This is a genomic window from Microlunatus sp. GCM10028923, assembly GCF_042666975.1.
In the GTDB taxonomy this organism is placed as follows: Bacteria; Actinomycetota; Actinomycetes; order Propionibacteriales; family Propionibacteriaceae; genus Microlunatus.
The window spans coordinates 227,806-284,029 of the sequence record NZ_JBHTFF010000009.1; the positions used below are offsets into that span (position 1 = coordinate 227,806).

At 69.7% G+C, this 56,224-nt stretch carries 55 protein-coding genes (2 of these 55 running past the window's edge); 37 read left to right on the plus strand and 18 right to left on the minus strand.

All coding sequences use genetic code 11. The features are described 5' to 3' along the window. The 3 genes in view from ACFQU4_RS22680 to ACFQU4_RS22690 are tightly spaced (at most 2 nt apart) and all read left to right on the plus strand, a layout consistent with a single transcriptional unit that may run on beyond the window. On the plus strand, positions 1 to 441 hold the 3' end of the coding sequence (locus tag ACFQU4_RS22680) for a serine hydrolase domain-containing protein (RefSeq protein ID WP_377496222.1). Its footprint begins 984 nt before the window's first position; the window shows 441 of its 1,425 coding nt (coding positions 985-1,425); its start codon lies beyond the left edge, outside the window; it ends in the stop codon at positions 439 to 441. Between the two features lie 2 nt (positions 442 to 443). Then, positions 444 to 1,004 carry a GbsR/MarR family transcriptional regulator gene (locus ACFQU4_RS22685; RefSeq protein ID WP_377496224.1) on the plus strand — a complete coding sequence of 187 codons (561 nt, stop codon included), beginning with the start codon at positions 444 to 446 and terminating at the stop codon, positions 1,002 to 1,004. Continuing rightward, positions 1,001 to 2,686, plus strand: coding sequence for an ABC transporter ATP-binding protein (locus ACFQU4_RS22690; RefSeq protein WP_377496226.1), 1,686 nt, complete (start codon positions 1,001 to 1,003; stop codon positions 2,684 to 2,686). Before ACFQU4_RS22685 ends, ACFQU4_RS22690 begins: the two co-directional genes overlap by 4 nt. 10 nt (positions 2,687 to 2,696) lie before the next feature. Here ACFQU4_RS22690 and ACFQU4_RS22695 read toward each other — a convergent pair whose 3' ends face one another. The 3 genes from ACFQU4_RS22695 to ACFQU4_RS22705 are packed head-to-tail and all read right to left on the minus strand — an operon-like array spanning position 2,697 to position 4,451. Further along, the gene (locus ACFQU4_RS22695) at positions 2,697 to 3,137 is read right to left on the minus strand and encodes a TA system VapC family ribonuclease toxin (RefSeq protein ID WP_377496228.1); all 441 of its coding nucleotides are present in this window, start codon (positions 3,135 to 3,137) and stop codon (positions 2,697 to 2,699) included. Then, on the minus strand, positions 3,134 to 3,379 hold the full coding sequence (locus ACFQU4_RS22700; RefSeq protein WP_377496230.1) for an Arc family DNA-binding protein: 246 nt from the start codon (positions 3,377 to 3,379) through the stop codon (positions 3,134 to 3,136). The genes ACFQU4_RS22695 and ACFQU4_RS22700 overlap by 4 nt, the downstream gene beginning before the upstream one ends. A gap of 40 nt (positions 3,380 to 3,419) precedes the next feature. Then, positions 3,420 to 4,451, minus strand: coding sequence for a M23 family metallopeptidase (locus tag ACFQU4_RS22705; protein ID WP_377496232.1), 1,032 nt, complete (start codon positions 4,449 to 4,451; stop codon positions 3,420 to 3,422). 140 nt (positions 4,452 to 4,591) lie between these two features. On the opposite strand from ACFQU4_RS22705, the gene ACFQU4_RS22710 reads away from it, so the two are divergent. From ACFQU4_RS22710 to ACFQU4_RS22735, 6 genes are all read left to right on the plus strand, one after another. After that, positions 4,592 to 5,161: a DUF664 domain-containing protein gene (locus ACFQU4_RS22710; RefSeq protein WP_377496234.1), complete on the plus strand. Its 570-nt coding sequence runs from the start codon at positions 4,592 to 4,594 to the stop codon at positions 5,159 to 5,161. A gap of 217 nt (positions 5,162 to 5,378) precedes the next feature. Then, positions 5,379 to 6,287, plus strand: coding sequence for a 30S ribosomal protein S2 (gene rpsB, locus ACFQU4_RS22715; protein ID WP_377496236.1), 909 nt, complete (start codon positions 5,379 to 5,381; stop codon positions 6,285 to 6,287). An 82-nt stretch (positions 6,288 to 6,369) separates the two neighbouring features. After that, entirely contained in the window at positions 6,370 to 7,185 is an 816-nt protein-coding gene (tsf, locus tag ACFQU4_RS22720) for a translation elongation factor Ts (protein ID WP_377496238.1), read from the plus strand. A 110-nt stretch (positions 7,186 to 7,295) separates the two neighbouring features. Then, on the plus strand, positions 7,296 to 8,009 hold the full coding sequence (gene pyrH / locus ACFQU4_RS22725; protein WP_377496240.1) for a UMP kinase: 714 nt from the start codon (positions 7,296 to 7,298) through the stop codon (positions 8,007 to 8,009). A gap of 34 nt (positions 8,010 to 8,043) precedes the next feature. Next, complete coding sequence (frr, locus tag ACFQU4_RS22730) at positions 8,044 to 8,598, plus strand: ribosome recycling factor (RefSeq protein ID WP_377496356.1); 555 nt, start codon at positions 8,044 to 8,046, stop codon at positions 8,596 to 8,598. Positions 8,599 to 8,694: 96 nt separating this feature from the next. Then, positions 8,695 to 9,513: a phosphatidate cytidylyltransferase gene (locus ACFQU4_RS22735; RefSeq protein WP_377496358.1), complete on the plus strand. Its 819-nt coding sequence runs from the start codon at positions 8,695 to 8,697 to the stop codon at positions 9,511 to 9,513. Between the two features lie 28 nt (positions 9,514 to 9,541). Here ACFQU4_RS22735 and ACFQU4_RS22740 read toward each other — a convergent pair whose 3' ends face one another. Further along, complete coding sequence (locus ACFQU4_RS22740) at positions 9,542 to 10,132, minus strand: TetR/AcrR family transcriptional regulator (protein WP_377496242.1); 591 nt, start codon at positions 10,130 to 10,132, stop codon at positions 9,542 to 9,544. Between the two features lie 43 nt (positions 10,133 to 10,175). Between ACFQU4_RS22740 and ACFQU4_RS22745 the strand changes: the two genes are divergently transcribed. The 12 genes from ACFQU4_RS22745 to rlmN all read left to right on the plus strand — a co-directional run bounded on the left by ACFQU4_RS22745 (position 10,176) and on the right by rlmN (position 25,979). Beyond that, on the plus strand, positions 10,176 to 11,006 hold the full coding sequence (locus tag ACFQU4_RS22745) for an alpha/beta hydrolase (RefSeq protein ID WP_377496244.1): 831 nt from the start codon (positions 10,176 to 10,178) through the stop codon (positions 11,004 to 11,006). A gap of 258 nt (positions 11,007 to 11,264) precedes the next feature. Next, complete coding sequence (locus tag ACFQU4_RS22750; protein ID WP_377496246.1) at positions 11,265 to 12,290, plus strand: LacI family DNA-binding transcriptional regulator; 1,026 nt, start codon at positions 11,265 to 11,267, stop codon at positions 12,288 to 12,290. 133 nt (positions 12,291 to 12,423) lie between these two features. Next, entirely contained in the window at positions 12,424 to 13,713 is a 1,290-nt protein-coding gene (locus tag ACFQU4_RS22755) for a polysaccharide pyruvyl transferase family protein (protein ID WP_377496248.1), read from the plus strand. Next, entirely contained in the window at positions 13,710 to 14,693 is a 984-nt protein-coding gene (locus ACFQU4_RS22760) for an ABC transporter permease (protein ID WP_377496250.1), read from the plus strand. Before ACFQU4_RS22755 ends, ACFQU4_RS22760 begins: the two co-directional genes overlap by 4 nt. Next, a complete protein-coding gene (locus tag ACFQU4_RS22765) occupies positions 14,690 to 15,592 on the plus strand; it encodes a carbohydrate ABC transporter permease (protein ID WP_377496252.1) in 903 nt (300 codons plus the stop codon). Before ACFQU4_RS22760 ends, ACFQU4_RS22765 begins: the two co-directional genes overlap by 4 nt. Before the next feature lie 46 nt (positions 15,593 to 15,638). After that, complete coding sequence (locus tag ACFQU4_RS22770) at positions 15,639 to 17,258, plus strand: extracellular solute-binding protein (RefSeq protein ID WP_377496254.1); 1,620 nt, start codon at positions 15,639 to 15,641, stop codon at positions 17,256 to 17,258. Positions 17,259 to 17,298: 40 nt separating this feature from the next. Further along, a complete protein-coding gene (locus tag ACFQU4_RS22775; protein WP_377496256.1) occupies positions 17,299 to 19,263 on the plus strand; it encodes a DUF4962 domain-containing protein in 1,965 nt (654 codons plus the stop codon). A 45-nt stretch (positions 19,264 to 19,308) separates the two neighbouring features. Next, entirely contained in the window at positions 19,309 to 22,182 is a 2,874-nt protein-coding gene (locus ACFQU4_RS22780) for a discoidin domain-containing protein (RefSeq protein ID WP_377496258.1), read from the plus strand. A 140-nt stretch (positions 22,183 to 22,322) separates the two neighbouring features. Then, positions 22,323 to 23,036, plus strand: coding sequence for a GNAT family N-acetyltransferase (locus ACFQU4_RS22785; protein ID WP_377496260.1), 714 nt, complete (start codon positions 22,323 to 22,325; stop codon positions 23,034 to 23,036). A 33-nt stretch (positions 23,037 to 23,069) separates the two neighbouring features. Continuing rightward, the gene (locus tag ACFQU4_RS22790; RefSeq protein WP_377496262.1) at positions 23,070 to 23,894 is read left to right on the plus strand and encodes a MerR family transcriptional regulator; all 825 of its coding nucleotides are present in this window, start codon (positions 23,070 to 23,072) and stop codon (positions 23,892 to 23,894) included. Next, positions 23,891 to 24,832, plus strand: a complete 942-nt coding sequence (locus ACFQU4_RS22795; RefSeq protein WP_377496264.1) for a hypothetical protein — start codon at positions 23,891 to 23,893, stop codon at positions 24,830 to 24,832. The genes ACFQU4_RS22790 and ACFQU4_RS22795 overlap by 4 nt, the downstream gene beginning before the upstream one ends. A 10-nt stretch (positions 24,833 to 24,842) precedes the next feature. Further along, on the plus strand, positions 24,843 to 25,979 hold the full coding sequence (rlmN, locus tag ACFQU4_RS22800) for a 23S rRNA (adenine(2503)-C(2))-methyltransferase RlmN (protein ID WP_377496266.1): 1,137 nt from the start codon (positions 24,843 to 24,845) through the stop codon (positions 25,977 to 25,979). Between the two features lie 7 nt (positions 25,980 to 25,986). Here the strand turns inward: rlmN and ACFQU4_RS22805 are convergent, their stop codons facing one another. From ACFQU4_RS22805 to ACFQU4_RS22815, 3 genes are read right to left on the minus strand one after another with little or no spacing between them, the layout of a single operon-like run. Continuing rightward, positions 25,987 to 27,354, minus strand: coding sequence for a serine hydrolase domain-containing protein (locus ACFQU4_RS22805; protein ID WP_377496268.1), 1,368 nt, complete (start codon positions 27,352 to 27,354; stop codon positions 25,987 to 25,989). Positions 27,355 to 27,407: 53 nt separating this feature from the next. Further along, positions 27,408 to 28,781, minus strand: coding sequence for an FAD-dependent oxidoreductase (locus ACFQU4_RS22810; protein WP_377496270.1), 1,374 nt, complete (start codon positions 28,779 to 28,781; stop codon positions 27,408 to 27,410). A 2-nt stretch (positions 28,782 to 28,783) separates the two neighbouring features. Beyond that, positions 28,784 to 29,863 (minus strand): flavin-containing monooxygenase, encoded by a 1,080-nt coding sequence (locus ACFQU4_RS22815; RefSeq protein WP_377496272.1) that lies wholly within the window; start codon positions 29,861 to 29,863, stop codon positions 28,784 to 28,786. An 82-nt stretch (positions 29,864 to 29,945) separates the two neighbouring features. Between ACFQU4_RS22815 and ACFQU4_RS22820 the strand changes: the two genes are divergently transcribed. The 5 genes from ACFQU4_RS22820 to ACFQU4_RS22840 all read left to right on the plus strand — a co-directional run bounded on the left by ACFQU4_RS22820 (position 29,946) and on the right by ACFQU4_RS22840 (position 32,825). Further along, positions 29,946 to 30,302, plus strand: a complete 357-nt coding sequence (locus ACFQU4_RS22820) for an ArsR/SmtB family transcription factor (RefSeq protein ID WP_377496274.1) — start codon at positions 29,946 to 29,948, stop codon at positions 30,300 to 30,302. Between the two features lie 81 nt (positions 30,303 to 30,383). Next, positions 30,384 to 30,665 (plus strand): ArsR/SmtB family transcription factor, encoded by a 282-nt coding sequence (locus ACFQU4_RS22825; RefSeq protein ID WP_377496276.1) that lies wholly within the window; start codon positions 30,384 to 30,386, stop codon positions 30,663 to 30,665. Then, positions 30,665 to 31,771 (plus strand): ACR3 family arsenite efflux transporter, encoded by a 1,107-nt coding sequence (gene arsB / locus ACFQU4_RS22830; protein ID WP_377496278.1) that lies wholly within the window; start codon positions 30,665 to 30,667, stop codon positions 31,769 to 31,771. Before ACFQU4_RS22825 ends, arsB begins: the two co-directional genes overlap by 1 nt. Continuing rightward, positions 31,768 to 32,391 carry an arsenate reductase ArsC gene (locus ACFQU4_RS22835; protein WP_377496280.1) on the plus strand — a complete coding sequence of 208 codons (624 nt, stop codon included), beginning with the start codon at positions 31,768 to 31,770 and terminating at the stop codon, positions 32,389 to 32,391. The genes arsB and ACFQU4_RS22835 overlap by 4 nt, the downstream gene beginning before the upstream one ends. Positions 32,392 to 32,402: 11 nt before the next feature. Then, on the plus strand, positions 32,403 to 32,825 hold the full coding sequence (locus ACFQU4_RS22840) for an arsenate reductase ArsC (RefSeq protein ID WP_377496282.1): 423 nt from the start codon (positions 32,403 to 32,405) through the stop codon (positions 32,823 to 32,825). Between the two features lie 3 nt (positions 32,826 to 32,828). Here ACFQU4_RS22840 and ACFQU4_RS22845 read toward each other — a convergent pair whose 3' ends face one another. Next, complete coding sequence (locus tag ACFQU4_RS22845) at positions 32,829 to 33,167, minus strand: YciI family protein (protein WP_377496284.1); 339 nt, start codon at positions 33,165 to 33,167, stop codon at positions 32,829 to 32,831. 51 nt (positions 33,168 to 33,218) lie between these two features. Next, positions 33,219 to 33,425, minus strand: a complete 207-nt coding sequence (locus ACFQU4_RS22850; RefSeq protein WP_377496286.1) for a hypothetical protein — start codon at positions 33,423 to 33,425, stop codon at positions 33,219 to 33,221. A 151-nt stretch (positions 33,426 to 33,576) separates the two neighbouring features. Between ACFQU4_RS22850 and ACFQU4_RS22855 the strand changes: the two genes are divergently transcribed. After that, complete coding sequence (locus ACFQU4_RS22855) at positions 33,577 to 33,975, plus strand: VOC family protein (protein ID WP_377496289.1); 399 nt, start codon at positions 33,577 to 33,579, stop codon at positions 33,973 to 33,975. A gap of 7 nt (positions 33,976 to 33,982) precedes the next feature. Here the strand turns inward: ACFQU4_RS22855 and ACFQU4_RS22860 are convergent, their stop codons facing one another. Beyond that, positions 33,983 to 34,867: a phosphotransferase gene (locus ACFQU4_RS22860; protein WP_377496292.1), complete on the minus strand. Its 885-nt coding sequence runs from the start codon at positions 34,865 to 34,867 to the stop codon at positions 33,983 to 33,985. Positions 34,868 to 34,957: 90 nt separating this feature from the next. Then, a complete protein-coding gene (locus tag ACFQU4_RS22865; RefSeq protein WP_377496294.1) occupies positions 34,958 to 35,698 on the minus strand; it encodes a nuclear transport factor 2 family protein in 741 nt (246 codons plus the stop codon). Between the two features lie 82 nt (positions 35,699 to 35,780). Here ACFQU4_RS22865 and ACFQU4_RS22870 point away from each other — a divergent pair, with 82 nt between their 5' ends. After that, positions 35,781 to 36,359 (plus strand): TetR/AcrR family transcriptional regulator, encoded by a 579-nt coding sequence (locus ACFQU4_RS22870; RefSeq protein WP_377496296.1) that lies wholly within the window; start codon positions 35,781 to 35,783, stop codon positions 36,357 to 36,359. A 10-nt stretch (positions 36,360 to 36,369) separates the two neighbouring features. Continuing rightward, positions 36,370 to 36,897, plus strand: coding sequence for a YbhB/YbcL family Raf kinase inhibitor-like protein (locus ACFQU4_RS22875; protein ID WP_377496298.1), 528 nt, complete (start codon positions 36,370 to 36,372; stop codon positions 36,895 to 36,897). Here the strand turns inward: ACFQU4_RS22875 and ACFQU4_RS22880 are convergent. Both ACFQU4_RS22880 and ACFQU4_RS22885 read right to left on the minus strand, forming a co-directional pair. Continuing rightward, the gene (locus ACFQU4_RS22880; RefSeq protein WP_377496299.1) at positions 36,894 to 39,017 is read right to left on the minus strand and encodes an ABC transporter substrate-binding protein; all 2,124 of its coding nucleotides are present in this window, start codon (positions 39,015 to 39,017) and stop codon (positions 36,894 to 36,896) included. The genes ACFQU4_RS22875 and ACFQU4_RS22880 overlap by 4 nt on opposite strands. Before the next feature lie 58 nt (positions 39,018 to 39,075). After that, complete coding sequence (locus tag ACFQU4_RS22885) at positions 39,076 to 40,431, minus strand: sulfatase (RefSeq protein ID WP_377496301.1); 1,356 nt, start codon at positions 40,429 to 40,431, stop codon at positions 39,076 to 39,078. Between the two features lie 48 nt (positions 40,432 to 40,479). Between ACFQU4_RS22885 and ACFQU4_RS22890 the strand changes: the two genes are divergently transcribed. From ACFQU4_RS22890 to ACFQU4_RS22900, 3 genes are all read left to right on the plus strand, one after another. After that, positions 40,480 to 41,259: an IclR family transcriptional regulator gene (locus ACFQU4_RS22890; protein WP_377496303.1), complete on the plus strand. Its 780-nt coding sequence runs from the start codon at positions 40,480 to 40,482 to the stop codon at positions 41,257 to 41,259. 204 nt (positions 41,260 to 41,463) lie between these two features. Further along, on the plus strand, positions 41,464 to 42,318 hold the full coding sequence (locus tag ACFQU4_RS22895) for a TrmH family RNA methyltransferase (RefSeq protein ID WP_377496305.1): 855 nt from the start codon (positions 41,464 to 41,466) through the stop codon (positions 42,316 to 42,318). Between the two features lie 25 nt (positions 42,319 to 42,343). Next, complete coding sequence (locus ACFQU4_RS22900; protein ID WP_377496307.1) at positions 42,344 to 43,543, plus strand: MFS transporter; 1,200 nt, start codon at positions 42,344 to 42,346, stop codon at positions 43,541 to 43,543. A gap of 38 nt (positions 43,544 to 43,581) precedes the next feature. On the opposite strand, the gene ACFQU4_RS22905 is transcribed toward ACFQU4_RS22900, so the two are convergent. The 3 genes from ACFQU4_RS22905 to ACFQU4_RS22915 all read right to left on the minus strand — a co-directional run bounded on the left by ACFQU4_RS22905 (position 43,582) and on the right by ACFQU4_RS22915 (position 48,231). Then, the gene (locus tag ACFQU4_RS22905; RefSeq protein WP_179756442.1) at positions 43,582 to 44,565 is read right to left on the minus strand and encodes a ribonucleotide-diphosphate reductase subunit beta; all 984 of its coding nucleotides are present in this window, start codon (positions 44,563 to 44,565) and stop codon (positions 43,582 to 43,584) included. Positions 44,566 to 44,614: 49 nt separating this feature from the next. Next, a complete protein-coding gene (locus ACFQU4_RS22910; RefSeq protein ID WP_377496309.1) occupies positions 44,615 to 47,392 on the minus strand; it encodes a ribonucleoside-diphosphate reductase subunit alpha in 2,778 nt (925 codons plus the stop codon). 287 nt (positions 47,393 to 47,679) lie between these two features. Further along, a complete protein-coding gene (locus tag ACFQU4_RS22915; protein ID WP_377496311.1) occupies positions 47,680 to 48,231 on the minus strand; it encodes a hypothetical protein in 552 nt (183 codons plus the stop codon). A gap of 145 nt (positions 48,232 to 48,376) precedes the next feature. On the opposite strand from ACFQU4_RS22915, the gene malQ reads away from it, so the two are divergent. From malQ to ACFQU4_RS22935, 4 genes are read left to right on the plus strand one after another with little or no spacing between them, the layout of a single operon-like run. Further along, entirely contained in the window at positions 48,377 to 50,521 is a 2,145-nt protein-coding gene (malQ, locus tag ACFQU4_RS22920) for a 4-alpha-glucanotransferase (RefSeq protein WP_377496313.1), read from the plus strand. Positions 50,522 to 50,530: 9 nt separating this feature from the next. Further along, positions 50,531 to 51,481, plus strand: a complete 951-nt coding sequence (locus tag ACFQU4_RS22925; RefSeq protein WP_377496315.1) for a cation diffusion facilitator family transporter — start codon at positions 50,531 to 50,533, stop codon at positions 51,479 to 51,481. Between the two features lie 25 nt (positions 51,482 to 51,506). Further along, on the plus strand, positions 51,507 to 51,881 hold the full coding sequence (locus tag ACFQU4_RS22930) for a hypothetical protein (protein WP_377496317.1): 375 nt from the start codon (positions 51,507 to 51,509) through the stop codon (positions 51,879 to 51,881). After that, positions 51,878 to 52,852: a quinone oxidoreductase family protein gene (locus tag ACFQU4_RS22935; RefSeq protein WP_377496319.1), complete on the plus strand. Its 975-nt coding sequence runs from the start codon at positions 51,878 to 51,880 to the stop codon at positions 52,850 to 52,852. Before ACFQU4_RS22930 ends, ACFQU4_RS22935 begins: the two co-directional genes overlap by 4 nt. 10 nt (positions 52,853 to 52,862) lie before the next feature. On the opposite strand, the gene ACFQU4_RS22940 is transcribed toward ACFQU4_RS22935, so the two are convergent. Both ACFQU4_RS22940 and ACFQU4_RS22945 read right to left on the minus strand, forming a co-directional pair. Next, complete coding sequence (locus ACFQU4_RS22940) at positions 52,863 to 54,026, minus strand: sensor histidine kinase (RefSeq protein WP_377496321.1); 1,164 nt, start codon at positions 54,024 to 54,026, stop codon at positions 52,863 to 52,865. A gap of 35 nt (positions 54,027 to 54,061) precedes the next feature. Further along, entirely contained in the window at positions 54,062 to 54,709 is a 648-nt protein-coding gene (locus ACFQU4_RS22945; protein WP_377496323.1) for a response regulator, read from the minus strand. A gap of 474 nt (positions 54,710 to 55,183) precedes the next feature. Here ACFQU4_RS22945 and ACFQU4_RS22950 point away from each other — a divergent pair, with 474 nt between their 5' ends. Then, positions 55,184 to 56,224, plus strand: the 5' end (the start) of a protein-coding gene (locus ACFQU4_RS22950) for a hypothetical protein (RefSeq protein ID WP_377496325.1). The gene runs 2,961 nt beyond the window's last position; 1,041 of the gene's 4,002 nt are visible here — the first part of the coding sequence; the start codon lies at positions 55,184 to 55,186; its stop codon lies beyond the right edge, outside the window.

The following is a 56,224-nucleotide window of genomic DNA, read 5'->3' on the forward strand; positions in this document are numbered from 1 at the left end:
GTCCTGACCAACTGCATCGGCGGCCCGGCGACCGCCCTCGCCGACGGCGTGGTCAAGCTGCTCAACCTCGCCGCCGGTGATCACGACCCCGATCCGGCGGCGGCCGACCACGACCTGTCCCGGTTCACCGGCCTGTTCGCGAACCTGATGGGCGTGGTGCAGATCGCGCTGCTGGGCGGCCGACTGGTCGGCTTCTATGCCGCGGCCCCGGATCCGACCGCTTCCTACGACGAGCTCCGGTTCGTCGACGAGAACACCCTGGTCGGCACCGCGGCGGCCGGGTTCGGGCTGGCCGGCGAACCGATCCGGTTCAGCTGGGCCGCCGACGGGTCGGTCGAATCGGTCCGCTACGGCGGTGGCACCCGGTGGCCGGTGGACGTGTTCCTGGCCCGCCGGGCCGACCAGATCAGCAACGGCACCGCCGGCACCGGAACGAGTTGATCATGGCCAAGTCCGCGAACCGCACCGGCCGCAGCAAGCCCGAGCCGAGTCCCGACCCGACGGAGGACTGGGAGACCAGCGAGCGCCGGCGGGAGTTCATCGAGTCGTTCGGGGTGCTCCGCGAGCTGGCCGGTTCGCCCCGGATGGAGGGCAGGGTGCTCGCGTACCTGATGACCAGCGGCAAGCCGTACGTCTCCTCGGCGGAGCTGGCCGGCGCGCTGAAGGCGAGTGCCGGCTCGATCTCCGGGACCACCCGCCGGCTGATCGAGATGGGCTTCATCGCCCGGCACGCGATCCCGGGCGACCGCAGCCACTACTACACGGTCGACGACGACATCTGGGGCACCTTCCTGGCCGGCGAACGGCGCTACCTGGACCGGCAGCGCGCCATGTTCTCCGACCTGCTCGCCGACGTGCCGGCCACGCTCACCGGCCCGCGCCGCCGGCTCCGCAACGCCCGCAACTACATGGAGTGGCTGGCCACCTATCACCGCAAGATGCTGGCCGACTGGAAGGCGTACAACGAGACCCACAACATCGACGCCGACGAGGATCCGTCGTGACCTCGGCGGGGCGGCCGGTGCTCGCGTTCGAGGACCTGGTGGTCGACTTCCTGGTCGGCGGACAGTGGCAGCGGGCCGTGGACGGGGTGTCGTTCGACCTGCGGCAGGGCGAGGTGCTCGCCGTGGTCGGCGAGTCCGGTTCCGGCAAGAGCGTGACCAGCCTGGCCTCGATCGGCCTGCTGCCCGGGAACGCCCGGGTCGGCGGCCGGGTGTTGCTCGATGATCAGGACCTGCTGACCGCGGGCCGGGCCAGGCTCACCGAGATCCGGGGCAAGCGGATCGCGATGATCTTCCAGGACCCGGTGAACGCGCTGGACCCCGTCTTCACCATCGGGTCCCAGCTGGTCGAGATGATCCGGCGGCACCAGCCCGGCCTGGATCGCCGGCAGGCGCGGGAGCGGGCCGTCGAACTGCTCCGGATGGTGGAGATCGCCGACCCGGAGCAGCGGCTGCGGCACTATCCGCACCAGCTGTCCGGCGGCCAGTGCCAACGAGCCATGATCGCGATGGCGTTGTCCTGCGATCCGGAGGTGCTGATCGCCGACGAGCCCACCACGGCACTCGACGTCACCGTGCAGCAGGAGGTGCTCGACGTCCTGATGGCCCTGCGCCGGCGGACCGGCGTCTCGATCATGATCATCACCCACGACATGGGCGTGGTCGCCGACGTCGCCGAACGGGTGGTGGTGATGCGGCAGGGGAACGTCGTCGAGGTCGCCGGCACCCGGGACCTGTTCGCCCGGCCGCAGCACGACTACACCAAGGCTCTGCTGGCGGCCGTCCCCGGCACCCAGCGGAGCGATCCGGAACCCGGCCGCGCCCAAGATCACGAACCCACGACGGAGCCGGCGGGCGACGCGGCTGAGGCGCCTCCGCTGGAGATCGAAGGCCTGGTCGTCGAGTACCGCGGCCGGCGCGGCCACCGGGTCCGCGCCGTCGCCGGCGTCGACCTCCGGCTCGGCCCGGGCGAGATCTGCGGGCTGGTCGGCGAGTCCGGCTCGGGCAAGTCGACGATCGGCCGCAGCGTCCTCGGCATGGCTCCGATCAGCGGCGGCGACGTCCGGGTCGGCGGGGTCTCGATGGCGACCGCCGGGAGGGCCGAACTGCGCGCGGTCCGGTCCCGGATCGGGGCCGTGTTCCAGAACCCGACCGGCTCGCTCAACCCGCGCTACACCGTCGGCCAGTCGATCGGCGAACCGTTGCTGGTGCACCGGGGTGTCCGCGGCGCCGAGCTGACCGGCCGGGTCCGCAGCCTGCTGGAGAGCGTGGAACTTCCGGCCGGCTGGGCCGGTCGCTACCCGCACGAGCTGTCCGGCGGGCAGCGGCAGCGGGTGTCGATCGCGCGGGCGATCGCGCTCGAACCCGATCTGCTGATTGCCGACGAACCCACCTCGGCACTCGACGTCTCGGTGCAGGCCACGGTGCTGGAGCTGCTGGTCGCACTGCAGCAGCAGTTCGCCTTCGCCTGTCTGTTCATCAGCCACGACCTCGCGGTGGTCGAGCAGGTCTGCGACCGGGTCGCGGTGCTGCACGATGGCCTGATCATGGAGCAGGGCAGCTGTGCAGCGATCTTGAACGCGCCCACCGACCCGTACACCCGAAGGCTGCTGGCGGCCGCGCCGGTGCCCGATCCGGTCGAGCAGGCCCGTCGCCGCGAGGCCCGCCTGGCCGGCGTCGCCTAACCTGCGTCGCCTAGCCTGCGTCCGCCGGATCAAACCAGCGCAACTGCTTGCCGAACCGGGCGAACCCACGGTCCCGCGTCGCCAGCCGGGCGCCGTGCGCAGACGCCAGCGACGCGAGATACACGTCCGACACCGCGCGTCCTCTGAGCCGGCGATCGCTCTGCAGCAACTCGTCGAAGATGGCCCACGACCGGGGCGTCGAGGCGACCGATCGAGCCGGTGGTGCCGCCTGGAGCGCCCGGACGAAACCGAACGCACTCGCGGTGGAGGACACCGGCTTCGAGATGCGCGGGTCGGTCACGATCCGGACGAACCCGGTGAGCGCCGGGTCGGCGAGCAGCAGCGGTTCGGTGTCGTTCACGGCTTCGCCGAGCCATCGCGCATAGTCGGCGTGCCGATCCGCGCCCTCTCGGAACGCGTACACGAGCACGTTGACGTCGAGGAGGATCACAACCAGCCGTCTTCCTCGTCGAAGTGCTGCTGCACGGCGTCCTTGTCGTCGATGTCGATCAACATCCGCCCGTTCGGGTAGCCGTCGGTGGGGAGGCTGTACTTCTCGGTCACGGTTCGATCCTTCGCCAGCAGGTCGTTCAGCGCCTCGATCATCAGGCTCGTCACCGTTCGGTGCTCGGCCTTCGCCCGTTCCCGGACCTCGTCCATCAGGGCGTCGGGGAGGTTCATGGTCGTGCGCATGCATACGAGCATACGTGCTGGATATGCCGATGCATATCCACTACCACCAGCTCATCGGGTCCACCACTTCGCCGTCGAGCCAGAGCATCAGGTGCAGGTGGCAGCCGGTGGAGTAGCCGGTGCTGCCGACCCGGCCGATCAGTTGGCCCTGCGCGACCTGTTGTCCCGGGCTCGCCGCGTACGAACTCGCGTGGTTGTAGCCACTCACCACGTGCCGGCCGGCGATCGTCCCGTGGTCGATCATCAGCCGGTTGCCGTACCCGGGATTGAAGAAGACCTGGCTCACCCGCCCCGGGTACGGAGCTCGGATGGGAGTCCCGCAGCCGGCGCCGAAGTCCGTGCCGTCGTGCAGCTTGGTCACCCGCAGGACCGGGTGCAGCCGCATTCCGAACGGCGAGGTGATCGGCCCGGCGACCGGCGGCAGGAATCCGTGGCCGCCGGGTGGCCCGGTCGCACCGGACCCGCCCTGGTCGGCGGCCGCGGCCGCCGCAGCCGCTCGTTCCGCCGCGCGCCGTTCCGCGAGGTCGCGCTGGGCCTCGCCGAACAGCCGGACCCGGCCGTCCCCGCCCGGAACCGGTGCGCTGCCGCCGAGCCGGAGCGGGTCGAGATAGGTGTCGCCGCGCAGCCAGCCCCAGTGCAGGCAGTCGCGGGGCGGGCAGTGACCCGGCTGCAGGGTCCCGATCCGCAGGCCGGCCGATACCCGGGACCCCACCGGCACGGTCGCGGTGACCGGCTCGTACGTCGTCCGGGTGCCGCCGTGGTCGACGACCAGCACCCCTCGCCCGGCCAGCGTCTGGGCATAGGTCACCGTCCCGGCCGCCGCCGCCAGCACCGGCGACCCGGCGGGCGCGGCGAGGTCGACGCCGCGGTGGCCGGGACCCCAGCGTTCCTTCGGTGGGTCGAACTGCCGGGCCACCTCGATCGGCCCGGGCAGCGGCCAGCCGGTGGTGCCGGGCAGGACCTCGGCCGCGGCCGGTCCGGTGCCGGCCAGGACCAGCAGCAGGCCGGCCAGGATCAGGGCGGCCGGGATCAGGGCGGGCCGGCTCCGCCCGCGGCGTGTGCGTACCTTCATGCCCTCGGATCCTGTGCAGGTCGGTCCCGGATCCGCCGGCTCCGAGAAAATCTGTGGACAACGATCTTCGGCCCGGGCGCGCTGTGGACAACCGCCGTTTGCGGAACCCGACTGTCCGGAACCGCGGTTACGTTGCGCGCATGACCGACGACTACTGGCACGAACCGCCGACGGCCGGCTCAGAGCTCGAGCACCTGACCGGGGCGCTGGACCGGCTCCGGGCGACCTTCCGCTGGAAGACCGACGGCCTCGACGCGGCGGGTCTGCGGACCACGATCGGCACCTCGCCGCTGACCCTGGGCAGTCTGCTCAAGCACCTCGCCCGGGCCGAGGACGAGATGTTCACCAGGAAGCTCAGCGGGGCGCCGGTCAGTCCGCCCTGGGACACGGCCGACTGGGACGCCGACCCGGACCACGACTTCACCTCGGCCGCGGACGACGGCCCGGCCGAGCTCTACGCGATCTGGGACGGCACGGTCGAACGGTCCCGGCAACGGCTGGCCGAGGCGCTGGCCGGCGGCGGGCTGGAACAGCTGGTCGAGCTGGCCTGGCCCGACGGCCGCCGGCTCAGCCTGCGTCGGCTGCTCTGCGACCTGATCGAGGAGTACGGACGGCACACCGGGCACGCCGACCTGATCCGGGAGGCGGTCGACGGACGGGTGGGCGAGGACCCGCCGGCGGATTGGCGGCCGCCGCCGGTCGTGAGTTAGCCCGGAACGGGCGAACGGCGTAGACTCGGCGCCGCAGCTCGAGGAATCGGGCTGACTTCGCATGCTCGTTGACCGATCGCCCTGATCGGGCGGCGGCCGCGGTCTCGAAACCTTGCCGGTTCGAGTCGGTCGTCGCACGGGCATCAGGCGGTGCCGAAGAGTTCGACACCGGACAACCGTACGTCGGGCGGAAGCCCGAGAAGAGAGGGATACGGCCATGGCCGTCGTCAGCACCCGCCAGCTCCTGGAGAGCGGCGTCCACTTCGGACACCAGACCCGTCGGTGGAACCCGAAGATGAAGCGGTTCATCCTCACCGACCGCAACGGCATCTACATCATCGACCTGCGCCAGTCGCTGACCTACATCGACCGCGCGTACGCCTTCGTCAAGGAGATCGTCGCCCGCGGCGGCAAGGTCCTCTTCGTCGGCACCAAGAAGCAGGCCCAGGAAGCGATCGCCGAGCAGGCGACCCGGGTGGGCATGCCCTTCGTGAACCAGCGTTGGCTCGGCGGCATGCTGACCAACTTCCACACCGTGATCAAGCGGATCCAGCGTCTGAAGGAGCTCGAGGGCGTCGACTACGACGACGTCGCCGGTTCCGGCCGGACCAAGAAGGAGCTCCTCGGCATGCGCCGGGAGAAGGAGAAGCTGGAGAAGACCCTCGGTGGCATCCGGGACATGAGCGAGGTGCCGCAGGCGGTCTGGATCGTCGACACGAAGAAGGAACACCTCGCCGTCGACGAGGCGCGCAAGCTGCGGATCCCGATCATCGGCATCCTCGACACCAACTGCGACCCGGACGAGGTCGACTACGCCATCCCGGGCAACGACGACGCGATCCGCTCCGTCTCGCTGCTCACCCGGGTGCTGGCCGACGCCGTGGCGGAGGGCCTGATGGCCCGCTCCGGTGGCGACCAGAGTGGCGAGCAGACGACCTCCGAGCCGATGCCGGACTGGGAGCGCGAGCTGCTGGCCAAGCAGGAGGCCGACGCCCGGGCCGAGGCCAGCAACACGGCCGAGGAAGCCCACGGCAGCGAGGCGGCCGACGCCGCCGAGGCCTCCCAGGACCCGATCCTGGAGTCCGAGACCGCCGGGCTCAAGGAGCCCAGCGAAGTCAGCAACTGATTCACGCGACACCAGCGGTGCAGGGGGGCGTCCCCTGCACCTCTCCCTGACAGCTCTCTGAACGAAGGAAGTACGAGGACGCATGGCGACGATTGCCGCTACCGATGTGAAGCGGCTCCGGGACTCCACCGGGGCCGGGATGATGGATGCGAAGAAGGCGCTCACCGAGGCCGAAGGCGACTTCGACAAGGCCGTTGAGCTGCTCCGCGTGTCCGGGCAGGCCAAGGCCGCGAAGCGGGCCGACCGTGCGGCCAGCAACGGCCTGGTCGCCTACGCCGACGGTGCCCTGATCCAGCTCGGCGCCGAGACCGACTTCGTGGCCAAGAACGAGGAGTTCCAGGCCCTCGCGGAGACCGTGGTCAAGGCCGCGGCCGCCGCCAAGGCGAACTCCATCGACGAGGTCAACGCTGCTCCGGTCGAGGCCGGCAAGACCGTCGCCGACCTGATCCACGAGCTGGCCGTCAAGATCGGCGAGAAGCTCGAGATCAGCGGTGCGGCCTACTTCGACGGCAACACGACGGTCTACCTGCACAAGCGGGCCTCCGACCTGCCGCCGCAGGTGGGCGTGCTGGTGCAGTACTCCGGCGCCGACGAGTCGGCCGCCAAGACGGCTGCCATGCAGGTCGCCGCGATGCGCCCGCAGTACCTGAACCGCGACGAGGTTCCGGCCGACATCGTGGCCAACGAGCGGCGGATCGCCGAGGCGACGGCGCAGGCCGAGGGCAAGCCGGAGCAGGCGATCCCGAAGATCATCGAGGGCCGGGTGAACAGCTTCTTCAAGGACGTTGTCCTGCTGGACCAGCCGTCGGTGACCGACAACAAGACCCCGGTCAAGAAGCTGCTCGATGCGGCCGGCGTTACCATCGAGCGATTCGTTCGGTTCGAAGCGGCTTCCTGAGCCTTCGAAACAGCGGCGTGCGCTACGAATCCCGTCCGGATTCGTAGCGCACGCCCATGTTCAGCAGGAAACGTGCGTCAAGCCCGGAATTTCGATCCTAAGGAGAGCCGATGGCGAGCCCGTACAAGCGGGTGCTGTTGAAACTGTCCGGCGAGGTGTTCGGCGGCGGGAAGGTGGGCGTCGACCCGGACGTGGTGGCCGGACTGGCCCGGCAGATCGCCGAGGTCGCGGCGACCGGGGTCCAGATCGCCATCGTCGTCGGCGGCGGCAACTTCTTCCGCGGCGCCGAGCTGCAGCTGCGGGGCATGGAGCGGGACCGCGCCGACTACATGGGCATGCTCGGCACGGTGATGAACTGCCTGGCCCTGCAGGACTTCCTGGAGAAGGCGGGTGCCGAGCCGCGGGTCCAGACCGCCATCACGATGGGTCAGGTCGCGGAGCCGTACATCCCGCAGCGGGCCGAACGGCACCTGGTCAAGGGCCGCATCGTGATCTTCGGCGCCGGCTCCGGGATGCCGTACTTCTCCACCGACACCGTGGCCGCGCAGCGGGCGCTGGAGATCGGCGCCGAGGTGCTGTTGATGGGCAAGCAGGGCACCGACGGGGTGTACGACTCCGACCCGCGCACCAACCCGGACGCCCGGAAGTTCGACGAGCTCAGCTACGACGAGTACCTGGCCCGGGATCTCAAGGTCGCCGACGCCACGGCGATCAGCATGGCGCGCGACTACGCGTTGCGGATGGTCTTTTTCAGCCTCGACACCGACGGCACCATCGTCCGGGTGATCGCTGGTGAGAGGATCGGAACCACAGTCCACACCTGATAGCCCCAAGCCGAGCAAAAGGAGCTCTACCGTGATCGACGAGATCCTCATGGACGCGGAGTTGAAGATGGACTCTGCGATCGAGTACGCGAAGGAGGAGTTCGCGGCGATCCGTACCGGTCGAGCCCACCCGGCGATGTTCTCGAAGCTGGTCGTCGACTACTACGGCGCCGCGACGCCGCTGCAGCAGCTGGCCAGCTTCCAGGTCCCCGAGGCCCGGATGGTGCTGATCACCCCGTACGACAAGGGATCGATGGCCGGCATCGAGAAGGCGATCCGGGACTCCGACCTCGGCGTCAACCCGACCGACGACGGCAACGTCATCCGGGTCACGCTGCCGGAGCTGACCGAGGAACGGCGCAAGGAATACATCAAGCTGGCCCGGACCAAGGCGGAGGAGGCGCGGATCTCGATCCGCAACCACCGCCGCGCCGCCAAGGAGGCGCTGGACAAGCTGGTCAAGGACAAGGCAGCCGGCGAGGACGAGGTGACCCGGGCCGAGAAGCAGCTGGACGGCGTCACCAAGCAGCACACGGACGCGGTCGACGAGGTGCTCAAGCACAAGGAATCCGAACTCATCGAGGTTTGATCGGTGTCGGAACCCTCGCCTGGAGAATCCGCTCCAGGGAATGAACCGGGCGCCTCGGCGCAGCCGCCGGCTGATCATGGCCGGGCCGGCCGCAATCTGCCGGCGGCGATCGGCGTCGGGGTGGGGCTCGGCGCCTACCTGGTCGTCACCCTGATCTGGTTCAAGCCAGGCTTCGTCGCGCTGCTCGCGGTCGCCCTGGCGCTCGGGGCCAACGAGATGTACCAGGCGCTGAAGCGGCAGGGGATGACCGCGGCCATCATCCCGATCGTCGTGGGTACGGTCGCGATCGCCACCGGTTCCTATCTGGCCGGCGTGCAGCAGCCGGTGGTGTTCTCGACCACCTCGGTGCTGCTCGCCTCGCTGGCGCTGACCGTACTCGCCGCCATGATCTGGCGGATGCCGAAGGGCGCCGCCGGCTACGTCAAGGACACCGCGGCCAGCCTGATGATCATCGCCTACGTGCCGTTCCTCGGTTCGTTCGCGGCGCTGATGCTGGCGGGGGAGAACGGCTCGGTCCGGCTGGTCACATTCATCGTGATCGTGGTGATGGGCGACGTCGGCGGCTACGTGGCGGGCGTCCTGTTCGGCCGACACCCGATGGCCCCGACGATCAGCCCGAAGAAGTCCTGGGAGGGCCTGGTTGGCTCGGTCGTGCTCGGCACCGGTTCCGGTCTCGCCCTGACCGTGTTCGGACTCGGCGCACCCTGGTGGATCGGCCTGATCCTCGGCGTCCTGCTGGTCGGGGTCGGCGTCTGCGGCGACCTGATCGAGTCCTTGATCAAACGCGATCTCGGGATCAAGGACATGAGCTCGTTCCTGCCCGGCCACGGTGGCGTGATGGACCGGCTCGACTCGCTGCTGGTGGCGGCGCCGGTCGCCTGGCTGATCATGTACCTGCTGGTCCCCGGCGGCTGATGGTGTCGCCAGAACTCCACGGCACGGATCATGGCGGTCCGGCGATGCCGTTGATCAGCCAGTCGAGACCGGCCAGGAAGTCGCGCCTGACCTTGGCCGCCGGCAGCGGCCGTTCGCCGTCGGCCGTCCAGCCGGTGGCGAACGCCGCGTACCCGATGGTGTAGACGATCATGCTCCGGCGGCCGGCCTCTCCGATCGCCCCGCCGGCGCCGAGCTGCTCCAGGCAGCGGTCCATGATCATGCCGAGCCGTTGTGCTTCGGGTCCCCGGGAACCCTGCCTGGCCAGGTAGGCGCCGACCAGCCGGGCCTGCTCGACCAGCGTGTCGTAGGTGTCGACCATGATCGTTTTCAGGGCCCGGCGCGGGTCCTTGGTGCGCGGCTCGGCGATCGTGCTCAGCACGTCGTCCAGGACCGCGTCGATCAGGGCGTTCTTGTCGTCCAGGTGGCTGTAGATCGCGTTCGGCGCGACGCCGAGCTCGGCCGCGACGGCGCGCAGGCTCAGGCCGTCCAGTCCGCGCGCGTCCAGGGTCCGGCGGGCCGCGGCGACGATCTGCTCCCGGGTCAGTCCGGCGCGCTCGCCGCGGGACCTTCGGCTTCGTTCCGTGCGGGGCTGATCCATGGCTCTATTGTACAGCGTCCAATTAAGTTGTACAGTGTCCATTATGACGAGCTTCGCAGAACGTGAGCAGCGCAGCGGTACGGCCAACGGCGTGCCCTATCTGATCCTGCCGCCGGCCTCGGGCCGGGCGGATGCGCCGATCGTGGTCGGCTGGCACCTCTTCGATCCGCCGCGGACCGAGTCTGCCTTCGCCGCGGCGATGCCGCTGGACGGGCTGGATGCCTGGCGGATCTATCTCGGGCTGCCGCTGTGCGGTGCGCGGAAGCCCGCCGGTGGCGACGAGGAAGTGATGCGGCTCGGCATGGAAGACGCGGTCCGCAACCTGTACGGGCCGGTTCAGGACCAGGCCGTCGCCGAGTTCGAGCCGACGCTCGCGGCGATCAAGGCCGAGCACGGGCTGACCGGCGACCGGCTCGGGCTGTTCGGTGGCTCGGCCGGTGCGGCCGCTGCGCTCGGCGTGCTGGCCGCCACCAGCCTCCCGGTCGCGGCCGCGGTCGTGGTCAGCCCGCTGACCGAGTTGCGTCCGCTGGTTGCTGCCAACGGCCGGCTGTACGGCATCGTCTACCCCTGGGATGCTGGCTCGGAGGCGATCGCGGACAAGATCGACTTCGTCGCGCGGGCGCCCGAGCTGGCCCGGGCCGGTGCGCCGCTCCGCCTGCTGATCGGCGAACTCGACGATGCCGAGGCGATCCACGCTCCGGCGATCGCGGTGGCCGAGGCGTTGGTCGCTGCCGGGGTCGAGGCCGAGGCCACGGTCGTGCCGAACATGCCGCACATGCTGGTCGACCCGCCGGGGGACGAGCCGGCGCCGCAGACCGACTACGCCGCCGCGGCCGACCGGCTGGCCGTCGAGTGGTTCGACCGGCGACTCTGATCAAGAGGCCGAGCGGAGGGATTGGCCGGCTGGTGTTGTGTGAGTCGGTCACAGTGCTGCCGAACCTCGGCGTTGACCCGCCACCAGATCGGGTGTCAAGATCAAAAGCCTATGATTAACCGAGCAATCAAGACGTGGCGGGGTGGCAGGCCGGTGGGTGACGTCTGCCGGGGCTCGCGGTGGCCGGCGACCCGTCGCGGAGGTGCCGTCCGGGTCATGGTCACGGCGCACCGCGGCAGCTCCCACTAGGCTCGGGCCATGGTCGAGCGACACGTGACGCTGAAGGACGTCGCCAAGAAGGCGGGCGTCTCGACCGCGGTCGTCTCGGCCGCGATCTCCGGCAGTGCGAAGACCATCCGGATGAGCGAGGCGACCCGGCTCCGGGTGGAGCGGGCGATCGCGGAGACCGGCTACCGGGTCAACCACGCGGCGAAGTCGCTCAGCATGTCGCGGTCCGGGATCATCGCTGCGGTCGTGCCCAAGATCGCGAACCCGGTCTTCGAGTACGCCATCCGCGGCATCCAAGCGGCCGCGGAAGAGGCCGGGGACGTGCTGATGCTGGCCGACGCGCTCTGGATCGAGCCCGGCAGTCACCTGATGCAACGGATGGTCGGCACCCGGATGGTGGACGGCTTCCTGGTCCGGTCGGCCCACCTCGGCTCCGCGACGATCGAGGAACTGACCAGTCGCACCATCCCGTACGTGATCTTGCAGACCCCCGGTGACGATGATCAGCGGACCAGCGTCTGGGTCGATGATCATGCCGGGATCGCGGTCGCGACCGAACACCTGCTCCGGTTGGGTCATCGCCGGATCGCGCTGGTCGGCGGGCCGGACCAGTCCTACGGGAGTCCTCGGATCGAGGGCTATCTCAGCACCTTGCGGGCGGCCGGGCTGCGGCCGGATCCGAGGCTGATCCATCGGTCCGGGTTCGACCCGCAGGTGGTGGCGCAGTCGACCATGGCCGTGCTGACGGGCCCTGAGCCGCCGACGGCGTTGATCGTCGACAACGTGATCGCCGCGCCGGGGGCGCTGGCCACCATCGTCGATCTCGGGCTGCGGGTGCCGCAGGACGTCTCGGTCGTCGTCTACCAGGACCTCCCCATCGCGGACGTGCTCCGGCCGGCGCCGACGACGATCAGGATGCCGGTCTACGAGGCGGGCGTCCGCGGCTACCGGGCGCTGCGTCAGTTGATCGACGGCAAGCGGGTCAGATCGGCACTGGTGAAGAGCCCGCGGCCGAAGTTGATCGACCGTGGATCGACGGCACCGCCCGCCTCCTGATCCACCCCTCGGCATGATCATTCTTCGATCACGGGCTTGATTATCCGGTTAATCACGTGTCATTCTGATCCGGTCGTTGCTGATCGATGCCCTTCCGGGGGCGAACGGGGTTCTCCTGCCGATGGTTCATGTCGTGGTGGTCTCTGGATGGCAGACCGTGAATATCGGGGATGTCGCGCACAGCCCCGGGGTGCTGGAGGCGTTCCGGCGGTTCGCGCCGGGCGTGCGACTCACCCTGTGGGCACGCAACATCGACGAGGGGGTACGGCAGCTGCTGGCCCGCTACTACCCGGAAGTGGAGCTGCTCGAGGAGCAGGTCGGCGAAGACGGGGCGATCACTCCGGCGCTGGAGCGGCTGTTCGGCGAGGCGGACCTGCTGGTGCACGGCTCCGGCCCGTCACTGGTCGGCAAGACCGAGACCGCCGCCTGGCGCGCGCACACCGGCAAGCCGTACGGGTTCTTCGGGGTGACCATCGATCCGCTGCGGCCCTACGACGGGACCCTGGAGCGGTCGGCCGCCATGATCGACGCGATCGCCGGCGACCTGCTCGCGCCGCTGGACCGGGAACTGTTGACCGGCGCGGCGTTCGTCTACTGCCGGGACTCGCTCACCCAGCGATTCCTGCAGGGACAGGGAATCGGGGTGGACGAGCTCGAGTTCGGCGCGGACGGCACGGTGATCTTCGACGTCGTCGACGATGATCACGGCGCCCCGGTGCTGGCCGAGTACGGGCTGGTCGAGGGCCAGTTCCTGTGCGCGGTGCCGCGGCTGCGGTACACGCCGTACTACAAGATCCGCGGCTACCCGCCGAAGTCCGAGGACTGGCGCAAGGAGGCCTACAACGCGGGCTACGCGGAGTCCGACCTGGACGTGCTTCGCCAGGCCGTGGTCAGCTGGGTCCGCAGCACCGGCTGGCCGGCGCTGATCGTGCCCGAGATGTCGTACGCGGTCGAGGTCGCCGAGACCAGCCTGGCCGGCACCTTCCCCGCCGACGTGGCCGACCAGGTCCACGTCCTGCCCCGCTTCTGGGACCTGACCGAGGCCGCGGCCGTCTACCGGCGGGCCGCCGCCGTCGTCAGCATGGAGTGCCACTCGCCCCTGATCGCTTTGGCGGAAGGGATCCCGGCGCTCTACCTGCGCCAGCCCACCGACACGATCAAGGGCAACATGTATCACGACCTCGGGCTGTCCGAGTCGATCATCGAGCTGACCGACGGTGCGGCCGGCGAGGCGGTCGAACGGGTGGCCAAGCTCGCGTCCGACCTGCCCGCGGGCCGGGATGCGATGCTCCGCTCACGGACCGCCGCGCACGAAGGCCTGCGGCGCCACGTCGAGTTCGCGATCGGCCGGGCGGGGGCCCTTCGACAGGCTCAGGGCACGGATCGACAGGGCGCGGGGGAACGGGGCGCTGACGTGCCGTGATCGAGGTTCAGCCACCACCCGCGCCGACGCGGGTGGCACCGGCGCCGAAGACGGCCGACAGCGGTCTCCGGCAGCGCCTGGCCGTCCGGTGGCGCCGGGACCGGGTGTTGCTGCTGCTGGCCGTGCCGGGCGTCGTGGTGCTGCTGCTGTTCCACTACCTGCCGCTGCTCGGCAACGTGATCGCGTTCCAGGATTACCAACCGTTCCTCGGCATCGGCAACAGCCCGTTCGTCGGCCTCGAGAACTTCGAGGTGATCATCAACGGCGACCCGGAGTTCGTCAACGCCCTGGCCAACACGCTGATCATCACGCTGATCCAGGTCGTCTTCGTCTTTCCGCTGCCGATCGCGTTCGCCCTGATCCTCAACTCGCTGCTCAGCGAACGGTTGAAGCGGCTGACCCAGTCGGTGCTCTACCTGCCGCACTTCCTGTCCTGGGTGATCGTGGTGGCGCTGTTCCAGCAGATGCTCGGCAACGGCGGCATGCTGAACACCTGGCTGCGGAGCGCCGACTTCGAGACGCTGCAGATCATCGGCGTACCGGAGCTGTTCAAGCTGATGATCACGTCGCAGGTGATCTGGAAGGACACCGGCTGGTCGACGATCATCTTCCTGGCCGCGCTGTCCCGGGTCGATCTCAACCTGTACGAGGCGGCGGCGATCGACCGGGCCGGCTCCTGGCGCCAGACCTGGCATGTGACGCTGCCGGCGATCCGGCCGGTGATCGTCCTGCTGCTGATCCTCCGGCTCGGCGACGCGCTCAGCGTCGGGTTCGAGCAGATCGTGCTGCAGCAGGGTCCGGTCGGCACCGAGGCCAGTGAGGTGCTGGACACCTACGTCTACAACAACGGCATCATCGGCGGCGACTGGGGCGTCTCGGCGGCGGTCGGCCTGGTCAAGGGCGTGGTCGGCGTGATCTTGGTGCTCGGCGCCAACAAGGTGGCCCATGCCCTGGGCGAGCGAGGGGTGTACTCGAAATGAGCAACGCACTCAAGAACCGGCCGGTCTGGATGGGCCGTCCCTCGATCCTGGCCAGGGCCGGCCGGGGGATCGTGCTCGGCATCGCCTGCCTGGCGGTGATCGTGCCCTTCGTCGCGGTGATCATGACCAGCATCGCGTCGCAGCGCGAGGTGAGCGCCGCCGGCGGGTTCGTCCTGTTCACCACCGACCCGACTCTGGCCGCCTACCGGGCGGTACTGTCCGGCGGCGTGGTGACCCGCGCCCTGCTGGTGTCGATCGGCGTGACCGTGATCGGGACCATCCTCTCGGTGGTCTGCACGATCATGCTCGCGTACGCACTGTCCCGGCCGGGAACCCTGCTGCACAAGCCGATTCTGCTGCTGACCCTGTTCACGCTGCTGTTCAGCCCCGGCATGATCCCGATGTATCTGATCGTGCGGCAGCTCGGCCTGATCGACAACCTGGCGGCGCTGATCCTGCCGGTGCTGATCAACGCCTTCAACGTGATCGTGATGCGGTCCTTCTTCCTCGAACTGCCCGGCGAACTGATCGAGTCGGCCAAGATCGACGGGGCCGGCGAGTTGCGCATCCTCACCACGATCGTGGTGCCGCTGTCCAAGGCGGTGATCGCCGTGGTCAGCCTGTTCTACGCGGTGGCGTACTGGAACGCGTTCTTCTCGGCGCTGCTCTACCTGCCGTCGCCGGAGAAGTGGCCGCTGCAACTGGTGCTGCGCACGTTCGTCGTCAACCAGACGCCGCTCGGCACCGATCAGCTGGCGGTGGGGGCCGAGACGATGCCGCCGCAGACCTCGATCCAGATGGCGATCCTGATGATCTCCATCGTTCCGATCTTGATCGTCTACCCATTCATCCAGAAGCACTTCAGCAAGGGACTGATGATCGGCGCCGTCAAGGGCTAAGCCCGGGCAGCGCGACACCCCTCTCAACGTCGAAAGGAAACCAGCCATGACAACACTGACCCGGCGGAGTCTGATCCAGGGCGTCTCCGCTGCCGCTCTGACCGGCGGCGCCGCAACCATCACCGGGTGTGGCCAGTCCGACGGCGGCCAGCCCGAATCCCGGCGGGTGGGCGACGGGGAGTTGCCGACCTTCGCCGAGCCCGCGACCGTGAAGCCGGACCTGGTCAGCGAGCACACCGGCGGCACGCACGGCTACCTCAGCTACCCGGCCGATCCCAAGCCGGCCGCCGAGCCGCCGCTGTCCGGTGGAAAGATCACCGCGCTGACGTACACCTTCGATCCGGTTGCGCCGGCGATGGTCGAGAATCCCCTTTGGCAGAAGGTCAATCAGGGCCTCGGTGCCGAGCTGGACATCACCTACGCCCCGTCCGCCGACTACACCCAGCGCTTCGCCACCACCATCGCGGGCGGTGACCTGCCCGACCTGGTGACGATCTACGGCTCGGTGCAGCAGTTGCCGGCGCTGCTGAAGTCGCAGTTCACCGACCTCAGCGAGCACCTGGCCGGCGATGCGATCGCCGACTATCCCAACCTGGCTGGGCTGGCCACCGAGTCGTGGCGCGAGACGGTGATCGACGGCTCGATCTGGGGCGTCCCGATTGCCCGACCACCGATCGGCGGCGCAATGTTCGTCCGCAAGGACGTGCTGGACAAGCAGGGACTCGCCGTACAGCCGAAGGACTTCGCGGAGTTCAAGGAACTGCTGATCGCCCTGACCGACGAGCGCAACTCCCGGTGGGCCTGCGGCGACCCGGCCGGTGTGCTCGGCCTGATCACCTCGATGCTTGGCATCCCGTCGATGTGGCTGGAGGAGGGCGGGAAATTCACCGCCAACATCGAGACCGAGCCGTACACGAAGGCGCTGGCCGACGCGCGTGGCCTGGTCGAGGCGGGCGTCTTCCACCCGGACGGGCTGACCGCGACGAACAACCAGCGCAATGACTGGTTCACCGCCGGCCGGACGCCGCTCGTGATCGGTGGTTTCGTCGGCTACAGCAAGTACGAGATGTGGGGTGCCGAGGTGCCGGGCTTCGAGCTGGCCACCATGCTCCCGGTCGGCTACGACGGCTCGACCAAGCCGGTGCACAATCGCGGCACGGTGATGCAGGCGATGACGGTGATCAAGAAGTCCGAGCTGGATCGGGTCAAGGAACTGCTGAAGTCGCTGGACTGGCTGGCCACGCCGTTCGGCTCGTCGGAATACCTGACCCGGAAGTTCGGCATCGAAGGTGAGACGTACGCGCTCGAGGGGACGGACCCGATCTTGAACTCGCGGGGTCAGAACCTCAAGCTCGTGCCGTTCGGCTACATCTCCGACAGCCCGCTGGTGATCTACGACCCCGGTCAGCGTCGGATCGCCGAGGCCCGCTTCGCGTACCAGGAGAAGGCCCTGGCGATGACCGGCCCGGACCCGACGATCGGGCTCTACTCGGAGGCCGAGGCGACCAAGAACGCCCAGATCGGCAAGGCGCTGGAAGATCATCGCCGGGAGATCCTGATCGGCCGGAAGCCCCTGGCCAGCTGGGCCGACGCGGTGTCCGCCTGGCGCAAGGGCGGCGGCGACGAGATCCGCTCCGACTACGAGACTGCCTTCGCGGCGAAGTGACCAGAACCGAACCCGATCTTCGTCGACGAGGAGAGTTCGCATGCCCCAGCCTGCCCCGAAACTGTTCCGGCCGGCGATCATGGTCGCGGTGCTCGCCGTGCTGCTGCCCATGATCATCACGGCGCCCCGCGCGGCGGCCGAGCCGCCCACCCTGAATCCACCGGAGGACGTCGTCGCCGCGATCAAGCCCGGCCACCCACGGCTGATGGTGGACGATGCCGGCCTGGCCCGGATCGAGCAGCAGGTGGCCGGTTCCGAGCTCGCCAAGGGGCTCCACCAGCAGTTGATCACCGAGGCCGACCGGATGCTCACGCTGCCGGTGTCGGTCTATGAGTTCCCGGACGGCCGGACGCTGCTGCAGGTCACCCGCGAGATGCAGCGGCGGTCGGTGTTCCTGTCGCTGGCGTACCGGCTGACCGGGGACGAGCGCTACGCGGCCCGCGCCTACCAGGAGCTCGAGGCGGGCGCCCAGTTCCCGGACTGGAACCCGGAGAGCTGGCTCTCGGTCGGCGAGCTGCTGTACGCGTACGCCGTCGGCTACGACTGGCTGCACAGCTACCTCAGCGATGATCAACGCACCGTGCTGCGCAACGCCATCGTCGAGTTCGGGCTGAACGAGGCCAAGATCGCGTACGACACCTCGAACTCGTGGACCCGGTCGACGACCAACTGGAACATCGTCTGCAACAGCGGCGTGATCATGGCCGCGCTGGCGGTCGGCGATGAGGTCCCCGAGCTGGCCAACGAGCTGCTGCACCGTGCCTACGACTCGTTGCCGGTCGCGCTGGCGGAGTTCGGGCCGGATGGCGGCTATCCGGAGGGCACCACCTATTGGGGTTATGCGACCCGGCTCCTGGTGTCGGCGCTGTCGTCGCTGGAGACGGCGATCGGTGACGACTACGGCATCTCCGACGCACCCGGCCTGGACACCACGGTCGACTTCAGCCTGCAGCTGACCGGCTCGAGCGGGCAGCTGTTCAACTACGCCGACTCGTTGACCCAGGTCAGGACCCGGGGCGGCTCGGCGGCGACCTACTGGCTGGCCCATCGCTACAACCAACCCGGCTACGCCTGGTGGGCCGATCAGGGTGCCTCCCGGGTCCTGCCCAGCACGCTGCCGCCGCTGCATCTGATGTGGCTGGGCATGATCGAATCCGAGGATCCGGGGGCCTCCGGTTTGCCGCTGGACAAGGTGTTCCAGCGTGCCCACGTGCAGACGATGCGCAGCGGTTGGGATCCGGAGGCGACCTTCGTCGGGTTCCGTAACGGGGACAACGCGGCGAATCACGGTGATCTTGACATGGGCACCTTCGTCCTCGATGCCCTCGGGGTGCGGTGGGCGACGGAGCTCGGCCGGGACGACTACGGCCTGCCCGGCTACTTCGACACGGGCCAGGACGGGCTGCGCTGGACGTACTACCGCAAACGTGCCGAGGGTCAGAACACGTTGGTGCTGAATCCGGGGGCGGGTCCCGACCAGGCCCTCGGCTCCACCGGGACGATCGTCCGTACCGACGGCGATGCGGGGACGGCGTTCTCGGTCGCCGACCTGTCCGCGGCGTACGCCGATCGCGGCGTGAGCAGGTGGCAGCGCGGCATCGCCCAGATCGACGGCCGGTCCCGCGTCGTGATCCAGGACGAAGTGTCCGGCCGGACTCCGATCACGCCGTACTGGTTCATGCACACCAGTGCGGCGATCACCCTCGCCGCGGATGGCAAGACCGCGAAACTGACCCTGAACGGCAAGCAACTCCAGGCCCGGCTGCTCGACGGACCGGCCGGCGCCAAGTTCTCGATCATGGACGCGAAGCCGCTGCCGACCTCGCCGAATCCGTCCGGCCAGAACCCGAACGACGGCATCCGCAAGCTTGCGGTGACCGCCGACCCGACGCGCCAGTTCCGCCTGTCGGTGCTGTTGGAACCACTGCCGACGGGGCAGCCGGCCGACCCGCCCGTGGTGATCCCGCTGCGCGGCTGGGCGCTGGAGTCGCTCGGCAGGTCGTAGCCGAGCGATCAGTCCCCGCATCCTCCGACGACGAAGGAGACTCCCATGCCCGCACCCAGAACCGGGAGGCACCGGTCCATGATCACCTTGCTGATCCTGGCCGTGCTGCTGCCCATGATCATCACGGCGCCGCGAGCGGCGGCCGAGCCGCCCACCCTGAATCCGCCCGAGGACGTCGTGGCCGCGATCAAGCCCGGCCATCCGCGGCTGATGGTGGATGCCGCCGGCCTGGCCCGGATCGAGCAGCAGGTGGCGAGCTCGGAGCTGGCCGCGGGGCTGAAGCAGCAGTTGATCACCGAGGCGAACCGGATGCTCACGCTGCCGGTGTCGGTGTACGAGTTCCCGGACGGCCGGACGCTGCTGCTGGTGACCCGGGAGGTGCAGCGCCGGTCGGTGTTCCTGTCGCTGGCGTACCGGCTGACCGGGGACGAGCGCTATGCCGCCCGGGCCTATCAGGAGTTCGCGGCGGTGGCCCAGTTCCCGGACTGGAACCCGGTCAGCTGGCTCTCGGTGGCGGAACTGCTGTACGCGTACGCGGTCGGTTACGACTGGCTGCACGACTACCTGAGCGCTGATCAACGTGCCGTGATGCGCACAGCCATGATCGAGTTCGGGCTGAACGAGGCCAAGATCGCGTACGACTCGTCGGTGTCCTGGACCAGGACGACCAGCAACTGGAACATCGTCTGCAACGGCGGCGTGATCATGGCCGCGCTGGCGATCGGCGACGAGACTCCCGCGCTGGCCAACGAACTGTTGCACCGTGCCTACGACTCACTGCCGGTCGCGCTCGCGGAGTACGGCCCGGACGGCGGCTATCCGGAGGGCACCACCTACTGGGGTTACGCGACGCGGTTCCTGGCCTCGACGCTGTCCTCGCTGGAGACCGCGATCGGCGACGACTACGGCATCTCCGACGCTCCCGGTCTCGACACCACGGTCGACTTCAGCCTGCAGCTGACCGGGTCGAGCGGCCAGGCGTTCAACTATGCCGACGCCTCCACCGGCACTCCGGGCGGGCCGCCGGCGACCTACTGGCTGGCCCAGCGGTACCAGCAGCCGGCCTACGCCTGGTGGGCCGATCAGGGGGCGGACCGGGCGTCGGCCAACGCGTTGCCGCCGCTGCACCTGATGTGGCTCGGCATGATCGAATCCGAGGATCCCGGTGCCGGCGGATTGCCGCTGGACAAGGCATTCGAGCGGGCTCACGTGGAGACGATGCGCAGTGGCTGGGACCCGTCCGCGACCTACGTCGGGTTCCGGCCCGGCGACAACGCCGCGAACCACGGCGATCTTGATATGGGCACGTTCGTGCTTGATGCGCTCGGCGTCCGGTGGGCGATGGAGCTCGGCACCGACAGCTACAGCCTGCCCGGCTACTTCGACACCAAGCCGGACGGTCAGCGCTGGACGTACTACCGCAAACGGGCCGAGGGCCAGAACACGCTGGTGCTGAACCCAGGTGCGGCGGCCGACCAGTCGACCGTGGCGTCCGGCACGACGATCCGGCGAGCCGGCAACGCGGCGGCCGCCTTCTCGATCGCCGACCTGTCCGAGGCCTACAGCGACCGCGGGGTCACCAGCTGGCAGCGCGGCATCGCCGAGATCGACGGCCGGTCCCGCGTGGTGGTCCAGGACGAGGTGTCCGGCCCCGCGCCGATCACGCCGTACTGGTTCATGCACACCAGCGCCGCGATCACCGTCGCCGCCGACGGAACCACCGCGAACCTGACCCTGAACGGCAAGCAACTGCAGGCCCGGCTGCTCGACGGTCCCGCCGGCGCCAAGTTCTCGATCATGGACGCGAAGCCGCTGCCGACCTCGCCGAACCCGTCCGGCCAGAACCCCAACACCAACCTGCGCAAGCTCGTGGTGACGGCCGATCCGGCGAGCGCGTTCCGGCTGTCCGTGCTGCTGGAGCCCTTGCCCACCGGCGAACCGGCCGACCCGCCGGCCGTGACCGACCTGGCCGACTGGTCCCTGCCGACGGTCGGCGCACCTCGGCTGACCTCGCTCAGCGTGGACGGCGAACCGGTCGCCGGGTTCGGGCCGTCGTCGCTGACGTACACGATCGATCGGGCGGCCGGTGGCACCGTTCCGGTGATCACGGCGACCGCCCCGGACGGTGTGCCGATCACCGTCCGGCAGGCGACCGCGATCCCGGGCTCCGCCGAGGTCTGCCTCGGCCAGGGCGACGATCCGTGCGCCGTCCGGTACGCGATCCGGGTGCAGGACGCGTTCTCCGACCGGGTGATCGCCAGTGCCGCCGGAGTGAATCCGCCCGGCAACGCTCTTGATCATGATCTCGAGACACTGTGGACCGCGGAGGGTGAGCAGTGGATCCAGGTCAATCTCGGCGAACCGACGACGGTCAGCGGGGTCTCGCTGGCCTGGAGCCAGGGCACCGCGCGGAAGTACGACTTCGCGGTGCAGACCTCGCTGGACGGCGAGACCTGGACCGAGGCGCTGCCGCGGACCTCGAGCTCCGGGACCACGCTGGAGCTGGAAGATCATCCGTTCGAGGCCGTCCAGGCCCGCTATGTCCGGCTCCAGGGCTACGGCAACAACCTGAACGCCTGGAACTCGCTGGCCGAGCTGCGCGTCGCGACCGCCGACGGCTCCTGGCCCGGCCCGCCGGAGGTCGGCCGGGAACTGGTCGGGCTGGAGCTGTCCGACGATGATCTTGAACTCGCGGTCGGCGGGGAAACCCGGATCAAGGGAACCGCCGTGTATGCCGACGGCAGCCGGGTGCCGCTCCGGCTGGGCGAGATCACCTTGTCCAGCACGGATCCGGCCGTGGTGGCCGTGACCAGGGACGAACGGATCGTCGGCCGCTCGGCCGGCACGGCGACGATCGCCGCCCGGTTCCGCGAGCACGGCAGGCTGGTCTTCGCCAGTGCCCTGGCGCGGGTCGGCTGATAGCCTGCACTCCGGCGCTGGAGGGCGCCGCCGGGTCCGCGGGCAGGGGACAGCCCACCTCCGATCTTCCCGAAGCCGGTGCCAGATGATCATCGCTTCGCTGGCCTGTACGCGGACCGCGGGCTCGGAGAGGAAGAGCCATGAGCACCCGTTCGGCCGCGGAATTGGGCGCCGCCAACCACCAGAGCTTCTTCGCCGCCAGGGCGGAGGTTTCCGGCGGGATCGTACGGCACGAGCACGGAGGGACCGTGGTCGTGACGCCCCAGGGTGAGGCGATGGTGCTGTTCCCGACCGTGCCGGTCGAGGCGGCCGCCGAGTTCGTCGACGAGCAGCTGGCGCTGTTCGGGCGGCACCGGCCGCTGTCGGAGATCGGCGTGTGGTCCCTGGACGCCGCGGGCATCCCGGCGTTGGGTGCGGCGCTGGCCGAGCACGGCTTCGACTGGGGCTGGCGGCCGAACTGGATGGTGCTCGACGTGACCCGCCTCGTCGTCGATCATCCGCGGCCGTCCGGCCTGGTGGTGGCGGAGGCGAATGATCACTGGTGGCGGTACGAGGCGCGGCTCGACGGCGCCACGGTGGGGCGGGCGATCCTGCACCTCTGCGAGGTCGACGGGAAGCCGGTGGGCGGCCTCTACGACATGGAGGTCGACGACGATCAACGGCGCCGGGGGATCGGGACCGCCCTCGCCGTCGCGGTTGGTGAGCGGGCTCGTGATCTTGGTTGCCGGTCGGTGGTGTTGAACGCGACCGGGCCGGGCGAGCCGGTGTATCGGCGGGCGGGCTTCGCCAAGCTGGGGGAGCAGGGACAGACCTGGTGGCTGCCGGGTGATCGGTTCGATCAGCGCGTCGGTTGACCTCGCCCCAGGGGCCGGCCGCAGACTCGGCGTGTGGACGATCCGTTTCTGTTGGCCGGCCGCTTCGGCGCCGAAGCCCGCCTGTCGCCGAAGGCGCTCCGGCTCTACGCCGAGCTGGGGTTGCTGGTGCCCACCGAGGTGGACCCGGCGACCGGCTACCGGTACTACCACCGCGACCAGCTCGACCGGGCCCGGCTGATCAGCCGGCTGCGCGGACTGGACCTGCCGCTGGCCAGGGTCGCGACGCTGGTCGACCTGACCCCGGCGGCGCTGGAGATCGAACTGCGCGCCTGGCTCAAGGCCCGTCATGATCAACTCGGCCGGCAGGCCCAGCAGATCGACGGGATCGTCCGCGGCCCGGCCCAGCTGCCGGAGCTGATCGCCGCGATCACGGTGCGGCAGGCGCCGGCGACGACGCTGCTCTGCCGGCAACGGATGGTGTCGACGGTGGAGCTGGACACGTTCATCGCCGAGTCGGAGGCCGAGCTGCGGGCCGGGCTGCGCGGCGCCGGACTGCCCGGCGACGGTCCGATCCGGGTCTACTTCCACGAGCTGGTGACGCCGGACAGCGAGGGCCTGGTCGAGGTCGCGATCGGCTACACCGGAAGGCTCGAACCGCTGGAGGGCTTGCGGATCCGGTTGTCCCCGGCGCAGACCGAGGCGGTGCTGCCGGCGCCGAAGGCGTACGAGGACTACCCGCTGGTGCTGCACCTCTACGACGCGATGGAGGCCTGGATCGTCGACCGCCCGGGCGCCTGTCCCAGCGACACCTGCTTCGAGGTCCATCCGGGCAGCGACGCCCGGTTCGACGTCGTCTACCCCGTTCGGCTTCCCACTCAGAGTGAGGATCCCTCATGATCACGACCACCGTCGGCCTGCCCTACATCGGATCCGGGCCCTACTGCTACGCGAACTCGTTCGCCATGATCATGGGCGAGCACGCCCCGTCCACCGCGGTGATCGAAACCTTGTCCGGCGGCCCGTTCGGGATGCAGCTGATCGGCGGCCGGCTGCCGTTCTTCGACCCGTACGGCTGGGACCCGGGCCTCGGCTTCGCCAACCTGCTCGACGCCCTGGGCTGGACCTCGACGGAGTCCAGCGGCGGCGACGCGGCCGAGGCCGAGGCGCGGCTCCGGGCCGCCGTCGCCGACGGACCGGTCTGGGTCGGTCCGGTCGAGATGGGCTACCTCGCGCACCAGCCGGAGATGCGCGGCCCGATCGAGGCGGACCACTTCGTCGTCGTCCTCGAGGTCGGGCCGGACCTGGTCACGATGCACGATCCGCACGGCTTCCCGTACGCGACGCTGCCGGTGCGCGACTTCCTCACGGCCTGGCGGGCCGACACACTGCCGTACGGGAAGCCGTACACCTTGCGCACGGGCTTCCGCCGCGAGGCCGAGGTGACCGAGACCGAGGCGCTCCGGCGGGGGATCGGCGCCGCGACGGCCTGGCTCGACCTCGATCCCCGGCGTGACGTACCGCCGGGCACCCTCGGCAACGCCGACGCGGCGCTGGCACTGGCGGACCTTTGGGAGGCCGGCCCGGACGACGGTCTGCGGGCCCACCTCGCCTTCTTCGCGGTACGGGTCGGAGCGCGCCGGCTGGACGACGCGGCGACCTGCCTGGCCCGGATCGGCCTCGACGAGGCGTCCGTCGTGCTGCGCGAGCAGGCCCGGCGGGTCGGCTCGCTGCAGTACCCGGTGGTCCAGCGGGACGACGCCGCCGTGGCCCGGATCCTGCGCGAGCACGCACCGTCCTATGAGCGTTTGTCAGCCGCACTACCGGACACCAGGTAGCCTGTGCGGCGTGGAAAACGGCGGGGGATCAGCGACGCGCGGCGAACTGCCGCTCGTCTTCTCGGCACCCCGGCGCGGCAAGCCGCCGCAGCACTGGGCCGACCTGACCGCGACTGAGCGCCGTGAGGCGGTCGAAGGACTCGGCCACCGCGCCTTCCGGGCCCGCCAGCTCTCCGCTCACTACTTCGCCGGCCTGCGCACCGACCCGGCCGAATGGACCGACCTGCCGGCCGAGGTCCGCGACGAACTGGCCTCGACCTTCCTGCCGCCGCTGCTGACCCGCGCCCGCGAGCTGACCTGCGACGACGGTACGACCGTGAAGTCGCTCTGGCGGCTGCACGACGGCGCGACCGTTGAGAGCGTCCTGATGCGCTATCCGGACCGGGCCACCATGTGTGTGTCCAGCCAGGCCGGCTGCGGCATGGCCTGCCCGTTCTGCGCGACCGGGCAGGGCGGGCTGCAGCGCAACATGAGCACCGCCGAGATCGTCGAACAGGTCGTCGACGGCGCCCGCCGGCTGGATCGCGGCGAGATCGCCGGCGGACCTGGCCGGGTCTCCAACGTCGTCTTCATGGGCATGGGCGAGCCGATGGCCAACTACAAGGCCGTGGTCGGCGCCGTACGCCAGCTCGTGACGCCGAACCCGGACGGCCTCGGCATGAGCGCTCGCGGCATCACCGTCTCCACGGTCGGCCTGGTGCCCCGGATCCAGCAGCTGGCCACCGAGGGCCTCCCGGTCACCCTGGCCATCTCGCTGCACGCCCCGGACGACGAACTGCGCGACGAACTGGTCCCGGTGAACACCCGCTGGAACGTCGACGAGGTCGTCGATGCCGCTTGGGAGTACGCCAAGATCACCAAGCGTCGGGTCTCGATCGAGTACATCCTGATCAAGGACATCAACGATCAAGCCCACCGGGCCGACCTGCTGGCCAAGGTCCTGCGCCGCGGCAACTGGGGCTGGGTCCACGTCAACCTGATCCCCTTGAATCCCACGCCCGGTTCGAAATGGACCGCGTCGCGGCGCGAGGACGAGGAAGAATTCGTCCGCCGGCTGGAGAAGCGGGGCGTGCCGGTGACCGTACGGGACACTCGGGGGCGGGAGATCGACGGGGCCTGCGGCCAGCTCGCGGCTCAGGTGGTCTAGCGCCGCGTTACACCCGCGGAGTGGCCCGGCCACCGCCGTGCACGAACGCCGCCCGGCCGCTTCCATCGTCGCCGACGAACGCGAAGGTCTGGTTCCCGCCTTTGCCGATCGTGATGAACGTGTCTCTGCTCAGCTGGACGATCCGATCCCGTTGGGGCGCCGGTCCCTGCAGCATGTCCGCGAGCTCGTTCTGAAGGCGGAAATCGCGCCAGAGGTCGCCGTTCGCATCGGCCTCTATGTCGATCATGGTCGTACGGCTCTCGTACCGGCCGACGAATCGGTGCGGATCGACCGGATCAGGGTGCTCGGGCGGTCCGGGCGGCAGGGGTAGGCCAAACCCGGCCAGCTCCTGGAATACCTGCCCGAACAGCGCGCGGTACAGCTTGTCCGGCCGGCCACCGTTGGTGAGCAAGGCGACGGCGACGCCGTGTTCCGGGGCCATCCTGAGGTAGGCGCTCTGCCCGATCGTTCCGCCGTCGTGGCCGAGGACCTGGCCGCCCGGCCAGTCCTCGATCGTCCACCCCAGCCCCCAATGCGCGTCGAACCCGCCGGCCGAAGGGACGTCGGCATGCGGCACCTGCATGGCCAGGGTTCCTTCGGCAGAAAGGATCGGGCCGCCGCCGTCCACGTGGCTCTTGGCGAAGCCGATCAGGTCGGCTGCCGTCATGGCCAGCATCGAGCCTGCTGGCATTCCGGCGAACCCGGCCGCCCAGGTCCGGGCCGGCTCCCACCCGCCCTTGGCGCGAAGGTGTCCGGTCGCCGACCGGTGCAGGATGGCGTCCTCCGCGCGCGGCGAGACCGCGTGCAAGCCCAGGGGTTCGGCCAGCCGTTCGAGGAGAACGTCGTTGTAGCGCTGGCTCCTGAGCACTTCGACGATCCGGCCGAGCACGATGAAGCCCGTGTTGGAGTACGAGAACAAGTCGCCGGGAGGGAAGAGCTGCGGAACCTCCGGCACGACTGCGGCACAGTACCGTTCGACGGCATCGTCGCCGCGGCCGATCTCGATGAAGAGGTCACCCTCCAGTCCGCTGGTGTGGCTGAGCAGTTGCCGCGGGGTGATGACAGCGCTCGCCCGGTCGTCGGCGACGCGGAAGTCCGGCAGGTAGCTGCGGACCGGCGCGTCCAAGTCGAGCAGGCCCTCGTCGACGAGCTGCAGCACCAGCGTTGCGGTCCAGACCTTGGTGATCGAGCCGATCTGGAACACCGAGTCCGTCGTTGCCGTCACTCCGGTTCGCAGGTTGAGCACGCCGGCTGCACGCTCGACCACCTCGTCGCCGGCCAGGACCGAGATCGACGCACCGGGAATCCCCGAGCCTTCGACCAGGCGCGCGAACTGATCATCCAGCCATGCCTGGATTCCGTCGAGCCTCCGCATCGCTTCCCCTCAGTGGATCCAAGCCATCGAACTCACCGGTGGATGGAGATTTCTCATGCAGGCACTGTACGGAAGCCGACCGTGAGGAGTTGCGGCTCCGGCGTGCTGCCGCAGCAACCGCCGTCGGCCGGGACGCCCGAGACGAGTTCCTCATCGGTGGGTGGATTGGAACTGCAGACGCCGGTCTCGGGCAGGTTGAGCTGCACCCGGGCCGCGGCGTCGTGATCACCGGCGAGAGCGGTGGCGATCGACCGGACCTGTTCGTAGCCGGTGGCGAGGAGGAAGGTCGGAGCGCGGCCGTAGCTCTTGGCTCCGGCGAGATAGAAGCCGGGCTCGGGCTGCGACAGTACGGCCTCGCCGTGCGGCGGCACGGTGCCACAGCTGTGGAAGTTCGGATCGATCAGCGGTGCCAGCCGGGCTGGGGCTTCGACGGCGGGGTCGAGGTCGAGCCGGATCTCGCGGAGCAGCTCGAGGTCGGGCCGGAAGCCGGTCGCGTTCACGATCGTGTCGACCTGCCAGTTGCGGCTGCCGTCTGGCGTGGTGGCCTCGACCAGGACCGGCCCGATCGCAGTCGGGGCGAGGCGGGTGATCGTGGCGTTGCGTACCAACGTGATCTTGCCGGACTCGACCGCGGCCTTGAGCCGGGTCCCGAGCCGACCCCGGGCGGGCAGTCCGTCGTCGTCCCCGCCGCCGTAGAGCCTGGCCGGGGTGCCGCGGCGGATCAGCCAGGTGATGGTGGTGCCGGCCTCCTGCTCCGCGAGCTCGACCAGGGCGAGCAGCGTGTTGGCCGCCGAGTGGCCCGTCCCGACAACCAGCGTGTGCCGGCCGGCGAACCGGGCCCGATCGGGGCCGAGGACGTCGGGCAGCGGCCCTGCGAGAACTCCGGCGGCCGCGGCTTCGGCCTCGCCCGGGGCCGGCAGGCCGGCGCTGCCGAGGGGATTGGGACGGCCCCAGGTGCCGGAGGCGTCGATCACGGCACGGGCTTCGAGGTCACGCACCTGTCCGTTGCTGACGGTACGGACCAGCAGCGGGTGGTCCTCCCGGCCGATGGTGCGGGTCTTGTCGATCCCCTGACGCGTCACGCCGATCACGCGGGTCGAGGTCGAGATCCGTCCCACGAGTTCGGCGGTGGCCGCGAGCGGGGCTAGGTAGTCGTCGACGAGCTCGTGGCCGGTGGGCAGCGCATCGAGGTCGGGCTCGGCCCAGCCCGTCGGGCCGAGGAGGCGGCGGGCGGCGCTGTCGAGGTTGTAACGCCAGGGCGAGAACAGCCGCACCTGTCCCCACGCGCGGATCGCGGCGCCGACCGAGTCGCCCTGCTCGATCACCATCGGATCGAGGCCCTGCTCGAGCAGCTGTGCCGCTGCGGCCAGTCCGACCGGTCCGGCTCCGATCACCACGACCGGCAAGGATGCGTGCGTGTTCTTCATGATCATTTCCCCTTCGATGCTGTCACACGCGTCGTTTCCGTCGTGCGACGGCCGAGCGCCTTGATGAGGTAGGTGGCGTCCCGGTGGACGCCGCGGAGGGTGTTGGACGAAAACGACCGCTGGAACTCCAGGCCGAGGAATCCCAGCCCCGGATGGGTGACGGAGAGTCCCTGCCGGTGCAGCGGTCGGCCGTCCGGGGTAAAGGCCCCAATCCCCGTCAGGTACGGCAGGGACGGCCGGTAGCCGGTCGCGAGGATCACGGCATCGACCGCCTCGGTCGCGCCGTCGGCCCACCGGACTCCGGTCTCGGTGAACCCTGAGAACACCGGTCGCTGGTCCAGCCGTCCGGAGTCGATCGCCGACCGGTAGCGGCCGTCGTCGAACACCAGCGTGCCCTGGAACAGCCGGGCCAGGACCGACGGCGGCAGCAGGTCGAGCCGGAGCGTGTGCAGCCAGTAGTGCAGGTCCCGGCCGCCCCGGACCTGCGGCACGAACTGCACCGGCGACCGTACGGCGAGGGACACCTGCGCGGTCTCGGACAGTTCGTACGCGACCTGGACCGCGGAGTTGCCGGCCCCGACGACCACCACCCGGCGCCCGGCGAACCGGTCCGGTGATCGGTACTCCGCGGCGGTCAGGACCTCGCCGCCGTACGAATCCCGGCCCGGGAACGCGGGCCGGACCGGGTTGCCGAACGAGCCGCTGGCGGCGACCACCGCGTCCGCGCCGAGCACGTCACCGGCCTCGGTGCGGACCTCGAAGCCGCGGCCGGCGGCGGTGACGTCGACGACCCGGGTCCCGGTCCGGAGATCGATGCCGAGCCAGCCGGCGTACCCGGTCAGGAACGCGACGACCTCGTCGCGAACCGGGTAGCGATCGGGGCGGCCCGGGAACGCGTAGCCGGGGAAGCCGCTGTAGGCGGCGGGCGAGAACAACGTCAGGCTGTCGTAGTACGCCGGCCACGACCCGGCCGGCCGATCACCGGCCTCCAGCAGGACCGGGTCCCAGCCCGCGTCCCTGGCCGCCCGGCCTGCCGCCAGACCGGACTGTCCGCCGCCGATGATCACGAGTCTCTGTTTCACAACGCCGAACATATCGTAGAATTGACATATGTCAATATGAAGGTATGAGGTAATCTCGCATCGAACCGGAAAGGGGTGCCGAATGACTGCCGGACTCGATGCTGCGACGGGTGCGATTGCTGCGACCGGTGCGATCCCGGGCAGCCTTGATGATCTTGATCTGGCACCTGAGACGCATGAGTTCCTGCGGGCGTTGGCGAGCTCGACGCGCCAGCAGATCATGCTGCTGTTCGCCCGCGGTGCCGAGTTGTCGGTCAATGAGGTGGCCGAGCGCGCTGGGATCGGCCAGTCGACCGCGTCCAACCAGCTCGCGATCATGCGCCGCGGTCGGGTGGTCACCTCCCGCCGGGACGGCAAGGTCGTGCTCTACCGGGCCGATCGCGAAGGAACCCAGGCCGCACTGGGAGATCTCCAGCGCTATCTCAGTATCTGCTGTTGATCCGGCCCTTGCGGGTGTGACTTGACAGGAGCCCGCTCCGCGCGATCTCATCAAGCTGTGTTGATATCAGGTGAGGTTGATGTGATCAGGTTGTTGGCCGATCCGCTGCGCCAGCAGATCGTGGAGTTGCTGGCCGACGGGCCGGCGTGCACCTGTCACCTGGTCGACGACACCGGGGCGAAGCAGCCGACCGTGTCGCATCACCTGAAGGTGCTCCGCGAGGCCGGCCTGGTCGAGTCCGAGCCGTACGGCCGGTTCACCTACTACCGGCTGGTCCCCGAGAGCCTCGACGCCGCCGCGGCCGAACTGACCGCCCTGGCCGGGCGGGCCCGGAGTAACGCCGGCGAGCGGCGGGCCTGCTGATGTCCACGACGACCGCTGCGGCACCCAAGGTTCTGCGTGGCCTTTCGGTGCTCGACCGATGGCTGCCGGCCTGGATCCTGGCCGCCATGGTCGTCGGCCTGGTCGCCGGGCGGCTGATCCCGGGGCTCGGCGACTGGCTGAGCGCCGTCGAGCTCGACGGCGTCTCGCTGCCGATCGCGGTCGGACTGTTGATCATGATGTATCCGGTGCTGGCCAAGGTCCGGTACGACCGGATCGGCACCGTGACGGGGGACCGGCGGCTGCTGGTCACGTCGCTGATCTTGAACTGGTTGATCGGGCCGGCCCTGATGTTCGTCCTGGCCTGGACGTTCCTGCCCGACCTGCCCGCCTACCGGACTGGGCTGATCATCGTCGGGCTGGCCCGCTGCATCGCGATGGTGATCATCTGGAACGACCTGGCCTGCGGTGATCGCGAAGCGGCCGCGGTCCTGGTTGCGCTGAACTCGATCTTCCAGGTGATCGCGTTCGCCGGGCTCGGCTGGTTCTACCTCGCCGTCCTGCCGGGCTGGCTCGGCCTGGCCCAGGCCGAGCTCGACGTCAGTCCGTTCAAGATCGCCCAGTCGGTCCTGATCTTCCTCGGCATCCCACTCGTCGCCGGGTTCCTCACTCGGCTGCTCGGCGAACGGACCAAGGGACGGGAGTGGTACGAGAGCCGGTTCCTGCCCAGGATCGGCCCGTTCGCCCTCTACGGGCTGCTGTTCACGATCGTGATCTTGTTCGCCCTGCAGGGTGACCAGATCGCCGGCCGGCCCCTCGACGTGGCCAGGATCGCGCTGCCGCTGCTGATCTACTTCGCGCTGATGTGGGGCGGCGGCTACCTGATCGGCCGGCTCACCGGCATGACGTACGAGCGCACCACGACGCTCGCGTTCACCGCCGCCGGGAACAACTTCGAACTCGCCATCGCCGTAGCGATCGCCACCTTCGGGGCTACCTCAGGCCAGGCCCTGGCCGGTGTGGTCGGACCCCTGATCGAGGTCCCGGTCCTCGTCGGCCTCGTCTACGTCAGCCTCGCCCTGGGCCGACGATTTCCCCACGCCACCCCGGCACCCGGTTCGGGGACATCCACGGAGGTGCGTCCATGACCGACCTCGACCACGACGCCGGCAGTTACGACCGGATCGTCGACGAACTCAGCTACGACTACGACGGCATCTTCTCCGCCGACACCATTCGCCAAGCCGTCACCGACGCTCGTCAGGCCTTGGAGCCCAACGCGAAGATCCACACCTTTCTGCCCGTTCTCACGGCGCGGTTCGCCCGGGAGCAACTCACCGCTGCGGCACAGGCCTCCGGGACCCAGTCGAAGACCGTGCCCGAACTGCTGTTCGTCTGCGTGCACAACGCGGGCCGGTCCCAGATGGCCGCAGCCCTCGCCGACCATCTGTTCGGCGGTCGCGTGCACGTACGCTCCGCGGGCTCCGCCCCCACCGGCGAGGTGAACCCGCTCGCTGTCGAGGCACTCCGGGAACGCGGCATCCGGCTGGCCGAGGCCTACCCCAAACCCCTCACCGACCAGGTGGTCCGCGCCGCCGACGTGATCATCACCATGGGTTGCGGTGACGCCTGCCCCGTCTACCCCGGCAAGCGCTACCTCGACTGGAACGTCGCCGACCCCGACGGCCAACCCCTCGAGGTGGTCCGTGACATCCGCGACGACCTGACCCATCGCGTCACCAACCTGCTCCGCGAACTCAATCTCTGACAAGGAACCCGATGACCGCAGACAAGCCTTCCGTCCTGTTCGTCTGTGTCCACAACGCCGGCCGCTCCCAGATGGCGGCCGGCTACCTGGCCCAGCTCAGCGCGGGTGCCGTCGAGGTCCGCTCCGCGGGCTCCGAACCCGCCGACCGGATCAACCCGGTCGCCGTCCAGGCCATGGCGGAGGAGGGCATCGACATCACGGACCAGCATCCCAAGATCCTCACCACCGACGCTGTCCAGGCCTCCGACGTCGTGATCACCATGGGCTGCGGCGACACCTGCCCGTTCTACCCCGGCAAGCGGTACGAGGAGTGGGAGCTCGACGATCCTGCCGGGCAGGACCTTGATCACGTCCGGCCCATCCGCGACGACATCAAGGGCCGCGTCCAGCACCTGCTCCGGGAGCTGGGTCTGCCGGTGGCGATCGACGGGTGATCGTCAGGCCGGTGCGTGCACGACCGGCCAGACCTCGATGACGCCCTCGGTGATCGCGCAGGGTGACTTGGCGGCGAGTTCGATCGCCTCCTCCAAGGACGCGGCCTCCAGGATCGCGTACCCGGCGACGGGGAGTTCGGTCCGGAGGTAGGGCCCGGCGCTGGTTTCGATGCCGGCGGCGTTGTGGTTGCGGACCTGGACCGGGGCGCCGGCCATGCCGCCGGCCACGATCTTGCCGTTGGCCGCCATCCAGGCGTCATGATCATGAGCGGCATTGCGGATCTCGGGCGCCGTCCGGTCGTAGGCGGCGGGGTCGCCGTAGGCGATGGTGAGGAACTGCATCGGAACTCCTGGGTGTGGTTGAGGGGGTGAAGCTCGGCTGAGGTCGTGCGGTCAGGCCTGCCGGGGTGAGCAGTACAGCTCCACCTGCTCCGGGACCGGGGCGACGGTCTTCGGCCGCGGTACGGCAGCGCGTCGTGCCGCTCGCCGGTCCGCCCGCTGTTTCCGGAGCAGTCGGTGGGCCATCCGCTCCTGGGCCCGGCTTCGGATCAGTTCGGCGTAGAGCTGATGCGGAACGTCGGGGCTGGTCTGGCTGACCATGATCGTTCTCCTTCGCGGGTTCTCCAATGGTTAGGCATGTGCTTAACCATGACATCGCGAGACTCTGTTAGTCAAGTAGTTGGTTAACTATCGTGTCGATGGTTCGACGGTGTAGGCATGGACCCGAACCGTTCGCCGACTGGAGGTGGCCATGCGCATGCTGCACCTGGGGCTCCGGGTGACCGACCTGGACCGTTCCCTCGCCTTCTACACGGCCCTCGGCTACCTGGAGGTTGGCCGGGTGCCGGAGACCGGGTTCGGCAGCCTGACGATGCTGCGGTTACCCGACGATCCGTACGTCAGCCTGGAACTCGTCCACGATCCGGCGCGGCCGGTCACCGACCCGACGGCGGTCAATCACCTCGTCGTCCAGGTCGATGATCTTGATGCCGTGATCAGCGCACTCGCCGGCCGCGGCGTCGAGGCCGAGCCCGTGTCCGAGCCTGGGCCCCGCATCTCCTGGCTGACCGATCCGGACGGCTACCGGATCGAACTGGTGCAATGGGAACCAGGCCATCCGCCGGGCATGACGGAGGCCGACTTCCGCTGATCCTCGGTCAGTGGGTCAGGCGCGACTCGGCCAGCGCCAATTGCCAGTCGATCACCGGCGCGGCGGCGCCCCGCCGAAAGGCCCTGGGCAGCTGGTGCAGCAGCCAGTACGCCCAGAAGACCCGGAGCGTTTCGGCCGGGACTCGATCCGCCAGGATCTCGTCCAGCAGCTGCGCCGCCGCGAGCTCGACCGGGTCGGGATCGGTACGCCGGACGAACCATTCGCGGTCGAACCGGGTCTGGACCAGGGCCAGGCGCCGATCGCCGCGGTAGACGCCGAGGTTCCAGTCGACCACCGCCGTCGGGCGTTCCTGATCATCGAAGAGGACGTTCGCTGCGCTGAGGTCGACGTGGACAAGATCATCACCGGCGAGCCGTTCTTCGCCGGCCGGGTCGGTCGTGATCCGAAGGATCTCCCGCGCGACCTCGCGAGCCCGCTGATCATGCTCCGGAATCAGCTCCAAGATCAGGTACGGATCCGTACCCGGCGGCCGGAACCACTGCGACACCGGCGGCACCTCCGGGCGATCGGCCAGGGCCCCCGCGAACCGCTCGTTGATCTCCGCGATTCCCTCGATCCGGCGCAGGCTGAGCTCCGTCGAGGCCGTCTTGGGCAGTCGCTGCTGGACGAACACGACCTGATCACCGACCTCGACCACGAGCTCGTGCCGGGGCACCGGGTAGCCGCGGTCCTGCAAGTGATTCAGGACGTCAGCGACCCGGCGGGCCGCAGGTAACCCGCCGTCGAACACCGTCACCACCGCGGGCCGGTCGTCCGGCCAGTCGACATAGATCGCGCCGCCGAGCTTGCCGTGCTCCGCGCGGCCCCGGATGATCAGCCCGGCGCCCGTTCCGCGATTGACCGCCCGGATCAGTTCGGCATCGGCATCCATGCCGGCCAGTGTCGCGAATGTCCCTCGCTCTGAGGGTGACGTCGCGAATTCGGGCGTTTCGCCCCACAGCGGGGGACTTCGGCGACAGGATCATGACTTCACGTACCCTCGGGCCTCGATGATCTTGCCCGCGCGGATCCGGATCAGGTTCACCCCGCGGATCCGGTCCGCGCTGCCGTCGCCCCACTGCAGCAGCCACGGCTGGACGGCCAGCTCGCCGGCGAGTTCGGCGGTCTCCGGCGTGAATCGCAGGGTACGGTCCGCGGCGAGTTCGGACCATCGGGCCAGGCAGGCCGCCCGGCCCACCCGCCGTGCTCCCTCCGGCGCCGGGCCGGAGTCTTCGATGACGCAGTCGTCGGCGATCAGGTCCGCGAGCAGCCCTGGATCGTGGAGCCGGAAGGCGTCGTTGTAGCGGTCCAGGACCTCCCGGGTGCCGCGGCCGGCCGGATCGGTCTCGGCGGCGAGCGGGACACCGCCGGTCTTGCTGTACCCGAGGGCCTCGACGATCCTGCCGTCGATCACCCGGAGCAGGGTCACCCCGCGCACGGAGTCCGCGAGGCCGTCGCCGAACCGGAGGCGCCAGCGGATCGTCGCGTGCTCGCCGCCGAGGGTCACCTGCTCCGGCTCGAACCGGCTGCCGCGATCCTCGGCGAGCGCGCGCCAGAACTCCAGGCAGGCGTCGCGACCCACGGTGCGGGCGCCGTCCGGGGCCGGCTGGATGGCTTCCATCACGCAGTCCTCGGCGACCAGCTCGGCGAGCTGGGTGGAGTCGTGGTCGGTGAAGGCCCGGTTGAAGAGGTCGATCACCTCGGCCGTCGTACGACTGGACATGGCGGGCTCCCTTGCTTGGTAGACCAATCGATCTACTTCAAGGTATAGACCAATCGGTCTATCGGTCAAGTAGGGTGGTGCCATGACCACACGGACGACGCCCGGCCCGCGGGAGCGCCTGCTGGCAGCGGCCAAGGACCTCACGTACGCGCAGGGCATGGCGGTCGGGATCGACGCCGTGCTGAAGCAGGCGAAGGTGGCCCGGCGTTCCCTGTACGAGCACTTCGGCGGCAAGGACGGGCTGATCACCGAGGTGCTGCGGGTGACGTCGGCCGAGGACGAGGCGGCCTACCGGGAGGCCCTGGAGGCGGCCGGCACGGACCCGCGCCGCCGGCTGCTGGCGATCTTCGACTGGCTCGGTGAGGTGATCGAGCAGCCCGACTTCCGTGGCTGCCGCTACCTGGCCGCCGAACTGGCCCTGGCCGATCCCGACCATCCGGGGCACGCGGTCACCCGGGACTACCACCGGCGCGTGCACGAGCTGATCGAGCACGAGCTGCGTGAACTCGGTCATCCGCAACCGGCGGCCGCGACCGAGCAGCTGGTGCTGTTGATCAACGGCGCACTCGCCGTCGGTGCCAATCACCCGGCGACCAACCCGGCGCCGGGGGCCCGCCAACTCGCCGAATCGATCATCGGCGGCGGGCGTCGCCGACGCTAGGGTGGGCGTCATGACGACTCCCTATGACGTGATCGGATCGGTGCCCGCATTCCAGCTGACCAGCGATGATCTTGCCGACGGGGCTGTGCTCGGGCAACCGCAGGTGAGTGGCCGGATGGGCGCCGGGGGAGCGGACCGGTCGCCGCAGTTGTCGTGGTCGGGCTTCCCGGCGGAGACGAAGTCGTTCGTGATCACCGTCTTCGACCCGGACGCCCCCACCACCAGCGGGTTCTGGCACTGGGCCGTCGCCGACATTCCGGTGGGTACGACCTCGCTGCCGGCCGACGCCGGAGCCGAGGGCGGCGCGAACCTGCCGGCCGGGGCGTTCCAGCTGCGCAACGACGCCGGGTTCGCCGGCTACGTCGGCGCGGCCCCGCCGGCCGGGCACGGTCCGCACCGGTACTACGTCGGCGTGCACGCGGTCGGCGTCGAGTCGCTCGGCATCCCGGCCGAGGCGAGCTGCGCCTACCTCGGCTTCAACCTGTTCTCGCAGAGCGTCGGCCGGGCCGTGATCATGGGCACCTGGGAAGCCCGCTAGCTGCGGCGGTCCGGGTCCTCCCAGAACCAGCACTCCGGGTCGTAGACCGCGGGCGTCGGGTGCACCCACGGGTTCACGAAGCCGCCCAGGGCCAGGTTGTCCCGACGCGGCACGTTGCGCAGCGCCCGCTTGGCCACCACGACGGTCGGGTAGTTCGCCACGCAGCCGATGAAGAACGGCCCGTCGGTGACGTGGATCTTGATCATGTCCCAGATGGCCTGATGGCGGGCCAGTCGGTCGGCGGCGGACCGGCTCCGGTTGTACAGGTCCCAGAGCTTCTTGACCGGCCCGTCGGGCTCCGGCTCCATTCGCGGCGGGTGCCGCTGCCACGGATCCAGGTCGAGCTCGGTGCCGGCCGTCTTGGTGCCCAGCTGCTGGTACCACTGGCCCTCGAGCGGCGCCCAGCGGGTGTACTCGATCGGCACCAGCCACTGCGGCTGGGAATGCAGGTTCGGAGCGCCGCCGACCTCCCAGTTGCTGCGCGCCATCAGGGTGCCGGTCTTCCACTGGTCGTCGTAGGACTGCGGCGGGATCGGGTTCAGCCTCATCTCGATCCCGACGGCCTTCAGGTCGGCGATCAGCTGCCGGTCCTTGCTGCTGTGCTCCTCGGCCTGGTTGGCCTGGTAGTCCAGGCGCAGGGTCAGCTTCTTGCCGCCGGGCAGCTCGCGCAGGCCGTCGCCGTCGCTGTCCTTGATCCCGATCTCGTCCAGCAGCGCGGCGGCCTTCGCCGGGTCGTACTTGACGTAGGCGTCGCGCCAGTCCGCGTAGGCCTTCCGGCCGGCCTCGTCGAGGTTGAACTCGAGGGCCTTCGGGCTCATCGTGCCGGTGGTGGCCTCGCCGGTGTTGAAGTAGACGGACTGCCGTACCGCCTCGCGGTTGAACGCGTGTGAGATCGCCTGCCGGAACTTCGGGTTCCTGATCAACGGCCGAAGATCATCATCGACGTAGTCGTAGTTGAGGAAGAAGATCGAACCGGTTCCGGAGCCACTGTCCCACAAGATCAACTCGGTCTCGGCGCGGTCGAGGCTGTCCCGAATTCCTTGGACGTCGGTCAACGCGATCTGGTTGAACGGGCCGTGGCAGAAGTCGACGCTGCCCTGCTGCACCTGGAGCTTGCCGGCCTCCGCGTCCGTGACCAGATTGATCTGGATCTCGTCGAGGTACGGAAGTTGATCACCGTTGGGCATCACGCACCAGTAGTACGGGTTGCGCTCCAGCACGACGCCCTTGGTGTTGTCGAACGACCGGCACCGGAAGCCGGTCATCGTCGGGCACTCCGGGTTGCGGTGCCAGTCGGCCTTCTGCTCCATCAGGCCGCCGACGGTGTCCCAGTTGGCCGGCACATTCTTGCCGTACTTGGGATGGAACTGCTTCAGGTAGTGGCTCGGCATCATCCAGATCGGACCGTTCCGGCCGATGTTGCCGTTCGCCCACATCGCCATCCGGTCCGCGGTCAGCGGTGCCGGCGCATCGAAGATCATCTTCAGCGTGCTGTCGTCGACGGCCTCGAACCTGGCCAGCGTCCCGTTGCCGGATCGGGCCTCGTCCGGCGGCGTGACCGCCATCTTCTGCTCGAGCACGAACTCCTCCCACCAGAACAGGATGTCCGCGGTGGTCCACGGCTCCCCGTCGGACCAGTGGAGGCCCTTGCGGAAGTGGAACGTCCACTCCGTGGCGTCGTCGTTGGACTCCCAGGACTCGACCAGCCCGGGGCCGACGTCCAGTCCGTCGTTCAGGTAGCGCAGGGGCGAGTGACCGTAGAAGAACTGACGGTCCGAGTCGGCGCCCGCCGCTCCCACCGCGGACAGCACGTTCATGGACAGCTTGCCGCCGTAGCCGCCCGGCTGGACCCACCGGTGCGGGATCACGTACGGATGCTCCGGCAGCCGTTCGGCCACCGGCGGCAGGCCCTGGCGTTCCAGCGTCGGCGACTGCTGGTAGCTGTCCGGCGGCGGGATCGGCTCGGTCACCGAACCCCGGCCGGCCGCGTCGGGACCGGTCGAGCCCTGGCCGGTGCCGGCGGGCGGGTCGCCGCCGTCGCAGCTGGTGAGCAGCGCGCCGCCCAGGGCCAGCGCGGCGCCGTAGAGAAACCGGCGGCGGGAATCGTGGGAGACGACCACGGTGATCCTTTCGGGTACGGAAGCGGGGCGGGCGACGGACCGGACACGGGCCGTCGGCTCAGCGCGCCAGCTGTCGTTCGGTGTCGCGGAGCAGGGTGTCGAGTTCGTCCCGGCGGGCGTGATAGCCGGGGTCCTGGGCATGATTGGCCAGCTCGTACGGATCCTCGGCGAGGTCGAACAGCAGCCACGGCTGGTCCTCGAGGCAGATGTACTTCCAGCCGTCGGCGGTGACCACCCCACGCCACCGCCGGTCGACGCTGGAGCCGTGCCCGGTGGGGACCGGGATCCCGACATAGGCGCTGTCCGGCGCCGGGGTCCGCCGGTTGATCACGGTGCTGAAGTCGCGGCCCTGCATCCAGTCCGGCGTCGGCAGGCCGCACAGCCCGAGCGTGGTCGGGGCAAGATCGACCTGGTTGATCAGGGCGTCCTGCCGGTCCGCCAGCTGGTGCTCGCGGCTCGGCCCGCCGATGATCATCGGGACCCGGATCGCCTCCTCCCAGGGGGAGGTCTTGCGCCACTGGCCGTGCGACCCGTGCAGGTCGCCGTGATCACTGAGGAAGATGATCATGGTCTGGTCGGCGATGCCCAGGCCGGTCAGGGCGGAGCGGAGCCGGCCCAGGTTGTGGTCGACCCGCTCGATGGCCGCGTAATAGCCGGCGAGTTCGCGTCGGGCCCGCTCCCGTACCGAAGGGATCTGGGGCACGTTGGGCCGCAGCCGGACCCCGCCCGGCGAATGCCGGGCCATGTCCTCGGCCGGCGCGACGTACGGGTCGTGCGGCGGCTGCACCGAGATCACCGCGAAGAACGGCTGGTCCGACCGGGACCGCTCGCCGACCCAGTCGATCGCCAGGTCGGTCAGGGCGTCGGTCTCATAGCCGGGCGCACGAAACTGCTCCAGGCCGTTCTGCCGGGCCAGCACCGGCACCCCGTCGGGCGTCCGGCCGGCATCGGTGTGCAGCAGGCAGTCGAACGGCCGGTTGTTGTTCTCGTACGCCCACCAGTCCTGGAACCCTCCGCGGCGTTCCGGCGGGATCATCCGCAGCCGCGGGGAAGCGCGGTAGCCCGGTTCCTGATCAAGGTCCGGGCGGTTGCCGTCGAGATGCCACTTGCCGAAGTAGCCGGTCCGGTAGCCGGCCGCCGCGAACTCGCCGGCGACGGTCGCCGTCTCGGCCGGCATCGGGAACTCGTGACCGGCGACGCCCGAGTACTGCGGATAACGGCCGGTCATCATGGAGCCGCGGGCCGGGCAGCACAGCGGCGCTCCCGCGACCGCTCGGGTGAACGTGTGGCCCTCCGCGGCGAACCGATCGAGGTTCGGCGTCGAGACGTTCGGATCGCCGGCGTAGCCGGTGGCCTGACCCCGCATCTGGTCCACCAGGAACCAGATCACGTTCATCGCCGGTTGCTTCTGCACACCCGAAGGTATAGCAATGGCTTTGCACATAGAACAAGGAGATTGCATATGGCGCAAAGACAGGTGCAGTCGGTCGACCGGGCGCTGGGGCTGCTGTGGCGGATCCACCGGCAGCCGGGGCGGAGCCTCACGGAACTGGCGGCCGAGGCGGACCTGCTGCCGTCGACCGCGCTCCGGCTCCTCGCCACGTTGGCCCGGCACGACCTGATCGAGCGTGATCCGGACAGCCGTGGCTACCGGATCGGTTCCGGTGCGGCGATCCTGGCCGGCACGGTCGGCGCCGACCAGCAGCGGCTGCGCGACGTGCTGGAACCGGAACTGCGCGCACTGGCCCATGCGGCCCGGGAACAGGCGGCGCTCGGCGTGCTGGACGGCGACCGGCAGTTCAACATCGCCTTCGTCGACGGGGCCAGCGCGGCCGGCGAGGACGTGATCCTGCGGCCGCGCGGCCTGACCCGCAACTCCAACCTCAACGCGACCGCGATCGGCAAGGTGCTGCTGGCCTACCTGCCGGAGCCCAGGGTGGAGGAGATCATCGCCGGGCTCGGCTTCGAGCAGACCGCCCGGCGGACGATCACCGACGCCGACCGGCTGCGCCGCGAACTCGCGGCGGTCCGGCGGGCCGGCTGCGCGACGAGCCTGGACGAGAACACCCCCGAGGTCTGCGGGATCGCGGCGCCGGTCCGGGATGCCTCGGGCGAGGTCGTCGCCGCGCTGTCGATCAACGGACCGACGATCCGGCTGCCGCGGGCCCGGCTGCGGGCGCTGCTGCCGATCCTGATGGAGGCGGCCGCGAGGAGTTCCCGGTTGCTCGGGCAGCGGGGCTGAATACTCCGAAATTCGTTGGCGGGCAGGGCTCCGCAGCGGTTACAGTCCGAAACGGACGAGGAGGACGTTCCGATGATCAGGGTCATGTGCGAGGCCGGTCGGGTTCCCGACCGCTGACTTCGCGCGCCGATCACGAACTGTCCATTGCACCGGCTGCCCGCCTCGGCGGATGCCGGCCGGTGATCACGTCTGCACCATCGGGTGATGATCATGAACGGACCTGTGTCCGGCATGCGCGCGGATCCGGTGATCACGTCGCGTACCAACAAGAAGGTGGCCGAGCTGGTACGGCTTCGGCTGCCGCGTCATCGGGCTCGCGCCGGCGCCTTCCTGATCGAGGGCTACCGGGAGTTGAGCCGCGCCCAGCCGCGGGTCGACCTGCTCGCCCTCTACTACTGCCGGGCGCTCTGGTCCGGCCGGAACGAGGCCGCCCTGCTGGCCCGCGCCAGGGCCGGCGGCACCCGGCTGGTCGAGCTCGCCGAGGAACCCTTCCGGCGGATCAGCCACCGGGACCGGCCCGACGGGCTGATCGGGGTCGGCCGGATCTTCCCGGCTCCGTTGACCGGCCTGCCCGCCCACCGCGGCCCGTTGCTGCTGGTGGTGGAGGGGATCGAGAAGCCGGGCAACCTCGGCGCCATGCTGCGGACCGCCTGCGCGGCCGGGGTCGACGGGGTGATCATCTGCGATCCGGCGACCGACCCGTACGGGCCCGGGGTGGTCCGGGCGTCGCTCGGCCATCTGTTCACCGTGCCGATCGCGATCGCCGACTCGGCTGCCGCGCTGCGCTGGCTGCGGCAGCGGGGGATCGCGATCTTCGCCGGCATCCCGGACGCTCCGGAGGCCTCCTGGGACGCGGACCTGACCGGGCCGGCGGCGATCGCCATCGGCAGCGAGCAGCGCGGCCTGTCGCCGCGCTGGGCCGACGTCGCCCACCCGGTACGGATTCCGATGTCGGCCCGGCCGGAGGGCGGTCCGGACAGCCTCAACGCGGCGGTCGCGGCCGGCGTACTGCTGTTCGAGGCGGCGCGGCAACGGACCGGAATCGCGGCCCCGGGCTGACCCCGGGCCCGCCGTCAGGAGACCCATGAACTCCGCGCGTCTGGTCCGGCTCTTCCTCGGCTGGGTCGGCGCCCGGGCCGTGCTGCACAACGGCTGGTGGCTGCTGGCCAGCCTGTTCATGGTGGTCGACGCCGGGCTCACCCCGGCCGAGTTGTTGATCATCGCGGCGGCCCAGGGCGTCGCCGCGATGATCTTCGAGCTGCCGGCCGGAGTGATCGCGGACTCGATCAGCCGCAAGTGGGCGATCGTGATCGCGCACGGGCTGATGGGGACGGCCATGATCACCACCGGGATGTTCGGCAGCTTCTGGCCGCTGCTGCTGTCCCAGGTGCTGTGGGGCATCTCGTGGACGTTCTCCAGCGGCGCCGACGTCGCCTGGATCACCGACGAGCTGGACCGGCCGGCCATGATCACCTCGGTGCTCACTCGGCAGGCCCGCTGGCAGCTGGCCGGAGCGGCGGCGGGCATGATCACGATGGGCGGACTCGGCCTCCTGCTCGGCCGGCAGACCGGCATCGTCCTGGCCGGGGTCGCGATGCTGGCGCTCGGGGTGGCCGTCGCCGTCACCTTCCCGGAACGCAACTTCACCCCGGTCCAGGAGGACCACCTGCGGGCCGCCCTGCGCATCGCCGGTCGCGGAGCCCGGCTGGCGCTGCGCGACCGTACCCTGTTCGCGTTGGTGATCATCACCGTGCTGGTCAACGGTGCCGCTGACGCGTTCGGCCGGATCTACCCGGTCCGGTTGGCCGAGCTGGGCTTCCCGGCCACTCGGGACGGCACCCTCTGGTTCACCCTGCTCGGCCTGGCCGGCCTGCTCACCGGCGCACTCGCCCTGCTCGCCGTCGAGCGCCGCATCCACGACGAGCCCGGCGCCCGCGGCGCGCTGATCACGGCCTGTGCCGCGGCCGCGGCCGGGCTGACCCTGCTGGCCCTGGCGCCGAACCTGACCTGGGCCGTGCTGGCGATCCTGATCGCCTCCGGGGCCGCGCTGCCCCTGATCCGTACGGTCACGACGATCTGGGTGAACCGTCGAGCCACCAGCGAGGTCCGGGCGACCGTGCACTCGTTCCTCGCCCAGGCCGAGTACGTCGGCGAGATCGCCTGCACCTCAGCGCTCGCCGCGATCTCCGGCCTGGCCGGCCTGACCGGCGCCCTGCTCCCCGCGGCCGGGCTGTTCCTGCTCAGCATCCTGGTCCTGGCCGCACGAAACACCAACGCTCCCTGAACCTGCCGCGGGGCAGGATCAGGGAGCGTCGGCGATGATCACTTGGCGCGGGCGTTGACCTCGTACGACGTGTTGATCGACTCGAAGAAGTTGACCAGCTGCAGGGTGTCGTTGGCGGTCGCCATCCACTTGGCCGGGTTGGTCACGTTGTACTCGGACTCGAAGCCGAGCTCCTCCAGCCGGCGGTCGGCCAGATATTTCACGTACTGGTTGATGTAGTCGGCGTTCATGCCCAGGATGCCGTTGGGCAACAGATCCCGGTTGTACGCCTCCTCCATCTCGACCGCCTTCAAGATCATCCCGCGGATCTCCTCGGCGAACTCCTCGGTGCCCACCTCGGGGTTCTCGTCCAGCACGGTCAAGATCAGGTTGATCCCGAACTTCAGGTGCAGGCTCTCGTCCCGGACGATCCAGTCGATCAGGGAACCGAAGTTGCGGAGCAGGTTCCGCTGCCGGAACGACAGCGCCACCATGAAGCCGGAGTAGAACCAGATCCCTTCCAGGATGACGTTGTAGGCCACCAGGTTGCGGACGAAGTCCTGCTTGCCCTCGACGGTGGAGATGTCCAGGGTCTGCTCGGTCATCCGACGGATGAAGTTGACCTCGAACTGCTCCTTCGCGGCCATCGACGGCACGCTGATGTGCGACTCGTACGCCGCCGCGCGGTCGATCGGGAACGTCTCCAGGACGTACTCGAACGCCATGCAGTGGTTGGCCTCCTCCCACATCTGCTTCGCCAGATACAGGTGGCACTCGGCCGAGTTCACGTACGGGTACACCCCGAACGCCAGCGCCTTGTTCACCAGGAGCTCGTTCGGATTGAAGTAGCTCATCAGGTGCGTCAGCGCGTGCCGCTCGTCGTCCGTCATCCGGCCGAAGTCGCTCAGATCCTCGCCGAGCTGGACCTCGTGCGGGAACCAGGTGTTGGCCACGGCCTGGTTGTAGAGCTCGTACGCCCACGGATACGTCACGGGCTTCAGCAGCAGCCCTTCGGTGATCCCGGTCCCCAGAATCGATGTCATCGCCATTCCTTCCAACGTGTTGCCGCGACCGAGTGTGACAGGTCCGGGCCTACTGGCAGGAATCGCACTGAACCAGGTCCTGCGGGTCGATCAGATCCAGGTCGTTCACCGAGATCGCGGGCGTCACGGACAGTTGCACGGTCCGCGCCGGTTGCGCCGCGGCCTGGGCCTCGGGCTCCGCCGTCTTGGTCGCCTGAGCGGTGGCGGCGCGTTCGACCGCGGTGGGCCGGTGCGCGGTCGCCGCCTGCGCCTCGACCGTCTCCGGCCGCTGCACCGAGACCGCGTCGGCCTCTTCGGCAGCCTCGACCGGGGCGACCGCGGGGACCTCGGACGCCGTGGCGGGGGAGGCCGGGGTACGGCCGCCGGCCCGGCCGAAGCCGAACCCGCGCCGCGCCGGTGCGCTCTTGGTCGAGCCCTCCGCCTCGGCCGGTGCCGAGTCGCCGCGCAGCTCGGCCGCCTTGTTCACCTTCACCGTGCTCTGCTCCGCGGTGTGCCGCGGCATCATGTGCAGGTAGTAGGTGGTCTTCACGCCCTTGTCCCAGGCCGCGCTGTACAGGTCGACCATCTCGCCGACGTCCCGGCTGGCCAGGTAGATGTTGCGGCTGATCGCCTGGTCGATCCACTTCTGCGCCCGGGCGGCCACGTTGATGAACGCGAACGGGGACAGCTGGAACGAGGTCCGGTAGATCTTCTTCAGTTCCTCCGGCACGATGTCGATCTTGGACACGTCGCCCTGGGCGCGCAGCAGGTCGTCGCGGACCTGCTCCCACAGGCCGTACTCCTTGAGATCCTTGACCAGGTTGCGGTTCACCTCGAGGAACTTGCCCGAGGAGGTGGCCCGGCTGAAGATCTGCGAGAACTGCGGGTCGAGGCCCGGAGTGGTGCCGGCGACCAGGCCGATCGAGGCGGTCGGGGCGATCGCCATCAGGGTGGCGTTACGGATGCCGCCCTTGACCTTGGTCCGCAGCGCGTCCCAGTCCAGCCGGGTGGTCCGGTCGACGTCGACCTTCACGCCTCGGTCCCGCTCCAGCTCGTCGATGGTGTCGAACGGCACCATGCCCTTCGACCAGCGCGAACCCGAGAAGTTCGAGTAGGCGCCGCGCTCGCGGGCCAGGTCGGCGCTCTCGTCGATCGCGTGGTAGCTGACGTACTCCATGATCTCGTCGGCCAGCGCGTAGCTCTGCTCGCTCTCGTACGAGAAGCCCATCCGCTCGACCACGTCGGTGAAGCCCATCACGCCGAGGCCGATGGCCCGGTTGTCGGCGTTGGACCGCTCCGACTCCGGCACCGAGGAGATGGTGATGTCGATCAGGTTGTCCAGCTGCCGTACCGCCGAACGGGCGGACTGACGCAGCCGGTCCCAGTCGATCCGGGCCTGCGGGCCGGAGCCGCGCAGGTGCTTGGACAGGTTGATCGAAGCCAGGTTGCAGACCGCGACGTTGTCCCGGTCCTGCGGCAGGCAGACCTCGGTGCACAGGTTGGACAGGTGGATCGTCCCGGTGTTGTTGTTCAGCGCCCGGGTGTTGATCGTGTCCTTCCAGGTCAGCCACGGGTGCGACGTGGTCTGCAGGGAGATCAAGATCGCCTGGAACTGCTCCCGGGCCCGGATCTTCTTGAACCGCTTGATCACGCCGGACTCGGCCATCTTGATGTATTCGGCGTAGCGCTTGGAGAACGCGGCCCCGTACAGCTCGGTCAGGTCCTCGACCTCCAGCGGGTCGAACAGGTACCAGTCCTCGTCGTTGCGGACCCGCTTCATGAACTCGTCGGAGATCCAGACCGCGGTGTTGGCGGTACGGGTCCGGCGGTACGGGTCGCCCGCGTTCTGCCGAAGATCAAGGAACTGCGGGAAGTCGAGGTGCCAGTTCTCCATGTAGAAGCACAGGGCGCCGAACTTCTTGCCACCGCGGGAGACCGCACGCAGGGTCGAGTCGATCGTGTGCATGAAGGGGATCGGGCCGGTCGAGGTGGTGTTGTTGGACCGGATCGGCGAGCCTTCGCTGCGCAGCTTGGAAACCGAGAGGCCGATGCCGCCGGTGCCCTTGGTCAGCCACATGACGTCGCGGACCGACTTGGCGATGTGCTCGATGTCGTCCTCCATCTGCATGACGAAGCAGTTGGAGAGCTGTGCGTACGAGGTGCCGGCGTTCACCAGCGTCGAACCGGCGGCCAGGTACTCCAGCCGGGACATGCCCTCGTAGAAGCCGAGCGCGGCCTCGGTCGGGTCCTCCTCGTTGAGCGAGAGGCCCATCGATACCCGCATCCAGAAGTACTGCGGCACCTCGAGCGGGTTCCGGTCATGATCACTGATCATGTAACGCGTCCGCATGGTCTGCACGCCGATGTAGCGGAGCAGGTCGTCCCGGGTCGGGTCGAGCGCCGCGGCCAGCCGCTCCAGGTCGAACATCTCGCTGCCCAGCCGGGGATCCAGCAGGCCGCGGTCGATCGCGTCGGTCAGGTAATTGGCGAAGCGCAGCCGGTGCAGCGCCTGGATCGTCTCGGGCGCCGAGTCGCCGAACAGGTCGTTGGTCTCGCCGAGCACCCGCTTGTAGAGGGTCTTGATCAACAGCCGGGCGGCGATCGTGTCGAACGCCGGATCGTCCTTCACGTTCTGCAGCGCGATGCCGATCACGGCCTCGTCCAGCTGCTCCGTGGTGATCTTGTCGAACAGCGTGATCTCGAGCTCGGACTGGATCTGGGTGGCCCGCTTGATGGCATCGTCGAGGCCGCGCGCGGCGTCCTCGATCGAGCGGGCGATTTCGTACCCGTCGTACTGCTGAAGGCCCCCGTCACGCTTGACGACTCGGATCTCACTGGTCACGGTCATGTTGGGGATCCTCCCTACCTGTAGTGGCTGTTTGGCGCGAAGACCACCATATATGGAAATGACAGGTTTGTAACTACCCAGTCGCCGCGAATTCGCCGGCCCGCCGTGCGGCACGCTCAGCACACCCCTGAGAACCTGCGGAAACGCGCCGTGCGGGCCTCCGCGGAGGCCTCCGGATGAGTGGTGGAACTCACGTCGGAGGGCCCGGACAGGCCGCCGCCCGGTGTCCAGGGGATGCGGGCACCGGGCGGCAGCAAGGGGGAGGAGGTGTGGTCAGTGGGGGAGGGTCAACGGCGCCCCGGTCCGGCCGGGATGACGCCGGCCTCGGCGGCCTTGACCACCGCGTCGGCCTCGGCCTGGGTCAGCGTGCCCGCCTCGACGGCCTCGGCGAGCCGTTCCTTGAGCGCGGCGATCCCGTCGGCCTTGGCCTCGTCACGCAGTTCGGTGAGCGCCTTCTCGACGGCGGACTGCTCGACGCCGAGCTTTTCGGCCAGCGCCTTGGCCAGCTCGGCCTGCCGCTGCTCGGGTGACGGCCGGGAATCCGGGTCGGCCTCCCGGTCCGGCCGTAGCTCCTCCCGCACAGCCTGCAGCGCCTCGCTGACCTTGGCCTCGTCGAGACCGAGCTTCTCGGCCAGCGCGGAGGCCGAGACGAACCCGACGTGCCGATCCTTGAGGCCCGGGCCCGCCTGGTCGTTCGGGCCCGTCCTGGGATCGGCCGACGGGCTGGCGCTCAGGGTCGGCGTCGGATCCGCCGCGGCGACGGTTGCGCCGGCGACGATCCCGGTCAGTGCCAGCGCGCCGCCGGCGACCGCGGCCGCGACAGTGGTCTTGGACTTCATCGATAGGTCTCCCTCGGTTGTCCGGTTCGGGAGGCCCAGCACAGCCGCGGTGTCTGGCCGCCGGCTCGGTGGCGGCTGGGTCTGGCCTGTGGAAGCCTGTGCGGTACGGGCGCGACGGCGGGCCCGGGCATGCCAGGATGGCCGCGTGTCGACCGCTGACCCCGACCTGATCCGGCTCGCGCAGGCGTACCGGATCGACACCGAGTACTACGACTGGCGGGGCAACCTGACCCGGGTCGACCCGGCCACGATCGTCGGCGTGCTGGCCGGCCTCGACGTGGACGCGTCGTCGCAGGAGTCGGTCCGGGCCGCGCTGGCCGATCATGAACTGGCGCCGTGGCGATCAGCGCTGCCGCCGTGCGTGACGGTGCACCGCGGCCGGTCCGCGACGGTCCCGGTGCACGCGCCGGCCGGGTCCGAGGTCCAACTCGCGCTCGGGTACGAGGACGGAAGGCCGGACGTCCTGCTCGCAGCGGACGGGCCGGCCGAGGAGCGCGAGGTGGACGGCACCATGATCGTCCGCTCGACGTACCTGCTGCCGGAAGAGCTGCCTACCGGCTACCACACACTCCGGGCCGAGGTCGGCGCCGATCGCGCCGAGGCCCCGCTGATCGTCACGCCGGACCGGCTGGACTGGCCGGGCGGACTGGCGGCGCGACCGGGCTGGGGCCTCGCCGCGCAGCTGTACAGCGTCCGCTCCGAGGGCTCCTGGGGCAGCGGTGACCTGACCGACCTGACCGACCTCGCGGCCTGGGCCGCGGTCCAGCACGACGGCGACTTCGTGGTGATCAACCCGGTGCACGCCGCCGAACCGGTGCCGCCGCTGGAGCCGTCGCCGTACCTTCCGGCCAGCCGGCGGTTCATCAACCCTCTCTACCTGCGGCCCGAGGCGATTCCCGAGTACGCGACGCTGCGCCGGAAGGACCGGAAGCGGATCCGGCGGCTCCGGGAACGGCTGCAGCAGACGCCGGGCGTCGGCTACCGGATCGACCGGAACGCCGCTTGGACCGCGAAGCTCGCCGCCCTCAAGATCATCTTCGCGACCGGCCGGACTCCCGGGCGGGAGCTCGCCTTCGCCGGGTACGTGGAGCGGGAGGGAGCCTCGCTGACCGACTTCGCCGTATGGTCGGTGCTGGCCGAGCTGCACGGCCCGGACAGCCGGACCTGGCCGGAGCCGTACCGGGACCCGCGGTCGGCCGAGGTGCGGCGGTTCGCCGAGCAGCACCCGGCCGAGCTCGACTTCGTCCGCTGGCTGCAGTGGCAGTGCGACGAGCAGCTGGCCCGGACCCAGGACGACGCGCGCCGGTTCGGGATGCGGCTCGGGGTGCTGCACGACCTCGCCGTGGGCGTGCACCCGGGCGGTGCGGACGCGTGGCGGCTGCCGGACAGCTATGCCACCGGGTTCAGCGTCGGGGCGCCGCCGGATGCGTACAACCAGCTCGGTCAGGACTGGAATCAGCCGCCGTGGCGGCCGGACCGGCTGGCCGAGACCGGCTACCGGCCGTTCCGGGAGATGGTCGCCGCACTCCTCCGGCACGCCGGCGGGCTCCGCGTCGATCATGTGATCGGCCTGTTCCGGCTCTGGTGGATCCCGCGCGACGCTGGGCCCAAGGAGGGCACCTACGTCCGGTACGACCACGAGGCGATGGTCGGCATTCTCGCCCTGGAGGCGGAGCGGGCCGGTGCCGTGATCATCGGCGAGGACCTGGGCACGGTCGAGCCGTCGGCCCGGGACTTCCTGCGCGAGCGGGGCATCCTGGGCACCTCGATCCTGTGGTTCGAGCGCGACTACCAGGCCGACACCCCGCTGCCGGCGGAGCAGTGGCGGACCGCCTGCCTGGCGTCGGTGACCACCCACGACCTGCCGCCGACCGCGGCCTACCTGCGTGATGATCATGTCCGGCTGCGGGAGCGGCTGGGCCTGCTGGAACGGCCGCTGGTCGAGGAACTCGCCACCTCCCGTACCGAACGGGAGGGCTGGCTGGCCGAGTTGCGCGGCCGCGGCCTGCTGGCCGGCGAGGATCAGGGCGAGCAGCCGGTGATCGAGGCGCTGCACCGGTTCCTCGGCAGCACGCCGGCCGTGCTCCGGGTGGCCGCGCTGCCGGACCTCGTCGGTGACCGCCGGGTGCAGAACCAGCCCGGCACCATTGATCAACATCCGAACTGGCGGATGCCGCTCAGCCATCCGGACGGCCGGCCGATGACGCTGGAGGAGTTGATCATGAGCCCGCGCGCGGCCGCGCTGGCCGACGTGATGGCGAAAGGTACCGTTCCGGCGGCGGAGCACTAGGCTGCAACCGTGACTGCGGAGTCGAAGGCGGAGGGCGGGGAGAGCCTGCTCACGGTGATCATCGCGTTCGTGGCGAACCTGTTGATCGCGATCGCCAAGTCGGTCGCCGCGGTGATCACCGGTTCGGCCGCGATCCTGGCCGAGGCGGCGCACTCCTGGGCCGACGCCGGCAACGAGATCTTCCTGCTGATCGCCGACCGCCGCTCGGCCCGGCGTCGGGACCGGGCCCACCCGATGGGGTTCGGCCGGGAGGCGTACGTCTGGTCGATGTTCGCCGCCTTCGGCCTGTTCACCGCGGGGGCGGTGGTGTCGATCACGCACGGCATCACCGAGCTGATCGAGCCGGAGCCGGCCGGCAACTTCGCCGTCGCCTATCTGATCTTGGCGATCGCGTTCGTACTCGAGGGCGTCTCGTTCACCCAGGCGTTCCGGCAGGCCCGCAAGTTCGGCCGCGCGCAGGGCCTGTCGCCGCTGAAGTTCATCGGCCGGACGTCGAACCCGACCCTGCGGGCCGTCTTCGCCGAGGACGCCGCGGCCCTGCTCGGGCTGATCATCGCCGCCGTGAGCGTCGCCCTGCACCAGCTCACCGGATCGCCGATCCCGGACGCCGTCGGCTCGATCCTGGTCGGCGTGCTGCTGGCCGTGGTCGCGGTGTTCCTGATCGATCGGAACCGCCGGTTCCTGGTCGGCGAGCAGGTGCAGCCGCAACTGCGGGAACGGGTGTTGCTGCGGCTGCTGGACCATCCGGAGGTGGACCGGGTGACGTACCTGCACCTCGAGTACGTCGGCCCGTCCCGGATCTATCTGGTGGCCGCGGTCGACATGACCGGCGACCAGGCCGAGCACGACCTCGCGGTACGGCTGCGCCGGGTGGAGCGGCAGCTGGAGGACCACGACGTGATCGAGGAGGCCGTCCTCACCCTGGCCACCGCCGACGAACCGTCCCTCGGTCCCGCCTAGGAAAGCCCGTCACTATGCTGACCCGGTGACCAGACTGACCCAGGCCGTCGCCGTCGTCCTGATCTTGACCGGCGTGATCACCTTCATCGCGACCGGCGCGTCCAGCGTGACCGCGCTGATCCCGGCGTTCGTCGGGATCCTGATCGGGGTCTGCGGCGTGCTGGCGATGCGGGAGAAGTTCCGCCGGCACGCGATCCACCTCGCCCTCGTGTTCGCGCTGATCGGCGCGCTCGGCTCGCTGATGAACGTGGTCAAGATCGGCCAGCTGTTCAACGGCACCGCCGAGCGGCCCGGGGCGATCATCGAGAGCATCATCCTGCTCGTCGTCACGGTGCTCTATCTGATCTTCGGGATCAGGTCGTTCATCGCCGCCCGCAAGGCCCGGACCGGGGGCGAATGATCATGGCGCACGCGATCCGGTACCGGCAGGCCGGCGGCCCCGAGGTGATCGAGTACGTCGAGGTTCCGGAGCCCGAACCGGGTCCCGGCCAGGTGGCGATCGACGTGACCGGGGTCGGGGTCAACTTCATCGAGACCTACCAGCGGGAAGGGATCTACGCGGTCCAGTACCCGTTCGTGCCGGGCGGCGAGGGCGCCGGCGTGATCAGCGCGGTCGGCCCGGAGGTGACCACGTTCGCGGTCGGCGACCGGGTGGCCTGGGCCGGCATCCCGGGCTCGTACGCCAGCCGGCTGGTCGGCCCGGCGGACAAGCTGCTCTCCGTACCCCGAGGACTGTCGGACGAGCAGGCGGCCGCCGTACCGCTGCAGGGTCTGACCGCGCACTACCTGGCCACCTCGACCTATCCAATCAAGAACGGCGACACCGTGCTGGTGCACGCCGGCGCCGGCGGTGTCGGCCTGCTGCTGACCCAGATCGCCAAGATCAAGGGCGCCCGGGTGATCACCACGGTGTCCACCGAGGAGAAGGCGGAGCTGTCCCGGGAGGCCGGCGCGGACGAGGTGATCGTCGGCTACACCGGCTTCGCCGACCGGGCCCGCGAACTCACCGGCGGCGAAGGCCTTCCGGTCGTGTACGACAGCGTCGGCCGGGACACCTTCGACGCCTCGCTGTCCGCGGTCCGCCGGCGCGGCCACCTGGTGCTGTTCGGCGCCTCCAGCGGCCCGGTGCCACCGGTCGACCCGCAACGGCTCAACGACGCCGGCTCGGTCTTCCTGACCCGGCCGAAACTGGGCGACTACACGGTCACCCGGAGCGAGCTGCTGGAGCGGTCCACCGAGCTGTTCGCCTGGATCGGCGACGGCCGGCTCTCGGTCCGGATCGGCGGCAGCTATCCGCTGGCCGAGGCGGCACGGGCCCAGGCCGACCTGACTGCCCGGAAGACGACCGGCAAGTTGATCTTGGTCCCCTGAGCTGGACCGGTCAGCCCTGGATCCCCGCGGTGGCGGGGATCCGGACCTCCACCACAAACCCTCCGGTCTCGGTCGCCTCGGCCCTGAACTTGGCCCCGATCAGTGCGGCCCGCTCGCGTAGCCCCAGCAGCCCGTGGCCGCCGGACGGAAGATCAGCAGGCCTCGGGCCGGCCGCGGCGGGCTCATTGCTGATCTTGATCGTCAGCTGCCCGTTCCGCTCCGCCACCTCGACCTGCGCCCGCGCCCCCGGGGCATGCTTGCGGATGTTCGTCAACGCTTCCTGCACGGTCCGGTAGGCGGTCCGCCGGGCGGCGGCGCTCCACGATTCCTCCCGCAGCTCGGGGGAGAGCCGCAGCGTCACGTCGAGACCGCTCCCGGCGACCAGCTCGGGCAGCGCGGCGAGACCCTCCGATCCGGGCTCCCCGGGTTCGCGGAGCACCCGCATGACCTGGCGAAGCTCCTCGAGGGTGATCTTGCTCAGGGAGCGGATGGTTTCCGCCTCGGTCCTGATCGCCTCGGACGGGGCCTGGGCGATCATGGTCCAGGAGCGCACGGAGATCAAGCTGATCTTGTCCGAGACGACGTCGTGCATCTCCCGGGCCAGCGCGGCGCGCTCCTCGGCCCGGGCCACGTCCGCGACCAGCCGCGCCTCCCGGTCCCGGCTGCGACGCAGTTCGGCGATCGCGGCGGCCTGATCGCGCCGGGTCCGGACCAACAGTCCGACCGCGATCGGCACGACGGCGCAGAGCAGCACCACGATCGCCACATTGGCCACCAGCAGTGCCGGATCGACTGTCTCGGCACCGGGCCGGGAGCTGTGCCAGGCGAAGCCGGCGGGGATGATCACCAACAGCGCGGCCGGAGTCCAGCGGAGCCATCCGGGGCGGACCCGGTCCGAGGCCGCGACGGCATAGGCGGCTACCGCGGTCGGCAGCAGGCTGAGGAGCACCACGAAGGCGAGCGTCGCGACGGCCAGCACCGCGAGCGGCCAATGGCGTCGCAGCAGCAGGGCCAAGGCCGCGACGGCGGCGAGCAGCAGCTCGGGCACCGACAAGGGCGAGCCGACCAGCAGCATGCCGCCGGCGGCCACGGTCGGGATGATCAGCAACAGGATCGAGGCCGCCGGCCGGTTCAGGACCGCCGCCCAGCGGTCGGTGGCGCGATGCTCCTCCACCGGCCGGGTCCGTGACGGGGCGGGCGATGGCCGCGTCATGAGTCCTCGACCAGGCGAGCCCGATGAGCGAGCACCGCAGCCTGCACCCGATTGTTGACGTCGAGTTTGTTCAGGACCGCACTGACGTGGTCCTTCACCGTCGAGGAGCTCAGATACAGCCGGTTGCCGATCTCGGCATTCGACAGCCCCTCGGCGATCAGTCGCAGGATCTCGCGCTCCCGGGGTGACAACCGGTCGACCATCCGGACCGCCTCGGTCTCGTCCGCGCGGCGCAGATAGCCGTCGATCACGGTCCTCGCCACCGCCGGCGCCAAGGTCGACTGGCCCGACACGAGGGAGCGGACCGCGGCGGTCAGATCGGGCGGATCGACATCCTTCAGCAGATAGCCTCGGGCGCCGGATCGGAGGGCTTCGGCGATCAGCTCGTCGGTCTGGAAGGTGGTCAGCATCGCGACCACCGGCGGATCCTCCCAGCCGCGCAGTTCGCGCAGGATGGTCAGGCCGTCGATCTCGGGCATCCGGATGTCCAGCAGGACCAGGTGCGGCCGGGTCTCCGCAATCTGGCGCAGCGCATCGACCCCGGAACACGAAGCGACGACTTCAAGATCAGCTGCGGCGTCGATCATCAGCTGGAGTCCGGACCGCAGCAGTCTCTCGTCGTCGACGATCGCCACGCGGATCATCGGCATCTCCTCGCTCACGTGGAGCTGACGAGTGATCGTACCGCCATGTCGCCGGCCGGAGCCGAGAACGGCGAATGGACCCGCACCGGCGGGCGAGGGGGGTGGGGATTCGCGCCGCCGGTGGGGTCCGTCTCCGATCCGCGTCGGCGACCCTGCTCCGCTTGACCCGGATCGCCCGGTCGGACACCGGCTGGTCGGGGAAGAACAGTCCGGTGTCAGGTTCCCCCGTTTCGCTGGAACCGGTGACTGGCCCTATTCCAATCCCGTCCGGCGTCGAGCGGTAGCCGCCGGTCGGCCGCTTTCGATTGATCGGTCGGCGGGGTCGGCACCCGCCGATCGGCGGGGGTAGTCCGCCCGGTTGGCCGGTGTCGCCGAGGCCGCCCTCCCGGCAGGGTCGGGGGCGACCGGTCGTACGCGGCCGGGCGCCGGCATCGATCCGGCGAACGGGTGGGATCCAGTCGAATGGGGTTGAAGATGAGTGCACGCGGAACGAGCCGTTGGCCTGCGCCGCCGTCGTTGTTGCGGGCCGGATTGGTGCTGACCATGGCGCTGGTTCTCGGCCTCGGGGCGATGGTGTTGGTCGGGCTCGATGACGCCCGGGCGGCGGAGGGGCCGCGGAAGTTCGCTCCGATCTTCCGTACCCAGACCAACGGTGCGATCGTGATCACCGGTAACAGCCTGTTGAGTTGCGGCAAAGGCGCCGAGTGCGCCAAAGTCCTCGCCGGCACCGCGACCGCCAACACCAACAACAATCAGTGGCCGATGGCTCCGCTGGACCTTGATAGTGACCCGTCGTCCACCGAGTCGTCGTCCTCGGCGGACCTCGCTCTTCCCGACGGGGCTGAAGTTCTGTTCGCCGGGCTGTTCTGGGGGTCCAACGAACCCAAGACACCACCAGACTTCGGAGATGTATCCGCGTTGAAGTTCAAGGTCCCCGGTGGCGACTACGAGCTGGTGTCGGGTCTGACCCAGGAAAATTCGGGTGAGCCTGATGGCCGCTACGACCGGATGCGCGATGGCCAGGGCCAGTCGTCGTATCTGGACGTGACCACGGCGGTACGGGAGGCCGGCAACGGAACTTACTGGGCCGCCGACATCCCCGCTCAGCCTGGAAAGGACCAATTCGGGGCGTGGAGCCTGGTGGTCGCCTATGCGGATGCCGATGCACCGCTACGCGATCTGACAGTGTTCAGCGGCTACCAGCGGGTCACTCAGAACGACGGCAGTGCGGGCAAGGTCGTCGACATCGACCTGTCCGGTTTCGTCACACCACCGCGCGGCCCGGTCAACGCCCGGTTCGGCATGGTGGCGTACGAGGGGGACGCAGGCTTCGCGGGTGACTACTTCAAGGTCGACGGCCAGCCGCTGAGCGATGCGAGGAGCGGGGCGGACAACTTCTTCAACGGCTCCGTCAGTACGGGTGGGGAGACGGTGACCAACCGCAACCCACCGTCGGTGAATTCGCTCGGCCTGGACGCCAAAGTGGTCGACGGCCCGGGCGCGCTGCCCAACGGC

Coding starts and splice junctions, on each gene's coding strand:
- ACFQU4_RS22685 (WP_377496224.1), top strand. CDS start 444: ATGGCCAAGTCCGCGAACCGCACCGGCCGCAGCAAGCCCGAGCCGAGT.
- ACFQU4_RS22700 (WP_377496230.1), bottom strand. CDS start 3,379: ATGCGCACGACCATGAACCTCCCCGACGCCCTGATGGACGAGGTCCGG.
- ACFQU4_RS22705 (WP_377496232.1), bottom strand. CDS start 4,451: ATGAAGGTACGCACACGCCGCGGGCGGAGCCGGCCCGCCCTGATCCCG.
- ACFQU4_RS22710 (WP_377496234.1), top strand. CDS start 4,592: ATGACCGACGACTACTGGCACGAACCGCCGACGGCCGGCTCAGAGCTC.
- rpsB (WP_377496236.1), top strand. CDS start 5,379: ATGGCCGTCGTCAGCACCCGCCAGCTCCTGGAGAGCGGCGTCCACTTC.
- tsf (WP_377496238.1), top strand. CDS start 6,370: ATGGCGACGATTGCCGCTACCGATGTGAAGCGGCTCCGGGACTCCACC.
- pyrH (WP_377496240.1), top strand. CDS start 7,296: ATGGCGAGCCCGTACAAGCGGGTGCTGTTGAAACTGTCCGGCGAGGTG.
- ACFQU4_RS22740 (WP_377496242.1), bottom strand. CDS start 10,132: ATGGATCAGCCCCGCACGGAACGAAGCCGAAGGTCCCGCGGCGAGCGC.
- ACFQU4_RS22745 (WP_377496244.1), top strand. CDS start 10,176: ATGACGAGCTTCGCAGAACGTGAGCAGCGCAGCGGTACGGCCAACGGC.
- ACFQU4_RS22750 (WP_377496246.1), top strand. CDS start 11,265: ATGGTCGAGCGACACGTGACGCTGAAGGACGTCGCCAAGAAGGCGGGC.
- ACFQU4_RS22765 (WP_377496252.1), top strand. CDS start 14,690: ATGAGCAACGCACTCAAGAACCGGCCGGTCTGGATGGGCCGTCCCTCG.
- ACFQU4_RS22770 (WP_377496254.1), top strand. CDS start 15,639: ATGACAACACTGACCCGGCGGAGTCTGATCCAGGGCGTCTCCGCTGCC.
- ACFQU4_RS22775 (WP_377496256.1), top strand. CDS start 17,299: ATGCCCCAGCCTGCCCCGAAACTGTTCCGGCCGGCGATCATGGTCGCG.
- ACFQU4_RS22780 (WP_377496258.1), top strand. CDS start 19,309: ATGCCCGCACCCAGAACCGGGAGGCACCGGTCCATGATCACCTTGCTG.
- ACFQU4_RS22785 (WP_377496260.1), top strand. CDS start 22,323: ATGAGCACCCGTTCGGCCGCGGAATTGGGCGCCGCCAACCACCAGAGC.
- ACFQU4_RS22795 (WP_377496264.1), top strand. CDS start 23,891: ATGATCACGACCACCGTCGGCCTGCCCTACATCGGATCCGGGCCCTAC.
- ACFQU4_RS22805 (WP_377496268.1), bottom strand. CDS start 27,354: ATGCGGAGGCTCGACGGAATCCAGGCATGGCTGGATGATCAGTTCGCG.
- ACFQU4_RS22810 (WP_377496270.1), bottom strand. CDS start 28,781: ATGAAGAACACGCACGCATCCTTGCCGGTCGTGGTGATCGGAGCCGGA.
- ACFQU4_RS22820 (WP_377496274.1), top strand. CDS start 29,946: ATGACTGCCGGACTCGATGCTGCGACGGGTGCGATTGCTGCGACCGGT.
- arsB (WP_377496278.1), top strand. CDS start 30,665: ATGTCCACGACGACCGCTGCGGCACCCAAGGTTCTGCGTGGCCTTTCG.
- ACFQU4_RS22835 (WP_377496280.1), top strand. CDS start 31,768: ATGACCGACCTCGACCACGACGCCGGCAGTTACGACCGGATCGTCGAC.
- ACFQU4_RS22840 (WP_377496282.1), top strand. CDS start 32,403: ATGACCGCAGACAAGCCTTCCGTCCTGTTCGTCTGTGTCCACAACGCC.
- ACFQU4_RS22845 (WP_377496284.1), bottom strand. CDS start 33,167: ATGCAGTTCCTCACCATCGCCTACGGCGACCCCGCCGCCTACGACCGG.
- ACFQU4_RS22850 (WP_377496286.1), bottom strand. CDS start 33,425: ATGGTCAGCCAGACCAGCCCCGACGTTCCGCATCAGCTCTACGCCGAA.
- ACFQU4_RS22855 (WP_377496289.1), top strand. CDS start 33,577: ATGCGCATGCTGCACCTGGGGCTCCGGGTGACCGACCTGGACCGTTCC.
- ACFQU4_RS22860 (WP_377496292.1), bottom strand. CDS start 34,867: ATGGATGCCGATGCCGAACTGATCCGGGCGGTCAATCGCGGAACGGGC.
- ACFQU4_RS22865 (WP_377496294.1), bottom strand. CDS start 35,698: ATGTCCAGTCGTACGACGGCCGAGGTGATCGACCTCTTCAACCGGGCC.
- ACFQU4_RS22870 (WP_377496296.1), top strand. CDS start 35,781: ATGACCACACGGACGACGCCCGGCCCGCGGGAGCGCCTGCTGGCAGCG.
- ACFQU4_RS22875 (WP_377496298.1), top strand. CDS start 36,370: ATGACGACTCCCTATGACGTGATCGGATCGGTGCCCGCATTCCAGCTG.
- ACFQU4_RS22890 (WP_377496303.1), top strand. CDS start 40,480: ATGGCGCAAAGACAGGTGCAGTCGGTCGACCGGGCGCTGGGGCTGCTG.
- ACFQU4_RS22895 (WP_377496305.1), top strand. CDS start 41,464: ATGATCATGAACGGACCTGTGTCCGGCATGCGCGCGGATCCGGTGATC.
- ACFQU4_RS22900 (WP_377496307.1), top strand. CDS start 42,344: ATGAACTCCGCGCGTCTGGTCCGGCTCTTCCTCGGCTGGGTCGGCGCC.
- ACFQU4_RS22905 (WP_179756442.1), bottom strand. CDS start 44,565: ATGACATCGATTCTGGGGACCGGGATCACCGAAGGGCTGCTGCTGAAG.
- ACFQU4_RS22910 (WP_377496309.1), bottom strand. CDS start 47,392: ATGACCGTGACCAGTGAGATCCGAGTCGTCAAGCGTGACGGGGGCCTT.
- ACFQU4_RS22915 (WP_377496311.1), bottom strand. CDS start 48,231: ATGAAGTCCAAGACCACTGTCGCGGCCGCGGTCGCCGGCGGCGCGCTG.
- ACFQU4_RS22935 (WP_377496319.1), top strand. CDS start 51,878: ATGATCATGGCGCACGCGATCCGGTACCGGCAGGCCGGCGGCCCCGAG.
- ACFQU4_RS22945 (WP_377496323.1), bottom strand. CDS start 54,709: ATGATCCGCGTGGCGATCGTCGACGACGAGAGACTGCTGCGGTCCGGA.